This window comes from Streptomyces sp. NBC_01304, assembly GCF_035975855.1.
Lineage (GTDB): Bacteria > Actinomycetota > Actinomycetes > Streptomycetales > Streptomycetaceae > Streptomyces.
This window is the reverse complement of record NZ_CP109056.1, coordinates 168958-225337: the sequence shown is the minus strand read 5'-3', so window position 1 is coordinate 225337 and position 56380 is coordinate 168958. Positions and strand designations below refer to the sequence as shown.

Genomic DNA, 56380 nt, shown 5'->3' with positions numbered 1-56380 from the left:
GCCCAGTCCGCGGCCGCGCTGCCGCCGGCACTGCCCGGGACGCCCAGAATCACGTTCGGGCAGGAGGGTGCGCGCACCGTCATGCGGTACGAGGCCGGGCGTGATCACCCCCGCTCAACCCTGCACATCAGCTGGGACAACGCGCCCCGCGGTCTCGGCGGCGGCGCCGCGGCGGCGGTTCTCGCCCACGCCGTACGCCTCTGCGCCGCTGGGTGACGGCCGCGGCGGCCGCGCCTGTCACGGTGCTCAGGACTGTCCCCCGCCGTTCCTCGGAGAGGCGCGTTTTCGCAGGTCACCCCTGTCATGCTGGCCAGCGTGACAGGGGTTCGTGACACAGGCCGTGACGCCTCAGCCGCTGCGAGGTCCTTGGCCGCGCAGGTTGAGCGGCGCCGGGCAGGCGAGCAGCGACTGACCCTCGGTTGCGGGAGGTTCAGCCTGCGCAGGCGTCGGTGGCAGAGCCGCTCAGGTCCTGGCCGTCATGACCGCCAGGAGGAGGGGACACCAGGAGGTTGGGGCGCGTCGTCGGGCGGTAGCGCACTGCCCAGCCCTCGGCTCGCAGGAGATCCGCGTACGCCTCGACGAGTACGAACTCCTCGGCCGCTGCGTCAGCGAAGGACACGCCCGAGGTCGCGCCCGGAAAGAGCGTCCGGTGCTGGACCCGGGCCTGGCCGCGTCCCGGGGCTCCTGCAGCTACCAGGTATCCCGGCCGCGACACCCCGCCGTTCACGTCGAGTTGTGCCGCCGGGTGGTGCTCCGACAGCACCGCCACCACCTGCGCCACGACCTCGTCGTCGGTCGGTTCCATGCCTACCCCTTGCCTCCCTGTGAATGCTGCCGAGCCACCGTACTCAGATTGCCGCGGCGCAGCGCCGGTGCTCGCCCTCCCATCACAGCACGTGACGCGTAAAGCTTGCCTCTATTTCGATTCTGGGGTAATTTAGTGATTGCCGGGGGCGGGTTGCCTTCGCCGGCACCCCCAACCTCCGCACAAGGGAGCTCACATGACTGCCGTCTCCGCCCCGAAGTCCCTACCGGTCGGCACCGTCGTTCAGGTGCGCATCTCCACAGGGCTGCGCACCCGGACGGGCAAGGCAGTCATCCTCGACGAGTCGGTCGGTGGCGGCCAGGGCCAGTACGGCGTGTGGTTCTACCCGGCCGGTGACGCGAAGGCCGGGTACGAAGGGACCGTCTGCCTGGCCTTCGGCAAGGAGATCGTCCGCGTCCACGGATCCATCGAGGACATGTCCGAACGCACACTGCGCCACCTCGACCGCGGGCTTCGCCACTTCGGCCCCAGCCACCCGGTCCGCATGCAGGCCAGTGCTCTGCGCCTGCGCAAGCGGGCGGCCCGACTCGCCAGCCGCTGAGGCAGCGCTGAGCGCCTGCAGCACCCGCATCCGCCACCACAAGGAGCCACTTGCCTCACACCACCACCGAGCCGGACTTCATCAAGGACCTCAAGCTCGGAGACCGCTTCCGGTTCCCCGGCGAAGGGACCGGCCTCGTCTACGGGCCCGTGTGCACCGCCGAAAGCAGCTACATGCTGCATTGGACCGACGTCTTCCTCGGCCAGGGCGAGGTCATGAACCGGCACGCCTTCACGCGCGTCGAGATCCTTTCGCGGGCCCCCAAGTGCGCCTGCGGCAGCTTTCTCGAGTACTGCGAGAACGAGTGCCCGTGGCCCGACGAGCTCGAGGAGCTCTACGCCAGCCGCTACCGCTGACCGCCGGGCCCGTCACACCCTTCCGCCGCTACAGCCCTCCTCCCCCGCTTCCCAAGGACCGCCTGTGCCCCCTGCCGCCACCGCTGAGCAGCCGCCGATCAGCCAGATGACTCCGCTGCCCAGCACGCCAGATGAGCCCCAGACTCCGGCCACCGCGCCCAAGGGGACACCGGAGAACGTCTGGCCGTTGATCAGTGCCAGCGAGATCGGGCGCGCGTACGTGACCGGCCCCGGGGATCGGCTGAGGATCGAGTCCGCGGACGAGCAGATGACGTACACCCTGCGGACGGTCCCGGACGACGGACCCCCGGACGTACAGACGGCCTTCACTGTCCGCGCCCGCCAGCTCGCCGGCGAGGTCGCGCAGCGCGGCAAGGGCGCGCCGAAGTGGCGCAAGCGTCCGCTGCGCATGTGGCCCGGAAAGGCGCCGCGCGCCAAGGAGTTCGCTCCGGCCGGCTTCACGCCCGGCGTAATGCTGGCGTGGACCGCGGGCGGGGTCCGCTTCACGGGACAGGTGTGGGCCAACAAGGTCCGGTCGGGGGACTGGAACGGCAACCGGGGCGACTGCTCCGCGGTGGTGGTGGCGACGGTCGGTGGGCGCCGGGCACGGCGTGATGAGGCGCGATGCCTCCCGCTGGTGCACGGTGCGCGCCTGGCCCAGTCGTCGGCGTTCGTCGTAACGGACGGCGAGAACGCCGACGTTGAGGAGATCGCGCCTCAGTGCGCGGAAGACGGCTTGTTCGATGTCGTGAGCACCGGCCGCGACCCGGTCGAGGACTGGGAGAGCGAGGGCGGGTACGCGACGCGGGCCGAGGAGGTCGATTACGCCTCGGTGCAACCGGTCCCGGCGCAGCCTCCGGCACTCGCCGGCGCCCCGGCGACCGAGGCAGAGGTGACGGGTGAGCTGTGCCCGCGTTGCGACCGTCACGCGCTGTTCGGCCTTGAGTGCGCGTACTGCGGCTCGGTCATCATCACTGCACTGGTGCCCGAGCCGTGCCATCCCCCGGCCTGGACCGAGGGGTGCTGCCCGCGCTGTCTGACTGCCTCCCCGCCCGAGGTGTTCGAGGTGTCGGGCCGCGTCATGTGCGCGGCATGCGCTAGCAGCTTCAGTGACCTTTCGTGGCGCGCGCGTTCGCGTCGCGTGACGATCTGGGTCGACCCGCCTGATGGCCTGGCGTACGCCACTGCGTACGCGGTCGGCATCAAGGTTTCACCATGAGCCAACTTGACGCGTAAAACTTGACTTGAATCCCTGTAGTGGGTAATTTAGTGAGTGCCGGGGCGGTCGTGACGCCCCCGGCGACCACCTCACTCCAGGGAGCCACGATGTCCGCCACCACTCTTCAGCAGCCGGTCAGCCTGAAAGACCTCGTGAAGGGCCATGCGGAGCGGACCGCAGAGCAGGCGCGGAACGCGTCCGGCGCGCAGGCCGCATTCCTGTGGCAGGCCGCAAGCCACTGGGCGGGCCTCGGCAGCGAGCTCCTGCTCGGCCCGGCCAACCTGGACGAGATCGCGCGCCTCTCCCGCCGCGCCGACGACTTCGCCGCGCTCGGCCGCTACGACGGCCCTCGACACGGAGCCGAGCTGGTCGCCCGCCTCACCCCCAAGCCCGCCACCCCGGGCCCCCGGATCCTGATCACCGCCTTCGGCCGCATCGAGGTGACCGAGGAGGTCTACCGGCGCCTGATGTAACCGCCAGCAACGGGTCCCGGCCGCGCCGGGGCCCCGCTGGAAACCCCCTGGAAACCCCCTGGAACCGCCCCCCAGCAACGTCTTGAGGAGATCAGCATGAGCAGCACCGTCACCCCGGAGCAGACCCGCATCGACCGTCTCGCCACGGTCGCCCGCGCCGTGGAGCGCCTCACCAGGACGAGCCCCGAGGTGCTGCGCGAGCAGCTCGCGAGCACCACCATTCACGACCACTGGAAGCAGGACCCCAGGGCCCTTGCCGCGCGCCTGGCCACCGCAGGAACCCCCGGTGCCGAGATCCCGGTGTTCTCCGCCTGGCAGGGCGCGCGCTCCGTCCTGCGCGCCGCCGGACTGCCCGACTGACCCTGCCCCACCCGCCCGCCAGCCGCCCCCGGCAGCGGGGACACCACACCCGAACAGGAACACAGCATGAACGTCTGGGTCGAACGCACCGGCCACATCTACGCCTTGGGCTGCGGCGTCACCGTTGCGGTCTACGGCACGAAGAACGGCAAGGACTGGGACTCTGTGGTGATCGCCAGTTCGCACCCCGACATCAAGGCGGGCGACTACGCGTCTATCGACGCGGACGACATTCGTTCGGGGCGCCCGGTGACGCCACCCAGGGAAACGAGGCGGGATGGCGTACGGACCCCCTGCACCATCCCGTTGAGCCGTCACCGCTGACGCAGCGGCGGCACCCCCACCGAGCCGGCCCCACCGACGGCATAGGACCGGACCGCCTGCGGGACGAGAACCTCCAAGGACGAGGAGCAGGGGCGAGCCCGCCGATTCATGACGCGTAAACCTTGCCCCACATTCGCCTATGAGGTAAATTAGTGAATGTCGGAACGGCGGTGCAAGCGCCCGAACGGCCACTACGAACCAGCCCTGCCGCGAGGAGCGCACCATGACCGCCACGATGACCGAGACCGCCCTCACCGCTTCGGCCCTCGTCGTCGAGCCCCTGGAGGTCACCGAGTTCGACCGGATCGAGTGCGGCGCCTGCGGCAGGCTCTCCCCCTACCTCGACGACGCGGACGAGGGCACCGAAGCAGCGCACGACGCCGGATGGCACGTCGAGAACCTGGACGACTGCGGCTGCTTCCAGCAGTTGTGCCCGGACTGCGCCCACGACCTGTGCGGCGTCGTCGACACCACGCCGCGCCTGGTCGGCATGCGCGTGGTCGGCTGACCACCCCCGGGGCGGCCGCACCGGCCGCCCTGATCACCCCCACCGAAGACTCACCGAGGAGGTACCCCATGGACCAGCACGCCCAACAGCGGCAGACCGCGCTCCGGCAGCTCATCGCGAGTGACGCTCTCACCCTGGAGCTGGCGAGGGCCGCGCTCCTGAAGCTCCTCGACATCACCGAGTCGGCGCAGGAGGGACCCGACTACAAGTCCTATGACATCGGCGAGGGCGTGGCCATGGAGGTGGTCGACGCGGCGTTCGAGGCGCGGGAGCGGATCGGCGACGAGGTCGACGACAGCTTGCTGGACACGCTGCGGTCCGCGCAGCGCTGACGGCGGGCCCTGGGCGCCGAGCACCCTCCGCCGCTGCGGCGGCGCCAGCAGGCGCCGGCTGCCCGGCCCGCTGAACGACAACCGGAGATGAACGACGATCACGGAGGTATTGATGTTCAACGGCCGCTTCGGGCGACTGCACGCATCCGATTACGAAGTGCTGCGCGCCATCCGCAACTTCGACGTGATGCGCCGCGTCGATGTCTCCCGCTGCTCCGATCCGAGGCGCTCAAGGAGCCCTGAGGAAGCTGCGCTCACCGATCGGATCAACGAGTTGCTCTACGTTTCCTACGTTCGGCGCACGCCGCAGGATCCCGCTCAGCCGCTCAGCGGCCCGGCTCTGAAGCGCCTCTTCGCGCGCAAGCTGATCTACCTGTGGCCGCTCGTCCACACCGTCGTGGACGGCAAGTCGTATCGACAGGTCAGGCTCACCCTGAAGGGCGAGGCGCTGCTCCGGAAGCACTCTGACCGGCCACTCCCTTCGGACCATGAGGATGCCTGACCGGGCATCGCCTGAGAGACGTCGCCGGTGATGAGAGTTGACAGACCCCCTGACCTGCGGGCTATCACTTCGATTCCGGTCGAACCGGCCGAAGTTCGGGTCACTGGACATGAGAGTGGGCCTGCGGCGATCGCGTCGGGACGATCGATCCCTTCCACCGACGCCTCAGTGCTCAGCCCGCGTGCCCGACCGCAAGTGATAGTGCGCAGGTCAGAGGGTCGACCACTATCACGTTGGGCTTCACGCTCTCATGTCCAGCTTCCGCCACTCATCGCCGTACATGGGGCGCCTTCATCCTGAATCGCGACGCGTAAAACTTGACTTGATCCCTACAGAGGAGTAAATTAGTGACTGTTGGAACGGCGGTGCAAGCGCCCGACCGGCCATCACGAGCGAACCGCCCCAAGGAGTCGAAGATGCAGATCGCCGCCACCGCCACCCAGACCGTCACCACCAATTGCACCTGCGACGGGACCGGCACCGGCGGCTTCTTCGCCCCCGACGACGCGGACGTGCGCTGCCAAGGGTGCGGCGAGCGGGTCCAGGTCAACTGCGAGGCGAGCTGCGGCAAGTGCTGCCACGCCTGCCACGCCGAGATCCCCTGCTGACTCGCCCCCGGTGGCGGCCGCGAGGCCGCCACCGGGCCCTGCGCGGCGCACTGCTCGATTCCCACCGGCCGACTCCTTCGGCCATCCACCCTTCACCGGAGGCCTGAACACCCATGCACAACCGCTCCCACACCGTCGTCAAGTTCCTCATCTACACGGCGGCGATCATCTGGTTCGACGCGGCCTGGCTCATCGTCACCGGCGAGTGGCCTTCCATCTGGCAGAGCCTGTTCGCCGTCCCCTTCGTCGTCTTCGTGATGTGGCCCCTTGAGCGGGCCCTGGAGCGGCGCCGGGCGCGTCGTGACGCCGAGCGCAAGACGGCCGCGTAGCCGCTGCCGCGAGGGCCTGAGCGGGCGGGCCACCGCCCGCACCGGCCCTCGCGACTCTGCGCCCGCCCCCGGGATTGGGCCGGACACTGCCCGGCCCAATCCCTCCACCGCCTCCGGGAGTTCCCGCTATGACCAACGTCCCCGACTACACCCCCAGCCCCATCTGCCCGCACCGGCACTGCGCCTTCCTGCACTCCGTCCACCTGGTGGTCATGGCACCGGTGGTCATCGTCGCCTGCCTGTTCGGCGGCCTGGCGACGGCGCTGCTCTACGGCCTCCTGAGCGTCATCAGCACGGGCCTCCTGATGCTTTCGGTGCCCGATGCGTTCGCCATGACCCCGCGCAGCGCGCAGGGCGAGACACCTCTGACGGTGCGCCCGGGGTGGGCAGCGCTCGCCCTGGCCACGGACTTCGTGCAGCTGCTCGGAATGCTCGCCCTGGTGGTCCTGTTCGCCACGGACCAGAGCCTGATCGCCGTCCCGCCGCCTTCGGTCGGCGGCTTCACCACCCTCGGCGTCATCGTGGCCGTGATGGTCCTGCACCGCTTCGCGCACCACCGCGCCGTCGCTCCCGCTCCGCAGCCTGCGCTCGCCGCGTAGACGCCCGGCCCGGCCTCCCCGGCAAGGCTCCTTCGCCGGGTCCGGCGGGGACACCACCTCCAACCTCGCAGCCCCTCGCAGCCCCTCGCGCCCGTTTGGCCGCGAGGGGCTGTGGCGCGCTGCGGTGCCCGGCGGCCGGGTCGGCGGCGGCCGTGCCAGGGGGTTGAGATGTGCCGATCGGGTAGCCGGCCGCCTCCGCGACCAGGCCGAGCCGCGCAACTCGAACCCACATATCGACGCGTAAAGCTTGACTCAAATTCGCCATACGGGTAAATTAGTGATCACCGGGGGCGGGGCAAGCGCCTACCGGGCACCGCGAACCACCTTCACGAGGAGCCGGATCCGATGAGCTGCACCGCAGACCACAGCCTCGCCCAGACCTTCCCGCACCGCTGGTGCACCCTGCTCGGCAAGACGGTGATCGTGACGGGCATGCTCCCCGCCCTCTTCGGCGGCATGGCCTCCGTGACGCTCCTCGCGCTGGCCGCCCTCGGCATCCTGGGCCTGCTCATGGTGGCCGTCGCCCTCAAGTCCCGCCGCCGCGCCGCCCCCAGGCGCCGCGCCCGCAAGGGCCGGGGTCTCGCCGCACTCACCGCCGATGTCCTGGTGCTGCTCGTCGCGGCGGGCCTCCTGATCGGCGCGCTGATCGGCGGCAGCGGCGACTCCCCCACGATCCTCACCAGCAGCTCGGGCAGCACGGTCTTCGCCGGGTTCCTCGCCCTGTGCGCGGTGCACCACCTCACGCACCGCTTCGCCCACCGCAGGCGCCGCTACTGAGCCAGCCGGGCCGGGGGCAACCCCGGCCCGCCGCAGGCACCGTCACCGGTTCGCCCGCGCTGCGGGCCCGTCACCTTCCCGCCGATCATCAGGAGCCACCCGTGAGTCGCCAGACCAGCCAGCCGCTGCGCCATGTCAGCCTGCGCACGTCGGACCGTTCGCCGCGTGAGATCGCCTCCACCTTCCGCAAGTCGCTCGGGCTCGATCTCGACCCGAGCTACCAGCGCGGACACGTATGGACGCAGGACGACCGTGTCGAGCTCATCCGGTCGTGGCTGACCGGTACGCCCACCGGCGTCGTCATCTTCAACGACCGGTCCACTCCGGAATGGAAGGAGGCCACCGGCTACGACCCGACCGCGATCGGCGAGGCCATGTACGCGTGCATCGACGGCAAGCAGCGCGTCACCACCGCCTACCTCTGGTACGACGGCGAACTCGCCGTCCCCGCGAGCTGGTTCCCCGCCGAGGACGTGATCGTCACCGAGGACACCGCTGACGGCCCCTACGTCCGCCACCCGGGCCTTTCCAGGTCGAGGCAGCTGAAGTTCTCCAACCAGGCGCATCTGTCCATCGCGATGGCCAAGGTCGCGACGCTCGCCGACGAGGCGGAGATCTACCTCCGGGTCAACGGCGCGGGCGCCCCGCAGTCCGAGGCCGACATGGCCAACGCGGCCAACGCCGCCCGCGTCGCGTCCCCCAGCACGCCGTGAACGCCCCGAGGCGAGCCCAGCGCCGGCTCACCGCCGAGGAGCACGACGTCGTGCGGGATGTCCAGACCCTGAACCTGCACCGCATGCTCCACCTCGGCCTCGTTGACCCGGTGCCCAATCCGTCGCCGATGAGCGAGGACGAGGGCGCGTGGGTCCGCGCTCACGTCTGGCCCGGGTTCCTGCGCCTGATCGACGACGGCTACGCGTGGGGGTATTGGCGGTGGTCGATGTGTGAGCGCGGCACCTGCCGGAACTGCCTCGCCCGCCGGTGCGACCTGTGCGTGCACCGGCAGAAGGGCCACCCCGACGCCTGCGACAACCAGGACGCCGTACACAGCCACCGGGGCCGGATGGTGGCCACCTTGATCCTGCGGCCGGGCGGCGAGACGTGCGCCTGGACGTGCCGGTGCTCCTGTCCCAAGGACAGCGCCCCGCACCCGGCGCCGCCCCGGGCGCCGGCCCCCGACCGGAACCAGCGGCCGGCCCTCCCCCGCCAGCGCGATGCCGCCCCCGCCCCTGACGGCCAAGACACCCTGCCCGGCCTGTAGTAGCGGCGGCCCGCAGCCCCGTGCGGGCCGTCGCGTCCCCGTGCGCTTCGCCCGCGGCCGGCCCCGGGCGAAGCAACCCTGACGACCGCACGCCGGCGCCCTCCACACAAATCAGTGCCGCGTAAAACTTGACTTAGATTCCCTGGGGCGGGTAATTTAGTGAATGTGAGCGAAGGGCGAGCGGGGCAAGCGCCGCCCGGAGCACAGCGAACCGTCTACCCAGGGAGCACACCGTGGCGCGTACCCGACTGACCACCACCGACCTGCACACTGCCGTCCACGAGCTGCTCGACGAGAATCCGCTGCGGGCCGACGAAGGCCACCCGGAACACCGACTGTTCGTCTACCACGGCCACCCCGTCACCATGGACGCCACGCTTCTGCATCACTTCGGCGCGAGCCTGAGCCAGCTCAAGTCCTTCGACGCCGAGCTCTGGGCGGTCGAGAACGAGTGGGAGAAGGTCAAGCACTCGCTGCGCCGCCGCTTCACGCCCCTCGCGTGGACCTGCCTGAGTCACCTCTCGGGCGGCGGCGACGAGGGGGCGTGGGCGAACGCGCACGACTGGGCCTTCGGCCCGCGAACCCTGTCGGGCGTGTTCAACCTGGACGGCGACCGCGCGCTGGACGGGCGGCGCCGCCCCTGGCTCTACGACGCCGAGGAGTTCGAGCAGCCCCAGGCGCACCGCGAGCTCCACCCCGGATGCTCCCAGTACCCCGTGCCGTCCGCCCTGCGACCCTTCCCGCGCAGCGTCTGAGCCACCCCTGTCACGCTCGCGGCCCGCATGCCGCAGGGCCCCGAATTCCAGGGTCTTGGCAGCGTTCTTGCAGGTCAGCGGTGTCACGCCAGATGGCGTGACACCGCCCGTGACGGCCTGCGTGACGGAGCACGTGACAGCACGGCCCCGCCCTGCGGCCATCTGGACGCGCGCCACCCCCAGGGGACACCACCCACTCGATTCGGCCGTCGGCACCACCCGCTCGGCGCCGCGTCACCCCATCGCCCGCGCGCAGGCCAACTCCCCGAAAGGAACAGCCGACATGAGCAGCACCCCGAAGATGACTCTGGAGCAGGAGCTGGCGGCCGCCGTAGCGATGGCCCGCGCGTGCCTCGACGACATCCTGGAGGCCGTTGGCCGGTCCGACCGCCTTGGCGCGCTCCGGATTCTGCGGGATCACCGCAAGATGGACCGGGGTCTGCTGGCGGCGGTCGCGGGCATCATCGGTCACATCACCGATGCGGTCGACGCCGCGGACGAGCACGAGGGCATCGCGTACGCGCTCGGTCAACTCGACGAGGCCCAGGGCTTGGTCCAGGACGGCGCGGGCGAGCGGATCGACCGCGCCCTGGACTACCTGGCCCCGCCGCTTGTCTGCCAGGACTGCGGCCGGCAGAAGCCGGACGTCCAGGTCATGCCCGACCCGTTCACCGTGGCGATCGAGCCGGAGAGCACCGACCACGAGCAGATGACGCTCTGCGAGTCCTGCGCGACCGCACACTTCGAGGAGAGTTGACGCGCAAAGCTTGACCATAACCCCTCAAGATGAGTAAATTAGTGATTACGAGATCGCGGCGCCCCGATCTGGCGCCCTCAACTGTGATTCAGCACCTACCGCAGGAGACCTGATGCGCTTCGAGATCATCAACGACGCGATCGAGAACGGCACCGCTGGCGCGACTCGCCGGGTTCGCCTGGAGGACTGGAACGAGATCGAGATTCTTGGCCGAAAGCCGCAGACGTTCGAAGGTCCTCTTCCGAAGTCCGGCCGCCGCTCGGTGCATGAGGAGGCCGAGATCGTGCAGGCCGAGTGCTTCGGCTCGGGCCCGTACACGGCGTTCCTGGTCGGCCTGATCCGTCCGCTCGGCGCTCCGGCCGGGCAGGTCCTGCCGCACGGCGCTCCCGAGGGCTGGCCCGCCCCGCAGCCACCCCACCCCGGTTTCGACCCGTTCGATCCGCGCGCCTGCACCTGGTACGCCGACGTTCCCGCCGACCTGCTGCGCGACTTCGTCCGGGCGCACGGCGGGGAGAACTTCAACCAGTACCTGGACGAGAACGACTGGGTCTCCTACGACTGAGCCCGCGACGCTCGCCCGGCGGGTGGGCGAGCCGGCCAACCCGCGGGACACCACATCGAGCTCGTCGCGTATCTGGAGTGGCCGGCCGGTGCAGCAGGAGTCCCTGCTGCACCGGCCGCGGCCTGCAGCAAGCCGAGCTTGCCGACATGCTGCACGGCCGCGTCGGCGAGCAGCAGCAGCGCGGGCGTCGGGCGCCATGAGCAGCGTGCTGCACGCCCGCCCTGGAGGGCAGCGCGGTCCGCGCAGCAGCATGGCGGACGGTCCCCGCGCGTGCAGCTGCCTTGCTGCAGCGCGTGCTGCCGCCCGGCGCTGCATCCGTAAACGCGCAGGCCACGGGGGCAGCGGATCTCCGCAGCGCGGCCGGGCGTGCACGTGCGGGCGATGCAGCATTTGGTCGTGCAGCACCTGCGCGGCCCCTCGGCCCGCTGCAGGCAGCGCCCGTGCTGCCACTGCCTTGGCAGCACGCAGCACTTGGGCTGACGCAGCGCTGCCACCGGCTCCGCTGACCTGTGCTGCAGCATCGCGCTGCACGCCGGACGCGGCGCTGCACCTCCCCCGGCTCCGCGTGAGCGCGGCCGCGTCGCGCACGCGAAGCAGCACCCCGACGCCCCGCGGTCATGGCCGCTCGCCGGTGAACGGATCGACCGGGCCGGAGCGGTGGAGACGGTCGAACTGGCCATGGAGAAGCGGGGCATGTGCCGCTCCGGCTCTGGTCGTTCACGGAGGTCCTGGCCGCCGAGCTGCACGCGCCCCGCGCCGCCGGGTGCGGCACCCCCAGGACGATTGACGCGTAAAGCTTGACTTGAACTCCAGTGCTGAGTAATTTAGTGACCGTCCGGCGAGTGCAGCGCCCGACCGACTGCCTCCAACGCCCCTCCACCACAGATCAGGAGCGACACCATGTCCGGTGAGACCACGCCTCAGGACCGCAGCGACGAGCAGCGCCTGGAGCACCTGAAGATGTGGTGCCGCGAGATCATCCGCCTCAAGGCCAAGTCGCAGGGCATCGAGCCCAACACTTTCCTGCAGACCTACGCCACGGCAGCGCAGAACGACCTTGCCGCTCTGTCCGTCGGCCTCGGCCCGGGGGTCCACATGATCAGCGGGGAAGTCGACTCGGACGACCCGCAGTTGCACGCCACCATGTACGTGAAGGGCGGCAGGCCTTCGGGCGACGTCGGCCACCTGGCGCTGCTCCTCGTGGCCTCCCGCGCCATGAGCCACGATGTCCTCGTCACGGCCTGGTCCCCCAAGAGCGCGGAGACCGGCGGCCCCAGCACCACCCAGGCCTGGCTGGTCCAGGACGGACGTCCGCGGCCCATGCGGGCCTCCGACGCGGCCGAGGCCTCCCCGGTGGACGGGACCGACTACATCGACGCCTTCGACCCGGACGAGTACCTCCCCAGCTGACCATCACGCGCTCCGGGCCGCGAGCAGCGGCCCGGAGCGCTCCCCACCTCGCCAGTTAAGAAGCTGTGCCAGAACTCATGATCTGTGACGCTCTGTGAGGTGAGAGCCTCGAACCGTGCTAGTGATGTTGATGAACCGGGGTGGTTGCTCCTGATGTCCTTCACTCAAGCAGCGGGTTCTGTTTCACGAGAGCACAAGCGTTCAACGCGTTCACGTATCTCCGCCCAACAACCAGTTGTCCATCGCTGGCGGATGGGGCGAACTTGGAGAGGGCGTAGCACCAAGCTGCGGTATCCAGTCGCTCGGTCCGGAGGTACGTGATGGCGGTCGAACTCGTTGAGATTCCGGACTTCGAACTGCCATTCCGGTCGTCTAAGCATCCGGAAGCGGACCGTGCCAACGAGGAAGCCTCCGTATGGGCAGTCGACAAGGGGCTGGTGGACGCGGCGGGCTTTGACGACTTCGCAGGGATCGGGTTCGGGCACCTGACGGCCCGGGTGTTGCCCGCAGCTGCGTATGAGAACGTACTGCTGCTGTCACAGTGGATGGCCTGGTCGTTCGTCCTTGATGACCAGCACGACCACCTGATCCGCACCGACAAGATCCAACCTTGGCAGCCTTTCCGAGCAATAGTGGGTGCCTACACAACCGGCGCATCCGCGCTGGCTCGGGAGTGCGAGGGGAACGTTCTCGCACGTGGGTTTTTGGAGTTGGCCGAGCGCATTACCCATCGCTTGCCTCGCCCGGTTGCGCTGCGCTGGAAGCAGCATGTAGGGGAGATGATGGCGTCCTTGGACCAGGAGGCCGCCAACCGAACTTCGCCTCGCCCGCCGAGGGTCACCGATTACATCCTGACCCGTCGGCACAGTTCCCAGTTGCCGGCGATGATGGATATGTCAGAGGCCGCGCTCGGTGTTGAGGTGCCCGCGGCCGTCTACGCCAGTCCGGTATTCCAGGAGTTGATGTGGAGCACGATCGACGTCATCTCATGGACCAACGATGTGTTCTCCCTACCCAAGGAGGCGGCCTGTGGCGACAACAACAACATCGTCGCACTGATCGCCGCACGCGACGGGCTCAGATTCGATGAGGCTGTGCGCACAACCCAGGCGCGGGTGGCCCGTCGTGTGCAGGACTTCCTCGACGCCGAGGGCCACCTGCCTGCCGCGCTGGACACCCTTGACATCCATGATCCTGAGGAACGCGAGGCATCGAGGCGCTGTGCGGCGCACTACCGCGACTGGATGATCGGCACGGACCAGTGGCAGCGACATGACTGCACCCGCTACCGGGACCAGCGATGGGCTGATGGTCTGGAAGCTCTCTACACCCGGCACGACATGTTCACCGGGCAGGGCGAGCGGTGATGGCAACCGAGGCACGCCCCATCCCCAGCTCCCCGCCACAGGCACCGGGTGGCCTTCCTGGCCTGGGGCATGTGCTCCGCCTGGGACTTGGACCGATGGAATTCCTCGAATCGCTGCGTGACTGCGGCCCTGTCGTACGTGTGCGGGTTGGCACCTGGCCGATGTACGTACTGACGGACTCCGATCTCGTCCACCGCCTGCTGGTCGAAGACGCACGCCACTTCGGGCGCGGCCGCGTCTTCCAGCGTCTTCGACCGCTTTTCGGTGACGGGCTGGTGATCAGTGACGGCGCATTCCACCGCAAGCAACGCCGGCTGGTACAGCCTGCCTTCCACCAGGCCCGCATCGCCCGCTACGCCCAGGCCATGCGCGAGCGAGCACAGACCATGGCCGCCTCATGGCAGGAGGGCGAGACCGTCTGGGTGGACCGGGAAATGCGGCAGCACGCCTTGTCGGTGGTAGCGGACACGCTGTTCTCCAGCACGCTGGCCGAGCATGCCGTCGCCGAGGTGCACCGTTCACTGCCCACCATCCTCGAGGGCATGTTCGTGCGGGCCATCGCACCGAACTGGCTGGACAAGGTGCCGTATTCGGTCAACCGGCGGTTCGACCAGGCGGCTGCTCGACTGCGCAGTGTCATCGACGAGGTCATCGCCGCTTACGGCAACGAGCGGACAGTCCGCGAGGATCTCGTGTCCGCCCTGCTGACCAGCAAGCTTCCTGACACTGGTGAGGTGATGAGCCCGGAACAAGTGCGTGATGAGGCCATCGCGGTCATGTTCGCCGGAACCGAAACCACCGCCACCACCATGGCCTGGGCCTTCCATGAGATCAGCCGTCACCCAGAGGCTGAAGCAAGGCTGTCCGCGGAGGCTGACCAGGAGATTCTCGACCCTGCTTCCATGCCCTACACCCGGGCGGTGATCGAAGAAGCGCTGCGTCTGCACTCGCCGTTGCTGTTCACACGCCGGGCTCTGGCAGATGTGCACCTCGGCCAGCACTTCATCCCCTCGGGCGCCGAAGTCGCCTACAGCCCCTATGCCTTGCATCGGGACCCCACCCTGTTCCCTGATCCGACAGCGTTCCGCCCCGAGCGCTGGCTCAGGTCGCGCAGCGGCCTGCCGAGCAGTCGAGGCTTCATCCCGTTCAGCGTGGGGCCCCACAAGTGCATCGGGGACACCTTCGCCATGACCGAAGCCGTCATCACGCTGGCGACCGTCAGCCGCAGATGGCAGCTCGTCCCCGTACCCGGTCACACCGTGCGCCAACGCCCTGCGGGCATGCCCCAGCCCAACGCGCTCCCCATGACCCCCATCGCCCGCCACAACTCGCCAAGGGCAGAGGCAGCCCCGCCATCAGCACCAGGGGCTCCCTCCCCGCTCTGAACAGCCGGGGGTGGGGAGATCGGTGCCCCCTATCACCCGCGTCCCGCTCGACGAGGATCGAACTTGGTGCCGCCGGCCTCGAGGCCAACCACCCACGCTGCCTTTTGGTCAGACCAGGGTGGTGGGGGCGAGACGGATGGCCCTCGGATGCAGCGGCCGCAGCCGGATCTGCGCGGGCTTGCCAGCCTTTTTGGCCGACTCGACGGGATGCGGGCTGGAACGCGGTGGGCGGGGAGGCTGGGTGAGGCGGCGGACCATCAAGGTGACGAAAGTCCAGGTGAGGTGAGCTTCGCTGTGGGAGATGAGCCTTTCGTAGTCCCGGACGTTTCTGCGCGCTCTCATGATCCACGAGATGGCCCGCTCGACTCGCCATCTCTTCGCCAGGACGGCGAAGCCGTCCTGGTCCTTGCGGCGGGGCACCGTTTTGAGGGTCAGGCCGAGGACGTTGTGGGCCCAGTCGATGAGGGTTCCTCCGTAGGCGGAGTCGGCCCAGGCGACGGCCAGTTCGGGATGGGTGAGACAGAGACGGAAGAGCAGGTCACGGGCCGGGATGCTGTCGTGAGGAGAGGCTTCGGTGACCATGACGGCCAGGGGCATACCGCGCATATCTACCGTGATGTGGCGCTTCCGGCCGTTGATCTTCTTTCCGCCGTCCCAGCCGCGACTGTCGTTCCCCACCGTTTCGGCGCCCTTGACGGACTGCGAGTCCAGGATCACCGCGACCGTGCGCGGGTTGAGGCCGTCATGGACGCGGACCTGCTCATGTAGCTCGGCGTGAATGCGGGCCAGATCCCCGCTGGCTCTCCATCGCTGAAAGAATCCGAAAACGGTCCGCCAGGGGATGCCGAAGTCGATAGGCACGCTTCTCCACTTCACGCCGTTGTCGTTGACGTAGCGGATGGCGTCGACGACATTGCGGCGCGGGTGCTTTTCGGGACGGCCCCCTGTGGGCCGGGTGCATGCCGCCGGCGGCAGTAAGGGCTCGAGGACGGCCCATTCGGCGTCGGTGGTGTCGCTGGGGTAGTGCCGCTCGCGGACGGCCGGTTGCTCGGTGTATGTGCAGGTCATGGCCGTTCCATACGGGAGAGGACTTCCAGGGTGGCCCGGACCCCGCCGATCTGTTCGAGGACCAGGCGAGCCCAGTCGTCCTTCGGTTTGCGTTTGGTATGCGGGGCGACGATCCCGGCGATGAAATTCGTCATCCGGTGCAACTCCACCTTGAACAGCGCACGCTCATAGGCGATCCACACCTCGGGCTCCTCCGACAGCTGGAAGCCGTCGCGGCGGTTGTGCGTCACCGGCGGAAGTCCGTCCTTGACCGCGTTCGTCCGCAGGAACTTGATACCCGTCCAGACCTGCGCGGGGGTGCGCTTGGTGGCCTTGGCCAGCTGCTTCAGGTGCAGTCCGGCCGGGCGGGCTTCTTCCAGGGCTTTGCGTACGGCTTCGGCGTGAACGTGAGCGGGCAGTCCCGCCCGCCGCTTCATGACTACTGGCCCCGCAACAGGTCGGCCAGCGCCTCATCCAGGTCCACCTTGCCCGTGGAGACTGCGGTCTCGATCCAGTCCGCCGTCGCCCTGATCTTCTCCAAATGCCTTGTCACCAGGGAGTACTGCGTCTCGGAGAACTCCCGGCCGCGCAGCTTCGGCACCAGCCGGCTCGCCCCGGCCACGAAGCCCTGGCAGACCCCGATCAGGTCGGTGAACTCCATCGCCCGATGAAATCCCCGCACGATCGCGACGGGATCAACGACACCGTCCTCCTCCACCCCGGCATCGGGCTCGTCCCACCAGTCATCCCCATCACCTTCGTCCACGGATTCGGCCTGGTCGAACTGCGCCTGATTAACGAGCTCACGGGCCTGCCGGTCCCGCATCGCCCGGAAAGCGACCTCCGGCCGGTGCAGCAGATCACACGCCACCAAGGCCGCCACCTGCTCGTCCTGCGCGAGGTCCCTAATCGCCTCGACCTTCTCCGCCACCGTCACCGGCGTCGCGGTCGGCCAGCCCGCCACCCGCTTCGCCGCGTCCCCACTCCACCTGGACTCCCCGGTCCGCTCGTCCAGCGGCGGATGCTGGATCACCTCGTACGCGTCCGGCGTCGACGCCAGAATCCGGTGCACTTCGAAGGAGACGCCGTCCTGGCGCTGTTCCTTCGGCCACCGCGCGGCCACCCACCGATACGTCCGCACCGTATGGAAGGAGAGGCCTATCGCCTCGGCGAACAGCCGTAAGAAGCCCTCGACCCCGAGCTCGTCGTCTTCTCCGAGCGCCATGTTCCCACCGTGTGCACGCATCGGAGCGATCTCCAACGCGATGTCACCGAGACGGAATTGGCATCCCGTCATCACCTTGACCAGCTGAACCGACTGGTCCACCAGATCATCAAAACCCTCACACGGCACACTGCCGATCCCCTGGGCCACGACGCACACTCCCCAGACGGACCAGAAGAGCCGGCATCCCACCGACCGCAGAAACTCCGGCCCGCATATGCCCGACACACTCCGCCGCCCACCCCAAGGTCACCACAAACGACCGGAAGTACCCCACTTCACATACAAGCCCTCCAACTCCTGCCCGAGCACATCGCCATACCCGACACATAACTGAGCAACTCTGCCATCAGTCACAGAGCGTCACAGATCATGAGTTCTGGCACAGCTTCTAAGGACTTCCCCATGGCCTCTGTGCCCAGCACCCCGCGCACCGAGGGCGACGTCATGTCGGCCGCCCTCGCGTCCCACGGCTTCCCCTCCTTCCTCAACGAGGAGGGCGGCATCGTCTACCTCGCCGTCCCGGTCGACCCCGAGACCAAGGACGCCGAGATCCTGCTGCATCCGCACATCAAGATCGCCTCCGGCGAGGACGCCGACCGGCGGGTGGACGAGCACGACGCGCCCTGGGTCGCGTCCCTGTACGGCGCGGACCTCGAGTTCGTCGACACCATCTACGGCGGAGACGAGACCCTCGGCATCGAGGACGACTCCCGGGCCTGCGCCGAGGCCGTCGTCACCCATGCCGCGTGGTGGCGGGCCGGAACTCTGCCGGCCCCCGTTCCCGCGCCAGCCGAGCGCCTGGTCAACGCGATCCGGCAGGCAGGCCCGGGGGCCTTCTACGACGCCGAGGACGGTGTGGTCATCGCGCACCGTGGCGACGTGGCACAGGAGTTGGCCGTGACCGGCGCGCACCTGGTGCTGCAGCTGCATCGCGCGAGCGACGGCTGGAGTGACGGTTTCACGGTCACCGCCTGGGCGCCCGGCCTTCGCGGGGACCTGTCCGAGGTGGCTCAGGTGTTCGCGTGCCGCGGCCTGCTGTCCGACGAGCTCGTCGAGCGCGGCGCGCGGGCGGTGTCCGAGTGGCTGAGCGAGCCGCGCCCGTCCGCCGGGGCGCTGCTCCTGGCAGCGCTCGCCGAGCAGGGCATCGTCCCTGTCCGCTCGGGCTCCTCGTACGTCGTCCCCCTGCTTCCTGGCGTCACCGGTGAGGCGGTGTGGTCGAGCGAGTACCTGCGCATCAGTGGCCAGTCGTGGGCGGGCGACCACGTCCCGGCCGCGCACATCGGGTGGGCCATCTCCCGCCACCCCAACCCGGACCATGCGAACGGCAATCCGGTCTGCGCGACGGTCTACCCGACACCGCTGTACCCCGCCCGGGGCGAGTGCGCCACCGACTCGGCCAACACGGCCGCCTACGTCGCGGACCGGCTCGCCACCGCGTCCCACTGACCGCTCCTCCCCTGTGCGGCTCCGGGCTGCTGCTGCAGCGTGCTGCAGTGCAGCACCGCCGGGCAGCGTCTGCTGCCCCGTCGCGTATCCGCCGCCGCTGCCCGCTGCTGCTCGTGCAGCGCGGGGCCTTAGCCCGCCCGGTGGCCCTGCCGTGCAGCACCGCGCAGCGCCCAGGCGCTGCACACCGCTGCTCCGACCCCGGTCTCCGCGTCCCCACCCGATGTTCGAGAAAGGCCCGTTGCCGTGAACGACACCTTCGTCGACACCCGCGCCCTGACCGTCGATGGCCCGATCGCCTTCGGCAAGCTGCCGATGGACAGCGTGATCCGCCTCGCCGAACCGACGCTCGGCCTGGCCGCCGGTCACTGGATCGTCGGGGCCTGGCAGAAGGCGTACTACAACGACCCCGCAGGCCTGCGCGATCTGACGCCGGTCACCGACGGCCTCGATGAGGCCGCCGGGCAGCCGGTCCTCGACGCGCGCCAGGCCCCGGACTGGACCAGCCCCTTCCCGCAGGAACTGCGCGGGATGCGCCTGGACGAGCTGCGCGCCGCGCTCAACGCGCTCACCGGCGTCCCCGGCGACGCCCTCGTCGTCCTCGCGCCCGCCACCCACCACGACGAGGACCACGACTCCCCCGCCGACGCCCACATCAGGATCGGGCGGTACATGCCCAGCGCGGACAGCGTCGGCTCGACCTACGGCGACGGCTACACCAACTCCGCCAGCCACGGGCTCGACGAGGACTGCCTGCCCGTCCCCGCGGCCGCGGTGCCCGCGGTCTTCCTCACCCCGCTCAACTGACCGGCTGGGCCCGGGGGTCTCCCTGGCCCAGCCCGCCTCGACCATCACCAGACCAACGACAGGACCTTTTGTGAGCGGCTACGACGACCTGAGCCTCACCGGCTCCATCACCCTGGATCCCCCGCTGCCCGTGAGCGAGTTCGGGCCGGCCTACACCAAGCTCCTCAACTCCGGCCTCGCCCTGCCCACCTATAGCGGGGACACCACGGTGCAGGCGATGACCGGTGTCACCTTCCCCGAGGACGTGTCGGCCGACGCGGGCTTCTGGTTCACCATGCTGCGCCGGCTCGAGGACCTGGCCCGCCAGCACGCGCGCACGCTCGCCTCGGCCGCGACGTACACCTCCGACGAGCGCGGGCGCGGCGGCCTCCTCATCGACGGCGGCGGGCACTTCCACCTCGTCCGCGACGAGGAGGACCGTGGCCTGCACCTCGCCAGGACCTGCGAGTTCTGCCTGCACAACTACCACTACCGCGCGGGCGCCTTCGACGTGGAGGCGACCGACGACGACCAGGTGCGCCTCGGCGAGACGGTCTGCGGGCCGTTCACCGTCTTCCCGGTGCTGTGCGACCAGCACGGCGAGATCGCCTGCCCGCCAACTCGCCCGGAAGCGCTCTTCCGCCGGGAGCAGCACCTGATCGAGAAGCACACCCCCAGGCCGCTGCCTCTCGGCGCGGCGCCGGTCGAGGACCGCCTCCTGGAGGAGGTGCTGGAGCACATCGCGGAGGCGGGCCGGCAGTTGCGCGATGCCCGGCACTTCGCCGGCCAGGCGGGCCGTGCCGGGGGCGCGGTCCGACGCCGGGACGTGGCCCGCGAGCACGTGCGGCAGGCCGTGGCCGCGCTGCGCGCCCACCCGGCGCCCGACGTGTGCGAGGCGCTGGTGCACCTGCTGGTGGAGCACCGCGCCGGCCGCTGACGCCTTGCCTCTCCCCTGTCGGTGCAGATCGGCGGCCTCTGTCCACAGGCCCGTCCGGCCAGCGTTCCGGGTGAACGGCCAGATGGTGCTGGCCCGGAGCAGGGGAGCAATACGTGTGCAGATCACTCGCGCAGGGCGGCCGGCGCTGCCGCGGAAGCAGCCTGGCCATGCGCCGGGCCAAGTACGCGACGGCCTCCTCCGCGGCCGCCAAGAAGTACCGGCAGGCCCTGGATGAGGGTGATGTCGACTACGGCGGTCCCGCGTGGCGGGCACAGCAGCGCGCGCAGGAAGCCGCCGATCATGCCCGTGCCGCCGCGGAGGCCGGGGACCACGACGGTGCGGAGCGCGCGGCCCTCGATGCCAAGAACGCCATGAACCACGCCGCCCAGCTGTCCCAGCGGCACACCCAGAGCGCGAAAGCGAAGGCCGCGGCGGCCCGGCGTACGAACAAGCAGGTCGACAAGGCCCTCGACGAGGCGAACCCCAAGTACCAGGCGCACGTGTGGGAGTACTCGCACAACTGCAGCCACGTGGCGCAGGCCTATGAGCTTCGCCGGCGCGGTCTGGACGTCGAGGCCGGCCCGGATTCCACCAAGGGCAGGAATGTGGGCGAGCTCGGGGAAGCGTGGGGTGGGCACTTCACCCACTGCGACACCACCTCGGACACCGGCCGCTCCCAGATAGAGCGCGCCTTCGGCGAGCCCGGTTCGCGCGGCATGGTCGCGGTGTGGTGGAAGAACGGCGGTGGCCACGCCTTCACCGTCGAGAACGTCGACGGGAAGGTCCGCTTCGTCGACGGTCAGCCCAACCCGCCGGTCACCGATGCCTCGGAGTACTTCGCCCGAGCCAACTCCAGCGCCTACATGCGGCTCGACGACAAGCCCACCCCGTCCAAGAAGACCCTCGAGCCGTTCATCGCGGCATGACGCTCAGACGAGGCAGGCAGTCGGCGCGGAGGTGAGGTGCCGGGGCGCCGGTCCGGACTGCCGGGGAGACGGCCGTAGTGCCGGGCTCGGGTTCCGCTCCCGGCTCCCCGCCCGGAAACGGCAAGCGTAAAACTTGACTTCTGTTCGGGAGTCGGGTAATTTAGAGATTATAGACCTTCGGAGATTGGACCATCATGTCAGTGACGTATGAGCAGGCACGCGATCTGGTGCGGACCACCCTGGAGCCGACCTGGACGCAGGGCACCTTCAGCATCGACGACCGGAAGATCGTGGAGAACGACAAGCTGTTCGTGTTCGAGGTCGGTGCGCGCGAGTTCCTTGCGGACGGCGACAAGTCCTTCGCGGTGCTGGGCCCGGTGACCGTCGTCTACAAGGACGACGGCCGGGTGGACTCGCTTTCCTCCTTGCAGGTGGCGATGGACGACACCATCGAGCAGCACGACAACCCCACGCCCACCTTCAGCTGAACCGGCCCGGACAACACCCGTGTTTCCGGCCCGGTTCAGCTCCCGCCGACCCTCTTTCCCCTCCCCCGCCCCGGAGCCCTCCCGATGATGACCACCGACGAAGTCACCGCCGCGTTCGCCCAGCTGCCCGACAAGGTCACGACCAAGCAGATCGCCGAGGCGACCGGACGCAAGCACATCCACAACTGGAGCGACCCGTCGAAGGGCTTCGTCGGCTTCCCGGCCGGGACTCGTGAGGGGCGCACCGTCTACCGCGACAAGGACGCCGTCCTCAAGTGGTACCTCCAGCAGTCCTTCGCCCAGCCCAACCGGCGCGGGCGGCGTGACCTGCCCGAGGCCGTGCGCTCCGCCCGACCGGTGCAGACGCACCTGACCTCCGGCGAGATCGCCGAGACCCTCGGCATCACCCGGCGGGCGGTCAACAAGTACGCGGACCACTACACGTCCGACACCGCCGACCCGTTCCCGCTGCCCGACCCGGACGGCGAGCGGTCCTGGAGCGCGGTGCGGGCCTGGCTGCTGCGGCACAACGACCCGCTCCCCAAGGCCGGGGGTGACGGCGAGCTGCCCTGGGCGCAGTTGCGTTCGTGGCTGCTGCGCAATCATGACGACACCTACGAGCTGCCCACCGGCCGGGCCTTCACCGACGAGCTCGGGCTCACCCTCGGCGAGCGCGATCTGCTGGAGCGGGCGCGGCTCGCTCAGGCTTCCGGGGTGGAGGTCTCGGCGCAGTGGCTGGCCGAGACGCTCGGCCAGGACGAGGACACGGTCGGGCAGTTGACGGCCGAGGCCTCCCAAGCGCCGGCGCCCGCCTTGCGGATGCGCCCGGCGGGGCTGGCCCGGAGCCTGGGACTCACCGCCGACGGCGTGACCTACTGGGCCAAGACGCGTACGCCCGGCGTGAGCAGCGACCCCTTCCCTGCGGCGGACGCCGACGGCAAGCGGTCCTGGAGCGCGGTCCACGCCTGGCTGCAGCGGCGCGACGATCCGCTCCCCGAGCCCGAGGGCCGCGCCACGATTGCCTGGCCCGTCTGGGAGGAATGGCTGCTGCGCCGCCAGAGCGACACCCTGGCCTCCCCCACCGGCCGGGTCTTCCTCGACGACCTGGGGCTCACCCTCGGCGAGCGCGATGTGCTGGAGCGCGTGCGCCTGGCCAGGGCGGCCGGCGCGAGAGTGCCGACCGCGTGGCTCGCGGCCGTACTGCGTCAGAAGAACGGCAAGCAGGCCGAGCTCCTGCTGCAAAGCGCCGACCGGCCTGCGGCCGACGCGTGACGTACCTGTGGGCCAGTGCCCTGGTACCCGTGGCGGGAGACAGGTTCCTTGGGCCGACGGCGCTGGCGTGGCTCGCCGATACGGCGGCCGATCATCTGGCGCGGGGCGAGCGCTTCACCGTGTACCTGCCGCTGGGCTACAGGAAGACGCGGTCCGAGACGCTCGAAGCACGGCAGGTTCGCGCGGAGGCCACGATTGCGGACCTGGTGGGGAACCTGCGGCTGCGCCATCCACGGGTGGAGTTCGATCACCGCCGCCTTGATGTGGCGCGGTTCCAGATCAATTTGGTGCTCACGCCGGCCCACGAGTGGCATCCCACGCCCGACCACGAGACGCCCGATCCCCTCACGGTCAGAAGCGACGCCTCCTTCGCCGACGACGGACGGGCGCGCGCCGGCATCAGCATCACCGCGCGGCGCCGCTCGTACGCCGTGGATCTGTCCGGCATGGGTCTCGAAGGCAGCGCGCAGGCCGAGTTCATCGCCCTGGCCCTGGCCATGCTCGTCGGCGTGTCAGAGAGGACCCCGCTGACCGTCCTCGGTGACGAGGAGACAGCCATCCGGCACGCGCGCCTGCTGCACACAGGGCAGATGCCGTTGTGGGTAGTGGAATCAGGCAGTGACCTGGCCCAGAGGATCGCCGTGGCAGCCATGACCGCGGTACGGCTGCGGCACGTCCATATCCGTCATGTGCAACGTCGATACGTCGAGCGCGCGCACACCGAGGCCGCGGTCAACGTGGCCCACGGCAGTCTCGTCCAGCCCCGGAACTTCGCACGCCACCAGGGCATCCAGCTGAGCTGGTACGACAAGGCGCGTGGCCTCGTCCGCCATATGCCGAACATCCCCGTCGCAGCTCACCGAAGCCCCGGCTGAGACCCAGGCCGGCGCGCCCTCCCTCCCCCAGGGTCGCCTGTTGTCGCCTGTTCGCCTGCCCCCCAATGTCGGATGCAGTGCCACCGGGGCCGGAAGAGTCCGAGCCAATTTGGCGTCCCCGGCGAACCCGGTGCGGACCAGCACCGGGGGCCTGTAGTGGTGTTGTCCGTGCCGCACCGGACATGGCGCCCATACTGGGAGTTGTGGAGCTTTTGATCGTCCGGAACCCGGATCCGGAGTCGAGTCTGCCGTACCTGCTGCGGCTGCCTGTGGGCGGGCAAGTGCTGCTGTTCAAGGTGCGTGAGACGTGGCCACGGACCGCACCGGTGTACTGCCATCGCGTGAGCCTCGACGAGTGGCCCGAGGAGCCGGACATCGTCGAGCAGTCGGTGCTGCGCAGCTGCGAGCGGCGCGGGCGTGCCATTGACATCGTGCTGGACCGGGCCCGGGAGAACCGCTCGGAGCTGGTGTTCACGAACAACGCGAAGCAGGGCGGCCGCGAGGTGGTGTTCTGGAACACCGCGCGGACCCGCCGTCAGGCTCGTCCAGGGGTACGCGTTCCATCAGCGCGGGCGGGTGGTGTGGCCGCCCTGGAGATCACCGTAGACACCCGGGAGCGGTACGCGTACCGGTTCGCCGACCAGGAGGTGACCGTGGTCAAGCGGGCCCTGGCCTGCGGGGACTACGGCATCACGCACCAGGGGCAGTTGGTGGCCGCGGTGGAGCGCAAGTCGCTGTCGGACCTCGTCACCAGCCTGACCGGCGGACGCCTTGGCTATGCTCTCGCGGATCTGGCCGCGCTGCCCAGGGCGGCGGTGGTGGTCGAGGACCGCTACTCGGCGGTCTTCAAACTCACCAGGGTCCGCCCGGCGGTCGTCGCGGACGGCCTGGCCGAGCTGCAGGTCCGGTACCCGAACGTGCCGGTCTTCTTCGCCGAATCTCGCAAGCTCGCCGAGGAATACATCTACCGCTTGCTGGCCGCCGCACGCGTGTGGGCCGACGGCGAAGAAGCCGCGGTGCGGCGCATCGGAGTGGGCAGCCCCGAGACCGCCGCCGCGACCACGATCACGGAACCCACGACGGCCGAGCTGCGCGCCTGGGCCCGCGAGCACGGGCTCGACGTTCCCGACCGTGGCCGGCTGCGCCCGGACATCCGGCAGGCCTGGCATGCCGCGCGCCAGACGCGGGGCCACGGGCTGCGCGACATCTCCGAAGACGCCACATAGCGCCGAAGATTTGACGCCATGAAGGCGGCGTCAACGTCACAGGCCGGGGACACCCGTGCGGCAGTTTCCGGGCGCCAGCCACTCGTGCAGCGCCATGCGCCGATACACGTAGGGGCCGACCTCCTCTTCGTAGTGCCCGATCGGTGCGTTGTCCGCGGCGTCGTTCCACAGGTGCATCCAGTACCGGTCGGCCACCCAGTAGGCGGCCTCGGAGACCGCCGAGTCGTCCAGGACCAGGCTGTGGTCTCTCACCCGCCGCAGGGCCTCGGCCAGTTCGTCCTGCCCGATCGCCATCCCCCGGCTCGCGGCGACCGCGGCGAGGTCCTGGTCGACGGCCTCGACACCATGGTTCAGGGCGTACTCAAGGGCCTCGATCGCCGCCTGCTGGCCGTCCCTGAGGTAGCCGGCGTACTCGTCTCCGCCGCGCTCGAGACGGTCGGTGAACTGCTCGGGGGTGAACTTGCCGCGGCTGCGGGCGACCAGCCCGGCCGTCATCGCGCCCGGGTCCTCCACGGCGCCGCCGCTCAAGCGCCGGCGCGCAGCAGTGTAGGAAATGCCCTGGCGGGCGGCGAGTTCATGGGCGGCACGCTTGGTGTGCTTCTCAGTGGTCACGGTCTCTCCGAGGCCGGCGACGGCGGGTGATCCCACGCATCCCCACCGCGGGCTCGTGGCCACGGACAGGCGAATAGCACCACGTGAGGCAGTGCCCCTTGTCCTCGGCGCCGCTCCCTGCGTGGGCGGAATACGGCTCGGAGTCAGGCCGACGCGAAACGGCCGACTGCCACTCTAGATGCCGCCGCCGCTCACAGGCCGCAGACACGCGCGTGCCGTCGTGTCCCCCGGAATCAGGGCGTGAACGGCGGGGTCTGGGGTCGGCCTGGCCGCCGGTAGGGTGGCGGTGAACGCCTGTGGGTCTCCGTTGTGAGTCCGGCCGGCGGTTCGCAGTGAAGAGGGGTCAGACGGTCTTGCAAACCCCTCCGCGAGCAGGGGGGACTTCGGTCCGCCGTCTGGCCCCGCTGCGCTATGCGGTGTCAGTTCCCGGCCCCGCCCGCCTGACCGCCGACGCGGTCGTTGCGCCAGCGCAGCCAGCCGTCCCTGGCCAGCCACACCGTGCAGCCGAGGACCGCGGCGAGCGCCACCGCCATCACCGCGTACCCGGCGGCGCCGCCCTGGTTCGCGCCGAGCAGCGCCGCGGCGAACGCCACCACGCCCGTCACGATGAGCAGCGTCGTGCGCCTGTGTCCTGTCTGTTCCGTGCGTTCCGCCACGTCATTTCCTCCCTGGATTTCCCGTGCCGGAATGAGTGTCCCGCACCGCCGACGCCCTCGAAGGCCTCTTTGCCACATGCCCGCTTGTACGGCTTCGGGCCTGTGGCCTGGGGCTGCGTCATTCCAACACCACAACTTGACGCGTATAACTTGCCACGAGCTAGCGTTCCTTGTAAAGTTATACACGTCAGGGGGTCGGACGGGACTCCCGGTCAACCAAGGGAGCCATTTGCCTGTGACTGTGCTTGAGATCCCCACCGACACCACTGCTCTTCGCGCCCCCGGACGCCCCGACGCCTGGACCATCCTCGGCAAGAGCGTCCACACCGCGGGCAACGCGCAGCAGGCCCTCGACCAGGCGGCCTTGAGCAACTGGAACGTGTCCGTGTGGGACGACGTGAACGTCTCCCGCTTCGACGAGTCGGGGGTCACCACCCTCAAGATGGCCGACACCCGCGCCACCGTGCGCACCAACCCGGTCACCGGCAAGGCCGAGTACCTCGGCACCGTCGGCACGCAGTACACCCCGGTCCAGATCGACGACCACATGGACATGCTGGACATGTTCAACCGCGAGAGCGGCGCGACGTTCCACAAGGCCGGTGCCTACGGCCGCAACAACAGCAAGTTCTTCGTCTCGATGGTGCTGCCGCGCATCGTGCGCGTCGGCGGGATCGACGCCCACCGCATGCATGTGACGCTCTTCGGCTCGCACGACGGGAAGTCGTCCAACTCCTTCCACATCGGGCCGACCCGCCTGGACTGCGGCAACATGCAGCGCCTGATCATCAAGGGCGCCACGCACAAGTACGACATCAGCCACACCGCGTCCGCGCCCTCGAAGATCCGCGAGGTCCACCAGGCGCTCGCGACGCTCTTCGACTGGCAGGACGCCTTCGAGCGCGACGCCGACCGGCTGCTGAACACCCCGCTGTCCCTCGGCCAGTTCGAGCAGATCGCCGACTCCCTGTGGGACACCCCGGTCACCAAGCGACAGCTGACCAACTACGAGGCCCGCACCAAGACGCTGCGCAGCCTGTTCCTCGACGCGGACACCCAGGAGAGCATCCGGGGCACCGCATGGGCGGGCTTCAACGCGATCGGCGAGTACCTCGACCACTACGGCCGCGCCAACTCCCCCGCCCTGCGCGCCGCGCGCTCCCTCGCGGACACCGGCGCCGTCACCGACCGCAAGACGGACGCCTTCAACCAGCTGTTCGCGCTCGCGGCCTGACCCCCTGATCCGCCGCCGGGAGCCCGGCCCCCATCGCGCTCCCGGCGGCACCTGACGGCTGTACGGCGACGGTCCCGTCCCCGCAGCCGTACAGCCCGCCCGGCCCGTCCGGACCCCCTTGGACGGGCCGGGCCCCTCAGACCTCACACCCGTATCCGCCCGGCGGCAGTGTCCGTCGGCCCGTGTTGTTAAGGAACGCACCGTGGACTTCACCAAGGACATCCTCACCCTCAACGGCATCCGCGTCATTGAGTGGGAGAACGCCGAGACCCGGTTCCACAAGCCCGGCGTGCAGGACAGCTACTTCGAGCGCATTTTCAAGGTGCTCCTGGAGGACGACCGGGAGCTGTTCGTCGACAACGTGCCGGACTGCGCGTACTCGCACGTCAGCCAGAACGGCATCGTGCCGCACATGAAGCTGCACGCGGAGGTCACCGAGACTCCCAAGGTCACCACCCCGCGTATCGCGCAGGCCGTTCCGGCGCGCATCACGAAGACCGCGTCCCCGCGTACGGCGAAGGTGGAGTTCGCCCCGCTGTCGTCGTCGGAGGACATGGCCAAGATGTCGGTCGGCGACATGCTCACCCGGGCCCGGAAGGCCGGGCTCTACCTCACGGAGCTCAACAGCGCCAAGATCGAGCTGGCCCAGAAGGACCGGGAGCTCAACGACCTTCGGCCGCGCGTCGCGATCGCCGAGCAGAAGCTCCGCACCTTCCAGAGCGCCCTCAAGGGCCTCTCCGACTGACCGCCCCCACCGGCCGGGTGCGGCGCCCTGCGCGCTGCACCCGGCGTCACTCCCCCACCCCTCACCCCCGTGGAGACCGAAGCTTGATCCAGCCCAACCCCATGATGTGCGGCGCCTGTTGCACACCCCTGAACTACGTGAGCGACGCCTTCGGGGCGCGCTACGCCCACCCCGCATGGGTCGGCAAGACGTGGGACCACGCGGCCGTGCCGGTGCCCAGGGACGAGAGCCGGCAGCGCGGCGTCTGCGACTTCTGCGCCAGCGACCACCCGGTGACCGCGTTCTACACGCGCAAGGCGATCGTGCAGGACGAGGGCGGAAAGACGCACGTCTTCTCCGAGCCCTGGGCGTCCTGCGAGCGGTGCGCCGTCCACATCCGCAACCGCAGTCCGCACCTTCTCCTGGACCGCGCGGTCGCGGTGCTGCCCGGTCGCCTGAACCAGCCGGAGCGCCAGGCACGCCGGGCCGCGCTCAAGCCGCTCTACATGAAGTTCTTCCAGGCCGAGCCCGACGAGGTCGCGCTGTGAGGCCGTGACCGCACGACACCGATCCGTGCCCGGACTGCGGGCCTCCGCATTGTCAGACCCCTACGAAAGGATCACCTGTATGACGACTCCTGCACCCGCTCCCCTGACCGACCGCGCCTCCTACGAGGCCGCCGTCGATACGGCGCTGGCCGCGTCCGCGGCCTATTACGGGGAGGGGGACACCACTTACTCCGATGCCAGGTTCGACGCGCTGGTCCGTGAGATCGCCGCGTACGAGGACGCCTTCCCCGGGCACGTCCGTGCTGATTCGCCGATTGGGAAGGTCGGCGGCGGCGTGGCGCCGGTCGGCGACGTCGCGCACACCGTGCCGATGCTGTCCCTGGGCAACGTGTTCTCCGCCGAGGAGCTGACCAAGTGGGGCGCTTCGCTGGCCCGCCGGATCGGCGGACCGGCCGCGGGCGGGTACGCGGTGGAGCCGAAGCTGGACGGGGCGGCGATCGCCGCCCGCTACCGCAAGGGCCGGCTCGTCCAGCTGGTGGGTCGCGGGGACGGTGCCCACGGTGAGGATCTCTCGCACGCGATCGGCACCATCGTCGGCCTGCCCGAGCAGCTCGATAATGAGGCCACGGTCGAGATCCGCGGCGAGGTCCTGCTGACGCAGGCGCAGTTCGAGAAGGCCAACGAGATCCGCACCGCGCACAACGCGAAGGTCTTCTCCAACCCGCGCAATGGCACCGCGGGCACGCTGCGTGCGAAGGACCGCCCCTATGTGATCGAGACGACGTTCTTCGCCTACGGCGCGGTGGGCCTCGATAGTGTCGACTTCCTCGTTGGCGACACCCACGAGAAGGTCATGGCGCAGGTGCAGGCCCTGGGTGTGCAGACCACCGCCAGTACCGAGGTGGGGCTGCGCACGTGCAAGACGCTGGAGGAGGTCCAGGCCCGGGTCGAGGAGATCAGCCGGCTGCGGCCGGGTCTTCCGTTCGGGATCGACGGTGTGGTCATCAAGGCCGACAGCTTCGCCGAGCAGGAGACGGCCGGGTTCGCCACGCGGCACCCGCACTGGGCGATCGCCTACAAGCTGCCCGCGAGTGAGGCGCAGACCAAGCTCCTGCGCGTGGTGTGGAACGTCGGGCGGACCGGCAACATCGCTCCGACGGCCGTCCTGGAGCCGGTCGAGGTTGACGGCAGCGTCCTCGCGCGCGCCACCCTGCACAACCCTGCGTTCATCCGCGACAGCGGCATGATGATCGGGGACACGGTCATGGTCTGGAAGACGGGTGACGTGATCCCACGCATCGAGGCTCCGGTGGTCGACCTGCGTACCGGCGAGGAGACGCCGATCGTCCTTCCCGAGGTGTGCCCGAAGTGCGAGGGACCGATCAACAAGTCTGGTGAGCGGTGGGAGTGCGCGGGCGGGGCGGGCGGCGGCTGCGGTCTGCTGCCCTCCCTGAAGTACGCCGCGGGGCGGGACCAGCTCGACATCGACGGGCTCGGCGTCACCTACATCGAGGCGCTCCTCGACTCCGGTGATGTCGCCGATGTGGCCGACCTGTTCACGCTGACCCGCGAGCAGTTGGCGAAGGCGGCCCGCAGCGAGAAGCGCGCGGACTCACTGTTGGCGGAGATTGAGAAGGCCAAGGCCCAGCCGCTGAACCGCGTGTTCTGCGCGCTCGGCATCAAGAACACGGGCCGGACCCTCTCCCGCGAGATCGCCCGGCACTTCCACACCATGGAGGCTATTCGCGCGGCGGACGCTGAGTCGCTTGCCCAGGTGAACAAGCTCCCGGGGGCGAACGCCCCGAAGATCGCCGCCCGTATCGCGGAGTTGGGCCCGGTCATCGACAAGCTCGTCGCCGCGGGCGTCAACATGACCGAGCCCGGAGCGGACGCGGCCGACGGCGAGACCAAGGCCGAGGGCCCGCTCAGCGGTCTGGCGGTCGTCGTCACGGGCGGCATGCACGGTCCGCTCGCGCACCTCAACCGCAACGCGATGAACGAGCTGATCGAGAAGGCCGGGGGCACCTCCTCCAGCAGCGTCTCGAAGAAGACGTCCATCCTCGTCGCGGGTGAGGGCGCCGGGTCCAAGCTCGCCAAGGCGCAGCAGCTCGACACGAAGATCCTCAGCGAGCAGCAGTTCGCCGACCTGGTCGCCGACTACCTGACCTGATCCGACCGAGGTGGCCCTCCCCCGCTCGGCGGCGGGAGGGCCACCGCTGTGGTGGCACCACGATCAGCCCGACGACGACTGTGGGAGGACTCCATGCCCGAACTCGACCGCTGGCAGCAGCCGGACGGCTTCCCGAAAGACGCCTACTTCAAGGCCGTCCACGACGCCATCGCTGCCCATGGCACCCCGCCCGAGTCTTGGTGGCACGGCGACCCGTGGGAGGGCGCGATCATCCTCGACGGCGAGTCCCTGGCCGGCACCGGCGCCACGGACTACGACGAGGTCGTGGTGTCCTGGCGTGTTGACCAGGACTGCGAGCCGCGGCACGTCGACGACTTCGAGGGCTCCGGCTGGTACCTGGTGATGATCCGCGGCGAGAACCGTCAGGTACGGGACTTCACCACGTCTCTGCCTTACCTCCCCGAGCCCGAGCAGGTCGCCCAGGCGGTGGCCACCGACCTCGGTTCTCGCAGCAGCGTCTGACCCCAGCGCGGCCCGGATCCCTCCGCTGCAGGCGGGGCAGCCCTCACCGGCTGCCCCGCCTGCGGTGCGTTCAGACACCGACTGCCGTACTCGGGCCGTTGTGTGGCCTCTGTCCACAGGCCGCTCCTTCCAAGATCACTGCACTGCCGAAGCGGTGGTGCCCGCCGGCGGCGGGTTGGGAGGAGGGAGTGCGGTGTGTGCAGGTCGACAGCGAAGGGCGGACGGCGGTGTGCCTCGTCGCATCCCGCCGTCCGGGCCGCCAGGCGCGCGTCCGCGCGCCTGGCCCAGAGCGTGGCCGGCGCGGACGCCGGGCATCCCGCGCGCGCCGCGTACGAGCAGACGCAGGTGTGGGCGGCCCGGACGCGCGAAGCGGCCGAGGCGGGGGACGACGAGAAGGCCAAGCTGTATGCGGAGCAGGCCAAGCAGTCCGCGGCCGCCACCCGCGGGTTGATGACCGGCGCTCCGCCTCCCAGCGCGTCGCCGCCCGTTGACCCGCGTCTGGCGTTCGCGCTCGGCCCGCGCCCCGACGACCCGCCGGCCGGTGACGGGTGGGGTGTCCCGCAGTCACCGGAGTACCCCGAACACGTTCGCGCGGCCGCCGCGTTCGCGCAGGCCAGCGGTGTCGGCGGGAATGCCACGTTCCTGCCGCGCCAGGACGGCGGGCAGACCGTTGCGTGGAGCGACGACCGCTTCGCCGGCGCCGCGACCGTCTACCCCGGCAGCGACGGCGAGCCGCCGTACGCCCGAGTCGTGGTCACCCGTCTCGACCAGGACGGCTACCAGGCCCTGGCCGACTCGCCCTGGCCCTACCGGGTGGAGCACGGCCACGTCGTCTACGACCGGGTTCCCGCCGATCATGCCGAGCAGATCGTCACCGCCGCGCGGACCGGTCAGGCCGGCAGGCCGTGGGAGCGGCACGGCTTCAGCAGCGCCGGGTACCGCGATGAGCTGGACGACCAGCGGGCCGATGCGCTCGTGCCCGAGTCGGCCGCCTGGGCGGCGAGCCTGAATGCCGCGCAGCAGCACTGGACGGCCACATACACGGGCCATAAGTACCGGCAGATCAACGCGCACCTGTACACCGGCCGCGATCTGGACCAGCCGGCCGAGGGCATGTCCGTGCCGATGCGGGAGGTCAGCGGGAACATCAACTCCGCGATCCGCGCTGCTGGTGTCGCCGAGACGCCGCACCACACCTACCGGGGGTTCACCCCGCCGCTCGAGGCCCGCAAGGCCAACCGGGTCGCCGAGTGGGCGAGAGCGAACTTTCCCGCGGGCACCGACTACCAGGACAAGTCGTTCATGTCGTCGTCCCACTGCCCGAACGTCGCCGCCAACCCGTACTTCGCCCGCACCGAGTGGGACGACGGCGACGAGTACGGCGAGGCCGATCACGCCGTGGTGTTCGAGCTGGTCTCCCGCAAGGGCGCGGCCGTGGCGCAGCTGTCCAACTACGGCAACGACGAGCGGGAGCGGCTGCACGAGAGCGGCTCGAAGTGGGTGTCGGTGGGGGTGCAGGAGAACGTCCGCATCGACGGCCGCGACTGTGTGGTGATCCGGCTCGTCGACCGCGACGAGCTCCGCCGCTTCTAACCCACACCACAGAGTGCGTAATTCTTGACATCGTGAAGTTTTATGGGTAGACTGTTGTTGTGGGTGGGGATCATCCGCAATCCGGCCCCGACTGGAGGACGTTATGACCGACCACGGCAGCAGCCCCCGCTTCTCGCGCATGGCGGACCAGCCCGCACCCACCCCGACCCGCCCGCTCCCCGAAGTCGGGCCCCGCCCCTCGTTCGAGGAGCTCATGGCGCAGAGCGACACCCGCGACTACCGGCCCCTGGCCGACCTGTTGGGCGAGGAAGTCCGCTCCGAGCTCGGGCTGCAGGCCGGTGAAGGGCCTCTCCCCCTCGGCAGGGACGACGTCGAGCGGGTCCGTGACTACCTCTTGGCGCACCCCGCGCTGATCGAAGGTCTCCCGGACGACGTACGCGACCTGATCAACCTGTAAGCCAGCCGGCCACTTCGCGATGGATGACGGCGGGGGTGAGAGCGAGCCGGTCCCTGGCCCTCGGGGCGGACACGGCCGCCCCCTCCCGGTCTGACTTCCGCGAACTACCGCTTCGCCCGGCCCTGTTGCCCCGGATCTCCGGAGCAGCAGGGCCGAGCCATGCCACCTCAGCCCAGCAGGTTCCGGGCGATGGCCTCGTACGCAGTCCGCTCCGCGCCGGTGGGCGGGTCCGTGAGGTCACGGCGGCTGTGCGGGATGGGAGGGGTGAGGAGCGGGAGGTCGGAGGTGAGGCCGTCGAGGTAGTCGACGGCCTGGGCGCCGGGGATCGTGCGCTCGCCGAGCACGACCACACCGGCGCAGGTGCTGGCGGGGAAGGGCGCGAACATCCTGCCGAAGGCGCGCGGGGCCAGGCGCCAGCGCACATCCCACCGGTGGGCGCGCATTTCCGTGAGCCAGTGCTCGTGCCATCCCCCGGCCAGCAGGCGCCCCTTGGCGTCCCGGGTCTCGTCCATGACGAAGTCCCCGTGGGGCGACTGCGCCATGTTCGCCACGGCCAGCCAGTGATCGGCGATGTCGACGGCCTGGAGCTGATCGGTGGGGCCGACATCGAGGAGGACGACGTCGGCGTCCGCCGTGTGGGCCAGGTCGCGGGCGAGCGCCACGTCCATGGTGAAGGTGGAGCGCTGGGTGGCCGGCTCGACGCGCAGGCCCTCGGGCGCGTTCTGCAGGTAGTGGGTGGCGTCGCCCTGCGGATTGCCGTCGACGACCAGGACTCTGCGTCCCCTGGCTGCGAGCGCTCGGCCGAGCTCGATGGTGACGGTGGTGCGGCCGTGTCCGCCGGCGCCGTTGCCCCGGGGGCCGTGCCCGCTGACCACGGCCACGACGAGCGGGCGGCCGGCGACGGGCGTCAGGGGGCGAACCTGCTTGGCGCGGACGGGTGTTGCGGGGGTGCGCGGGCGCTTGCGTACGGCCAGGAGCTGCTGGAAGTCGGCGGCAGTGGGGACGGTACCGGTGTCGGTGTCGTCGAGCAGGAACACGTTGGGCAGATGCCGGAAGGCCATGATCCGGCGGAGTACCCGGCTGCGGGACATCGGTTCGCCGATGGCCCGTGCATAGTCACCGAGGCGTTCGCGTTCCGTGTCGGTCCAGTCGGCCATGGTCCGCAACGGGTGGCCACTTGAGGGCAGTTCACCGACCCAGGCCTTCGCGTCGACGGCGTCGTCGCCGTGCAGCTGGAGGGTGATGGATGCGGGGGTGCCGGGCCGGTGGAGTTCGATGCGTCCGCGGCCGAGGGTCCGGGCGCGCAGCCCGGGGATCCCGGTCATGATGTCCAGGTCTGGCAGCAGGTCCGGCAGCAACTGGTCGAGGATGCCTTCCCACAGTTCCTCGACGAGGTCGAGTACCAGTCCGTCGTGGCGCGGCCGCACCCGAACGAGCCCGTAGAGGTGGTCCTCGGTGGGCAGGTGGTCGCGGGCGAAGGACTGGTCGAGCTCGTGGAGGACGGCGGCCTCCAGCGCGGCCTGCTCCTCGTGAGCGGGGTCGGGCACGCCATCGCGGCCTGCCAGGTCGATCTGGGCCTGCTGCAGGGTCTCGCCGGTGAGCTGGGTGCGCAGGCGGGCACGGAGGGATTTGTGCGGGGCAGCCATTTTGGGCACCTTTCGTCCGTCGCCCGGCTCGACGTCGAAGGGTGAAGGGATGCGAAAGCGGTGGCTCTGACGGACTGTTGGCCCGCTTCGGTGATCACCTTGCCGTGCCGGGTGGCTGAAGGCTCTGCCAGGCCGCGTATCCGGCCCTCGCGGTTCACGGTAGCAGCGCCCAGACCGGCCGCGGTCCGGCGCCGGGAATCTCGGCGCCGAACCGCATGAGTCCGTCGTCCGGTTGACCGGGCGAGCGCGCCGGGCCCGTTGCGAACCGCCTGACTGTCGAGGGGCCCGAAGCGCTCGGCCGCAGTCCGGCGCAGGACGCCGGTGTCCGTACCTGCCCGTCTGCCGGGGTCGTATCGCGGCGGCGCATGAGCGTCCGCGGCGCAGCGGGCCAGGCCAACAGCGGTGCCGTGAGGCCTTGTTGCCCCATGGGACGCAACTCCCCCAAGAATCTTGTTCATAATTCTTGACGTCATCAAGTTTTATGTGGGATCATAATTCTTGACGGCGTGAAGCGTTAGGGGAGAACATGGCAACGAAGAAGGACCTCAACAAGCTGCGCGACCAGGCGGAGCAGCAGGGCTTCGTCCTCAAGGAAACGAAGCGGAAGCACTACCTGGTCTACAAGCCGATCCGGGACGGGAAGGAAACCAAGCTCGTATTCGTCACCTCGATGCCGGGCACCCCCAGCGAGTACCGGGGGCTCAAGAACGCTATGGCGGCTCTCAAGCGGGCCGGGTTCATCAAGCCCTGACCGGGCGACTGGCGCCGGGGGCAACCCCGGCGCCCGGCCGGTCGCGCGCCGTCACCACACACGAAGACCATGAAGAAGAGGAACCCATGACCCAGTTCAACGTGTACGTGGAGTTCGACGCCCCCGACATCACACCCGAGGCCTGCAGCGAGATCCACGAGGACCTCCTCGACCACAGCCCCGCCGTCGGCATCGCGCCCAACTCCCACCTGTCGATCCGCCTGTTCGTCGAGTCCGACTCCCCGCTCAACGCCGGCACCCACGGCCTCGAGTACGCCCAGGGCGCCGCGATGAAGTACGGCATCTCCCCCGCTGCCGTACAGGGCTTCGAGGTCCTGACCGAGGCCGAGTTCGACCGCCGGCTCGATCTGCCGGCTGTGCCCGAGCTGGCCGGCACCGCGGAGGCCGCGGACATCATCAAGGTGTCCCGGACCCGCGTGGGCCAGCTGCTCAAGGACGGCGACCTGGCGCCGTACCACGTGCAGGCCCTGGCCTCCGGACCGCTCTTCGACGCCGAGGGGCTGCGCCGGTACGCCGCGACCGAGCACAAGGGCACCCGCGGCCGGCCCAAGGCCGAGATCCCGCTCACCGATCTCGAGCGCGCCCTGCTGGAGGTGCTCGCCGCGGCCTCCGTTCACGCCCCGCTCCCCTCGGCCGGCGAGCTGTACGAGATGGCGGCCGGCGCCGTCGACGGTTCGGTGGGCAGGGCCCAGGTGCGCCTGCACCAGCAGCCGGCGTTCTCCGCGCTGCCCGGCGCGCTCGACAGCCTGGTCGGCCACCGCCTCGTCCGCACCCGTTCCGTGTCCCTCAAGGAGGCGGCCGGCGGTCACGAGGACGACCTGGTCGTCACCGTGCTCGGCAAGGGGCTGCGGCACGCCGGCGTCGAGGCCCCGGCGGCCGGCGCCAAGGAGCAGTCCTGAGCCGGCAGCCGGCCAGACACCGGATCCGCTCGCTGCACGATCGCGATCCGCAGGAGCGCGACTCTCCCGTCAACGACTTCAGGAGCAGCACGCATGGATGACCAGTACACGGCTGTCGAGCTCGCCGCCGAACTCGACCATGTTGCGTCGATGTCCCCCGAGATGACCGGCCCGTTGGCGATGCTCGACGAGGAGGCTCTGGGCTGGACGATGCGCTACCCGCAGTTCAACGCGCCGCACCAGGCGTTCGCCCAGGCCCGGGCGCAGCACTGGCCCCGCACCCGCACGGAGGACACCTGGCTTCAGGTGACAACGACCGCGCGGGCTCTGGCGACCGCGCTGCGGGAGCTCGGCGACGTCCAGCTCCAGCGCTGCACCGAGCAGACGGCTTGGGGGCCGTGCGAGCGGGTGCTGCCGGAGCAGGGACCGTGCCGGGGTGCCAACCAGCACGCCCCCTCTCCCGAGGGAACGCAGTGACGCCGGCCGCCGACGGCACCCGCATCTGCCCCGTTGCCCACTACTCGCTGGCTACGCCGTGCTCCCTGCCGGCCGACCATCCGGACACCTGGCACGAGACCTTCCATCCGGACACCGGCCGGCCGCTGCGGTACCGCACCCTGCTCGGGACGCGGCACACCCAGGAATGGGAGTTCGACGACGATCCCGCGGCGCCGGATGCGGGCCAGTGGGTGACCTGGCACTACGTCACCGCGGAGACGGGGCCGACGCCCCTCGTGCCGGAAGACCTCGACCAGCGCGTGGCCGTCCTCCTGGCCAGTCACTTCCTCACGGGACAGGCCGGCACGGACGACGAGTGCGCATGCGGAGTCCGGTATCCGGCAGGCGGCTACTACGCCCACCTCGGCCGCGAGGCGTCCCTGCTCGTCCGCGGCTACTTCGACCTCGGGCTCGGCTCCGGGCGAGGCCTCTCTGTCCCCGCCAACTGACGGGCGACCGCGCCGTTCGCGTCCCCCACGTTGATGAAGGAAGTCCGATGACGCAGCAGAACGACGATCCGTTCGAGCAGTTGATGACGGCGCTCGGCGGTGACGGGCTGGCCCGGCGGATCGCCAACGCCCTGTGGCACAACCACATCAGGACTCTCGATGACCTGCGCGTCCTGAAGCAGGCCCGGGGCCAGGAGGGTCTCGAGGTCTTCATCGGGGCCGCGCGCAACCTCGGCGTCAAGGCGACCCGGCGTATCGAAACGGCCCTGTCCGGCGCCGACGGTGCGCCCCTTCCTGCCGGGGCCACGCAGACCGTCGGCACCGATGTGCCGACCGTCCTGGTCGAGCGGCTGAAGAACACCGTGGCCACGCTGAAGGCGCAGGGCGTGAAGGACATCGTGGACAGCGCCTTCGACGCGAACGGAGTCCGGGCCGACAGCCTCACCACCGCCGATCTGGCCCTGATCCTGCACCTCTTCCAGTCGGCCAAGGCGCCCTCTGGATAGCCGCCTCTCCCCCGGCGCCGGCATCCCGCCGGCCGCCCCTCTGGTCCACACCTGCCCCTGCCGAAAGCCAGGGTTCGCCCTGATGAAGGAGAACCGATGAAGTCGCTCGACGAAGTCACCGTGCTGGCCGAGCAGGCGCATGCCGGACAGACCGACAAGATCGGCGTCGCGTACATCGAGCACGTGAAGTCGGTGGCCGCCGGTCTCGCCCCGTTCGGTGACGAGCTCGTCATGGCGGGTCTGCTGCACGACGTGGTCGAGGACACCCCGTGGACCGCGGCAGGACTGCTGTCCGCCGGCGTCGGCGAGCGGGTGGTCGAGATCGTCGAGGCGGTCACCAACCGGCCGGGGATGACGTACGAGGCGAAGATCCGGACCATCGTCGCCGACCCGCAGGCCACCCTGGTGAAGATCGCCGACAACGCCCACAACTCCCGCAGCGACCGGGCCGCCCAACTGGACAAGGCCAAGCGGGAACGGCTAGCCGCGAAGTACCGGGCTGCGCGCGCTGTCCTGTGGCCGGCGGCGAGCAGGGCAGACATCGTGGCGATCGTCGGCATCGTGAATCCGGAGCTGCTCGGGGAACTGGACGACCATCACCCGGAGTCGGCTGTCCCGGCCGACTTTCCTGTTGAGGCACGGTGAAGTCCGCGAAGGCCCGCCGTCCGGTCATGCGGCTTGCTCCAGCGTGGAGGAGTCCTGACGTACGGGTCTGAGGTCGCCGCACCACACCGGCCGGGCCGGATCGGAGCAGTCCCAGCCGCGCCATCGGTCGTCGAGGAGTTCACCAGTGTGGGGGTCGACGACGCCTTCGGGGACAACGACAAGAGGTGGGCGGGCGGGTTGGCGACGGACGGGGCGTTCGGCCAGCCACCGTTGGAAGTTGGAGCGTTCGCGCGCGTGGCGTTGCTGGCGGGTGGCTCCCCTGCCGTGGGTGCCGTGGTTCTCGGCGGCCTGCTCGAGGACTTGGTCGTCGGCGTCCAGGCGGACATCGCCGGCGAGTTCGATGCTCAGGTAGTACAGGCCTTCGCGCTCTTCGGCCAGGCCGTCGTCGACGAGTGAGGTCATGCGGCGTTTGATGGTGGTGCGGTGCAGGGTGGTGGCCTGTTGCAGCTGGTCGGGGCTGAGTCCTTCGACCGGGTCGAGGCAGGCGAGGAGGCGGGCGCCGCTGGTGCCGTGGGCCCAGTGGTGGAAGGCGTCGTGTGCCATCACCTCGGCCAGGACGAAGGTGTCGGTAAAAGTGTGCGGGTCCGGGACAGTTGCCATCACCTTGGTGGTGGGGGGCAGGAACTGTCCCGGCGCTGCACCGGCGGTGATCCGGTCGCGGATGGTCTTGGGGACTTTCAGGCGCCATTGGGAGCCGTGGTTCTTGCCGGTGCCGGGCGTATCCAGGGTGAGCCAGCCGGCCTTGCGTAGGCGTGCGTTGCTGGCTTCGACCGTCGACCTTGAGCAGCCCATCTGTTCGGCGAGCGGCCGCAGGGCGATGGTGTGGTCGAGTCCGCCGGAGCGTTCGCACAGGCGCAGGCGGGCGGCGAGGTTCTTGTGGTCGGTGGCTCCGCCGTCGCGGGTGGGCCAGGTGAGCGATTCCACGATGCGGCGGAACTCCTCGACCTTCTCGACTGCGTCCTGGCGGCCGGTGATGGGCTCGTTGGCCGCAGCGAAGTCGGCGGCCTTGTCGAGCATCTCGGTGAGCTTGTTCTCCGCGTACAGGCTGCCCTTGCGCTCGCGGAGTTTGCGGGCCCACCAGCCGCCTGCCGTCGGCGTGTAGATCAGCGCGTGATGAAAGTCGGCGGGCGTCCATCGGCGGCCGGGCTGCGAGCAGGCGAGCGCGAGCGCCATGGTGAGGCGGTATCCAGTGTCGGGATCGTTGTGCCCGACGTAGCGGCCGTTGACGTCGCCGTCCAGGAGGAGCCTCCGTGCGCGGGCGGTGAGTCCGCGGCGCTCCCACACGGGTACGTGCCGCCGCCGTCGGCTCTGGACCGGCGCGCTCATGATGTCTCCCCCGACCGTGAGGGGGACACCACATCGCACCGCTCCCCTGCCGGACGCCGGGAAGCAGCCCAGATGGGCAGTAGTGAGCCTGGTCCGCGCGGGGTGGGTTGCCGGGTCATGCGGCGCTCACCGCCTGGGCGAGGGCCTGCTCGGCCAGGTCGGCGCACCGGGCGGTCCAGCCGAGTGCCGGCGTGGGGTGCGCTTCTTCTCGGCGGGCGGCGTGCAGTTGGCGGGTGCGCTGGGTGAGCAGGCACTCGGCGGTGCGCAGCTGCGCCTGGTCGGCTGCGCGCTCGGCGGCCTGCTCGGCGAGCGCCCGGGTCGCATACCGGCGGGAGCGGAGTTGGGCGTCGTACGCCTTGTCGCCCTCGGCAACGGCTTCGGGCGAGTGGAGCAGCCGGGTGTGCAGTGCCTGGCGCCGGCCGTCGCGGATGGCCACGGCGATCTCGCGGGCCGCGAGCAGCAGATCCGCCTCCCCCGCGCCCTTCTCGCGCTTGCGTTGCAGGGCTTGTTCGTGCAGGTCGCGGGTGTCGTTGGTGCACCGCTCGGTGGCGGCCGCGACCGCCGGGATGTTGCTCAGGTCGGTGGGGCCCATCACCGCGAGGTCGACCGCCTCGGCCAACACCCGGGCGGTGCTGCGGCGTTGGGTGCACAGCAGGCACAGCGCCGCGGCCTGGGGCAGCCCGCAGTCCGCGCACGGCTGCGCGAGCCGCTGCCGCTCGGCGGCTTCCTGCTCGGCGCGGCGCTGCTGCACGATCGTGGCGCGGGCCTGCTGCTCGGCGAGAATGCGTTCGCGCCGGTCGGCGCGGACCGCGTGCTCGTACGTCACTGCGGCGTTCAGCCGCTTGTCGACCTCGGCCTTGAGCGCTTCGGGCGTCGCGCCGGGGAGGTCCTTGGCCGTCTGGGCAGTGATCCGGGAGCGCAGCCCTCGGCTGTCCCCGATCAGGACCTGGCAACTGGGGCAGCTGCCGCCGGTGTCCATCCGCCGGCCCTCGTCACACAGCTGCGACCAGCACCACGCCCGCTGCGGCAGGCCGCGGGCCAGGATCCATCCCACCGGGTCGGTCACCGGCCGGCCCATCTGCTGATCCAGGCGGCGGCCGAGCCGCTCGGCCAGGGCCTCCGCCGCCTCCTGATGGCCCAACACGCCGGCCAGGTCACCGAGCTGAACTCGAACCGCGGCCTGGACGTGATGCCTGGCCGCCGACCGAACGATCCGCTCCCACACCGGACGCACCGGAGCGAGCACCAGCTCCAACCCCGCCGGCAGCAGCGCCGGACCGGTGAAGACGGCCCGGCCCAGCTGCACTTGAGGCTTCACCGGCTTCGGCCGGTGTTGCTGGACTTCCTCCTCGCTGGCTTCGCTTCGGTGTTCCCCGCGCAGCGGGCTGCCCAGCCCCTCGCTCTCCGCGGCCGCCTCGGCATCCGGGCCAACGGCTCGGTCCTCGCGCCCGCCCGCGCACTCCGGCAGATCACCGCACCCGCGATCGGCTTCGCCGGAAAACCCCCCAGAGAGCGAACGAGAACCACCGTGAACAACCACAGGCGCGTGGTCAGCGTGGAGGGATGCACCAGCGGGGCGCCCGTCGACAACAGGCCCGAGGCCCTCGTCGCCCGCCTGATTCCCTGCTGTCGTCTGCTCCTCGAGCTCCTGACAGGTGTCGAGATCCCCGAGTGCATCACCAGGGCGCTGGAAATCGTCGCCCTCGACGTCGTCGAACGAGGGCTGCTGCCAGCCCTCCCCCGACAAGACCAGCCCCTCCTCAGCAGGCCCGCCCTCATCGCGGTCAGTGCTCTGCGAGCACGCAGGACACGGCTGCGCGTCCTCCGCCTCCGCTGATGCGGGTTGTGTGGGGCGGACCGGTTCGACCTGAACACGGCCGTGCGCCGCCGCTACCGCGGGGACCACCAGACGTGACTTGCCGAACTGACCGCCCTGGGTCGCCGCGCGGACGACCTCAACCACCTGCTGCCGCACCAGACGCTCGATGACCTTGCCGCCACCGGACACCGAACACCCCAGCGCCTTCGCCACCGTGGCGGCCGCGCGCCCGCGGCCCTCCTGTACGGAACCGCCGACCAACCGCACCCGCCCGTCGGGGCGCGACTGCAGCGCGAGGAGCAGCAGGGCAAGCCTGTCGGTCGCGGCCCCTCTGCCCCGGCGGGCGCCCAGCAGGCCGGGCGGCGTCACCGGGCCGTCGATCGGCGCCCATCCCGGGGCGAACACCGCCTCACAGAACCGCAGAAGCGTGGCGAGATCCTTGCGGGCCAGCGCCAGCGGGTGCATCGGATCGCCGCTTTCGCGCGCCGCGCGCAGCGGCAGCAGCGTCCACTTCAACCCGGTCACCCGGCCCGACTCGGCGAGATCCGGCGCAGTCGTCACCACCTTGGCCTGACGCAGGGCCGGCAGGAGCGTGTGGTCGACGTACGACTCGGAGAACCCGAGCCACCGCCCCATCTCCCCCGCGCGCAGTACCTGCTCCACCGACCGGGCCGGCGCCTTCGCCAACAGGACCACCGCGGCAAGACGCACCGAATCCGGCTGCCCCTCAAGGGACTCGTCCGCCAGGAGATACCGCACCGCTGCGTACAGGCGCGCACGCATCGCCCGGCCCAACACCAACGGATCACCAGGTCCCGACTCCGGAACCGGACCCGCCTGCTCAACAACCTCATTCCGGCGCCCGGCGCGACGCCAGGACGTACCAGAACCCTTGGAACGAGCCGCTCTACCAGCCGTTTTTGGCAAGACTGAGCCAGCCCTCGTACGGATAGCGATGATCTGCTCCATAATCGAGGAGGGAAGGGGACACCGTCACCGCGACCGACCCAGGCAAAGAGAGGTCCGGACGCGGCGGCACCAGCAATCAGTTGGCGGTCTGTTTGGCCGTCACCCCCTCCGCGCAGTGCGAACGGCCCGGGATCTGCGGTCCCGGGCCCTTTCGCGTTCGGGGCATCTTGCGCGACCCGGCCTGTGGATAAGGTCCGGCCGTTGCGCGGAGTAGCCCGCCGGTGTGAACTGCGCACGGGCCGGTCGGCGTCGGGACAGCACTGAGGCCGCGGTGCCGCATCGCTGCGTGCTGCCGCGTCCCCTCGGGCCTAGCCCCCGAGATCATCCGGACCTCTCCGCTCCAGCTGTTCCTGATGCCCGCCGCTAGGCTCCTTCGCGACAGAAATGAATCGCGATCTTAGAAATGCCTCACGGTCGATAATCGGCGGGTTCATCACCGGTGTTGATGGAATTCAAAGATCGTGAATTCCACCAATGGCCCGTCACCATACACCCTCTCTGACCTGCAGTGCTGCGCATTCGCCACACGGCGCGGCGTCGCTCGAACGCCTTTCTGAGGCGCCAGAAGTGTCTCCCGAATTTGATATTCTCGGGCCGAAAACGGGCTCCCGACAGCAATTCTCGCTGCCGAAAATCAACGAAACTTCTGCAGTTTGGAGCCGAAAACTGCGTGGATATCCGTCCCTTGGCGGGGGAAAACGAGGCCGTGCTCGGCGGCGGGAAGACCCGGGGTCTTCCCGCCAGGTCGGTGCGGCGCACGCCTCCGTCAACTGGGCAGTTGGCGGAGTTCGAGACGGCGCCCTCCCCCGGCACGTCGGGCGGGCTCGCCAACCCTGATCCGCCGGCGGGCGCCTGCGGGGTGTCGTGTGCTGTGTCTCTGGCCCCTCCTCTTCCATCCGCTCAGATGCGGGTCGCGGCGTGGCAGCCGTCGGTCGCTGCGATCCTCGTTGAGACGCAGACGTTCCTCCCCGTGGCCTCGAACTGGTGCCGAATGCGATGTGTCAGCGGGAGGCGAGCGGCAGGTGCTGTCATGCGATGTTGCCCGCGACGCCGCATGACTTGCCCATCGCGGCAGCGGAGCAGCGCGGGGATCACTTAACCGGCCACGGTAGGGAGGTCGACGGGATGGACCCGCTGGCGGTATCCACGCAGTTGTGGCGTGCTTTGCGCTCGCCCCTGTAGCAGGCAGGCGCTCCTCCAGCAGGCATGACGCACGATCGCGGTGGCAAAGTCGTCGGCCCCGCAGTCAAGTTGGGGCAACGGCACGAGATCGGAGTGGCCCGCCTGTGCGGGACTGCTTGAAGCGTGCGCGAGGATAGTGGGATGGGGGCAGGGCGCCGGGTTCAACGAACAGGTGAGTTCCTCCCTGCCGAACCCGACCGGCACCCGAATATCCGTTCTGTCCCGGTTAGTTGCCCTACCCGCTGCCCCTCGGGGCAGCGGAGGTTCGCTACTCCATTCACATGATCATCATTGGCGACACGCCGAACCATGCGGCACTGACTTATCGGTGACTGATAAGTTGCCCGCCATGAGTACCTACCAAGGCGATTTGGGCACTGACAAGCTCATCGCGAACGTCACGCCAGAGATGCGACGAGACCTGAAGATCAGAGCCGCGATGCTCGGCCTGAACGCCTCGGACGCAGTTGCGCATGCATTGGGTCTGTGGTTCGAGAAGGAGGACATTGACCCGGTAGAAGTGAGGGGTGCCAGGTCGTTTGCGGCCTACGTGCCACCCGAACAGATCACTCGGTTCGAGGCCGTGTGTGAGAACCGAGGTATCACGAAGGTCCAGGGCCTCGCACAGGCGATCACCTACTGGCTGCTCACTCATCCGTCGCCAGCCGAGCCCCTAACGAAGCAGCCGGTCAAGCGGATCCTGATCGGCAACCAAAAGGGTGGGGTGGGCAAGACCTTCATCGCCGCGGCGCTGGCCCAAGCGTTTGCGGAACTCGGCTTGAAGGTCCTACTGGTCGACTACGACCCTCAAGGGCACCTTTCCGCTCGACTGCAGGTGGCCGATCTACCCACCGGTGGCGACAGCCTCCTCCAGCACATGCTTGGCGAGGCGACGCAGCACCTTCGCCGGTCGATCATCGCTCTGGAGGAAGTCCGGTTCGAGGGCGACGAAGAGCCGGCGGGCATCATGTTCGACGGGCGTCTCCACATACTGCCGGCGTTCGAGGATGCGTTCCTCATGGATGCATCACTCGCCACGATGCGCGCTGGACGTGACACCTGCCTCGCCCGGGCCTTGGAGCCTGTCGAGGCCGACTACGACGTCATCGTGCTGGACGGCCCCCCCAACCTGGGGCTGGGTATGGAGCTGGCAATCGACTACGTGCAGCGCCGGCCGGGCGAGTTGGTTGACCACTCCGGCATCCTGATCCCGGTCTGGTCCGACAAGTCCTCGTTCCGTGCCTACCACCTGCTGAACGGGCAGATCGCGACCACCAAGAAGAACATGCGCATCGAGGTGGATCAGCTCGGCTTCATCATCAACGCGTACGACGCCCGTAAGGGAACCGTGACTCGTGCCTTCTACGAGGAGTGGAACACCCTCACTTCTCCAAGCGTGCTCGCCGAGTTGAAGGACAGTATCGAGGGCCGTGAGTCCTCGGACTATGAGGTGCCGCTGTTCCAGTACGCCCCGGACTGCACGCAGGCGGACACGATGCGGAAACTGGCTAAGGAGCTCGCCGCATGAGCAAGTACCGCCCGCCGAAACTCCCGACCGGCGTCGTCAAGCCCACAGACCCCGACAGCGGGATCCCTGCGGTGCGTACCCGCGAGGAGGTGCGCCAGGAGTGGCTCGAGAAGTCAGAGAAGGCGCAGGCCGAGGGAACCGCTGCTGAAGCATCTGAGGAGACGGTCGATACTGCGGCCTCCTCTGAGATCGTGGAGTCGAAGAGCGCTAGCGATTCGGCGAGCGAAGACACGAGTCCAGCAAGGACTGGATCGGGTGAGGTGGCGTCCGAGTCAGCCGGCGGCGAGGACGACGGCCTCGTTACTCTGCCAGCCAACCGAGATGACAACGGCTACGTTGCGATCCCGGAGTTCACGGAGCCGACCAGCGCGGACCCGAAGGAACGGCTCGATCACTACGCCCGTGGAGTGGCTGCAGTTGAGTACGCGTCTCGCGCGAACAATCAGGCAACGGAGCAGCAGAGGATCATCTCGCAGGGACAGTTCTTCCTCGCCATAAAGGAGGAGTTCCTGTGGGAGGCGGAGGGTCTTCCGAACTTCGACGCCCTCATCCAGCATCGGTTCAAGTTCGGCGGTGATTACGCGAACAAGACCATCCGCGCGATGCCGGTGGTGCTGGCCTTGGGAGAGGTCACCACGATGGAGCTCAAGGAGAAGCACCTTCGCCCTCTGGTTCCCGTGTGGAAGAGGCACGGAGATGACGCCGTACGCAAGGTCTGGGATGACGCCCTGCGGAAGGGAAAGATCACCGAGAAGTCGTTGAAGGATTCCGCGTACTTCCTCGGGTATGGCGAGCCCGTCGCGCAGAAGGCGAAGGTTGTAGGTGGGCAGCGGACATCGGCCAACGGGGGATCGTCAGTAGCGCCTGGCCGTCAGTCTGTAGATGAGTTTGTGACCGACATCCGGGAGCTCATTACGCGCGATAAGGACGAGGCCCGGCGGAAGGTCCTCGCTCTTTGGAAGGCGGCTGAGGAGCTGGGTCGGGAGCTCGGGCTCGAGGCGGAGTTCGAAGCCGCGGGAGCTAACGACTAGTCGCAGGCAGTTCATCCTTGGAGTCGGAAGACCCGGGGTCTTCCGTTGTGGTCAGTTCGACGACAACGGAAGACCCCGGGTCTTCTTGCCTCCTGGCCCGTCTGAGAGTGCCTACCATCGCCGCTCGCAGACCCTTCAGGTCAGCGAGTGCGTGCGGCTGATGGAGGTGGACTCGCGCACTGCAGCGACCGACCTGGGCGCTGAGTGGCGAAACCTTGCCGAAGAGTTGGGTGGCGGGGGAGTGGCAATCGCGAGGCTGGGCGCCGACGATGCCCCGCCCCACCTGCCTCACCCTGACGGACGCCCGGCGAATCGACCTCCAGGTGGTGAAGTGGGGTATCCCTGGTGGATGGCTGTAGCACCAGGAGCAGCCGCACGGTCGGATGCTGGAAGGCGGGCTTCTGGCGTGGACTCGGCAGTGCGACTCCCTATTGGGAGGAGGTGGGCGCACCCCGGGGCTCCACCGGAAGACCCGGGGTCTTCCGTTATCGTCAGACCGACGCGTCCGGAAGACCCGGGGTCTTCCGGGCTCCCTGACCGCACTCACGCGGCGAGGGTGGAGTGTCGAGCGTGCCGCCCACCGATACGGCTGCCAATTTCAGGCATACCGCGGACCTCACTGCCGCACCGCAAGATTCACGGCTTTCCACTCGCATGGCGCAGACCGAGCCTCGCCCGCTGCCGCGGCGTGCAACCCCTGTCCACAGGCCCACCTCTGCACGATTCCCGTAGCCGGATCACTGAGGAGTGGGAAGCGTGGAGCGGAGTACAGAGCGGCTCGCACTGACGCGATCGCATCGGGTGCTGATCGCCGTGGTCGTCGCGGGAGCAGTGCTGATCGCTGCGATTGGGTTTGCTGGTTCGTACGCGGCAGTTCGGGCCCTGGCCGAGCGGAAAGGGTTCGGGTCCTTCGCGTCGGTTTTCCCGATCGGAGTGGACGCCGGCATCGTGGTGCTCCTCGCGCTGGACCTGCTCCTGACGTGGCTCAGGATTCCCTTCCCGATGCTGCGGCAGGCCGCCTGGTTGCTGACCGCCGCAACGATCGCGTTCAACGCGGCCGCGGCCTGGCCGGACCCCATCGGCGTCGGGATGCACGCGGTCATACCGGTTCTGTTCGTTGTCGCGGTAGAAGCAGCCCGGCACGCCATCGGCCGGCTCGCGGCCATCACGGCGGACAGGCACATGGAACCGGTCCGCCTGTGGCGATGGGTGCTGTCGCCGCTGCCGACGTTCAAACTCTGGCGACGGATGATGCTCTGGGAGATCCGGAAGTACGACGACGTCCTCAAGGCCGAGCAGCGCAGGCTCGTCTATCAAGCCCGCCTGCGCACCAAGTACGGCAGGGGTTGGCGCTGGAAGGCCCCGGTGGAGGAGCTCCTACCCCTGAGGATCGCGCGAGTCGGCGTTCCGCTCCAGGAGACGGATCCGGCGAAGGCGCCGGAGGTCATCGGCAGCGACGAAGTACCCCACCTTGAAAGCGTTGCGAGTCAGCCACCTCAGCAGGTTCCGGATGTGCCGCAGTTGCTGCTCCCCCGAGCTCTTGGCGTTGGTCCCGGAGCGCCGGTTGGCGCCGGAAACCGAACTTCGGCCACATCGGCGGAACAGGAGAAGGCAGATGAGCCTCGGGGGACCGAGCTCGACGTCGGAGGTGACGGAGGGGGAAACCGTGAGGGTCAGCACGTGGAGGGTGCTGTTGGCCTCGACGATGCGGACCGGTCAGTCTCGAGTGACTCGGACCTCTCGATGAACCCCGCCTCCAAGGATGGCCAGGAAGCGGCTGGGCGGGATGGCTACGGGGACGCTGACTCGGCGAGCGGCGGGGAGAGTGGTTCACCGGGGGCGCCCGCGGCTACGCCGGAGCAGACGGAGGAGCGGGCCGATCAAGGTCAGCGTGAACCTGACACCTTGGAGGAGGCAGGCGACTCGCAGACGGAGGGTGCGCACGCTGAGGTGATTGCCGGGCTGACATCGAACGCTGCTGCCGTGAGGTACGCGATGGAGGTGCTCGGCTCGACGAGTACGCCGGCGGTGGTGGACTGGCTCAAGGAGCAGGGGCTTGAGGTGAACCGTGGGCAGGCGCACCGGATCACCAGCGCGGGGACCTCGAAGAAGGACAAGCGGTTGACGGTGGTGAAGCGGGCCTCCTAGGCCGAGATGCTGGTCGCGCCGATCCGCCGGTGGAAGGTGTCCGGCCGTGCGCTCCACTACAGCGACTCGAAGATGCCCAGTCCGGGAGTTCGTCAGGACCGATCCTGCGGGAAGGCCCGTCATCACGCGTGAGCCTTCTTCAGCGCTCGTTGCCTGCTGTTGAAGCGCCGGATGGGCGCTGGGTCGCTACTCGGGCCTGGGGGAGGGGAGCGCGAAGGTCCGCTTGCGGGGGATTCGCAGCCAGGGCATCCGCCAGGTCACGGTGACTTCACGGACGCGCGTGCCGGCGGCGGCGACGTACACCAGGTGCGCCTCCTGTCCCCGCCACAGCGGCCTGGGCCTGGAGAAGGCGTTGTCCACGATCACGCCGCCGCCCATCCCTGCTTTGGGCGGGGCTTCCAAGGTGAAGTCGCGCAGCTTCAACCCCTTGTTGCGCAGGATCACTCGGCAGTTCCCGCCCTTGCCGGCGTGGCGGACGTGATCGACGAACTCGATGTGTGTGGAGAGCCGGTCGAGGAGATTCAGGCCGGCCGTGGTGCCCGCAGGGATGGAAGTCGTCACGTCATGCCAACGAGGTGCTGCCCCGCAACGTCACGACCCTGCGCAGAGACAGGGTGGTCCCACCTGCCCGATCGCCCATTACTTCGACGCGCTCCGGTCTGCCCGCCGAGTGACCGTGACGCCAGGGCGGTCACGGTGAGGGAGTGCGCTCCCGGGGCTGGGCGTCCTCTGTCCACAGGCTGATCTTCATACCTTCCGAGTGATCGTTCTCCCGTGCGTACGGCCGGGAGCGGGAGGGAGTTGAGGCGTGGAAGGGATGACGGGCCGTGGCGCAGACGAAGTTCGATAAGCAGGTCGAGGAGGGCATCGAGCAGGGAGCGGTGGCCTTCGGAAGGTTCATCAGTGGCGTCCCCCTCGACGGCGAGCCGAGAGCACCGGGAAGCATGCCGCGGTGGGGGGTGGCGCTGCTGCGGCTGCTGTTCTTGGCCTGGCTCGGCTGGGCGTCGTGGATGTGGTGGTGGGTGAAGGACCACGACCGTGTGATCCGGGTGTCCGTCGTCGCCGCGGCCGTGGCCATCCCGGTCATGGTGATCGCCGCGATCCGCGGGCGCGGCCGGCGCCACCATATGCGGACCTTGGTCATCCCCATGTCCAAGGCGCTGGAGGACCTGCTGCCGGGGTGGGACGACCATGAGCGCCTCCGGGCTCTGACGATTCCCATCGACCAGACGAAGGTCCACATCAAGCTCCCGGACGGGTGGCACGATCCCGGCGACTTCAAGGAGCGGATGCGCAAGCTGATATCGGAGCGCATGGGCGGGAATTGGGCCGGCGAGTGGAACCTCAAGGACTATCCGTTCCACGTGGAGTTCACGCTGAAGAAGCCCACCCCTGTCCTTGAGCCGCCGGAGCGGGTCGACTTCTTCAGCCAGCAGGTTCAGGACGCGATCGCCGCGTGCGCGCCGGGCCAGCTCGTGCTCGGCCTGGACGAGCGGCATCGCCCGGTCCTGAAGGAGATGACCGGCGAGACCGCGATGTGGGCGCTCTCGGTCGGCTCGGGTGGCGGCAAGTCTTCGTTCTTGCAGATGATCATCACCCAGCTGGTGCGGCAGCGCGCGACGGTGATCGGCGTTGACGTGAAGCAGTCGTCGATCAACTGCTTCGAGACGGTGGAGGGCGTCCACCTGTACACCGACCCGGGCAACATCGGGGACATGCGGGCGGCAATTGCCTGGGTGGCGCGGGAAGTTGAGGCCCGCAACTACATGAAGAAGGGCAACCCGCGGAAGAACTTCGACCGCTTGACGCTCATCCTCGAGGAGGGCAATGAGTTCGGGGACGCGTCGAAGGAGTGGTGGAACGAAACAAAAGAGAAGGGGGAGCCTGCCAGCGACCCCATGTGGAGTGACATCGCGACCATCATGCGGATGGGTCGGCACGTCAACGTGACGGTGATCGGCGTCTTCCAGGACCTGCGCGAAGCAGCCGTCGGCAACCGCGGGTTGAGGAACATGTTCCGCCTGCTCCTCCTGGGAAACTTCAACGCAAATCAGTGGAAAATGATCGTCAACACGTCTCCGGTGCCGGAGTCTGTGGACATGGCCGGCCGCATGCTGATCGTCGAGGGCAACCGGCGCGTGTGGATCCAGGTCCCGTACGCGGACCCGGACGCGTTCCGCGATCACAGCCGCGGCCTGCGGGCGAAGTTCGGCTACAGCACGGACGACCTCTACGGGGCGCCGCCCGCACGCAGTGCGGTCCGGCTTCCCTCACTGCTGCAGGAGTCGAAGAAGCTCTTCACCAACCCCGAGAAGACGGACGCCGACGCCCTGACGGCCGCTGATATCCGCGCAGTTGATGACCCGCGCGAGCTGAGCATGACCAAGGCGGAGGTCCCGGAGCTGGAGGCCGGCACACCAGAGACTGTCGAGGTGGAAGAGGAGCTCGAGCTGCTGCCGCTGGCAGAGATCGCGCGGCGTCTCGAAGCCCAGAACATCAAGGTCAGCGCCGCATTGATGCGGCAGCACAAGCGGCGTCGCAGCGACTTCCCGGCCGGCCAACTCGTCGACGGCAAGGAGCTGTTCGTCCTGGACGACCTCGCGGACTACTACGGACCCGACGAGGACAAGGACGAGGGCGAGCCCGATCCCGACCCCGGGGCGGGCGACGAGGAACAGGACAGCTCGGGCGAGGACGAGGCGCCCGGCCAGCTCGCCGACGCCGGATCCGTGGAGTCCGGTGGGTCGGCGGAAGACAGCGCGGCCGGCGACAGCTGAGCGGTCTTACACAGCGCACCCATAGAGGGGGTCACGGGAATTCCCGTGACCCCCTCTATTTGTTTGCTCGCGTCCGGCTGGATGTCTCGGAAATCGCCGGAACTTATCCACAGGGCTGCGCTCCCAAAATCGTGTGTGTGAGCTTTCCACGCCATTCGTGGCGGGCATGACCGCAGGTCATGTCGCCCTGTCCAGGGGCGAGTTGCAGCAGGAAGAGGCCGAGGAGTCAATCAATGAGTGTGATGCGGAAGATGCTCAATCTTCCACCGAAGAAGCCCAAGGGCGGTGAAGAGAAAGTAGCCGCCGAAGTGAATGCGGCACAGGGGCCCGCGTCAATTGCGGGGGAGGGGAATGGGGCGGGTGCGCGGACGCCGCCGGCGCTCGGCTGGGCGGAGGAGGTCGAGTCCTCGGGCCGCTCCGCGGCCCGTAAGGCGGGCCGGGTGGCGATCTGGCTCGTGATCGGCTTGGCCGCGTTCACGGGTGTGCGGACCTGGGTCTTCCCCACCAAGCCGCCGGCGCCCATCGAGCAGCAGGACCCGCAGGCCGAGGCGCGGAAGAACCATGTGCCCGAGGCCGAGGCGCAGCAGGTCGCCGCCAGGTTCGCGCGTTCGTACATGACGTGGAACTCCCAGGCTCCGGAGATCCGCGCCAAGGAGGTCGAGGCGGACCTGGCCAAGGGCATTGACCCCAAGCTCGGCTGGAACGGGGAGGGCATCCAGCTGGTCGCGCAGACCATCCCCGGCCCGGTCACGCAGATCGGCGGCAAGCGGGCCCGGGTGCGGGTCGATGTGCGGGTCAGTGTGATCACCGGGAGCGGCAAGAGCCAGCGGACGGTGTCCAGTTGGCGCGGTCTGGAGGTCCCGGTCGCCCAGGGCAAGGAGCGGGTGGTGGTGACCGGGCAGCCTGCGCTGGTCGGCATGCCGACGGCCGGCAGCTACAAGGCCCCGGACGAGCCGGAGGCTGATGCGGAGCTGTCGGGAGCAACTCGCGACACGGTCAAGCAGTTCCTGACGTCCTGGGCCGCCGGCTCGGAGGACCAGGCGGCCGCGCCGGGCGCCGACATCGAGCCGCTGGGCGGGCAGATCGCCCTGGACGCCCTGGACTCCTGGACGGTCGACGTCGGCTCGGGTGACAAGCGCACCGGCACGGCGACGGTCCGCTGGAAGTTCGGCGGCGCGCAGCTGCAGCAGAGCTACCAGATCACCATCACCAAGGTCTCCGCCTCCAGCGCGAGCCGCTGGCAGGTCGAGGCGGTCACCGCGAAGGCCGCGTAACCGGCCCGCCCCGCACCCCCGGGGCCGCCCCAAATTCCGCTCGGCCAGGCGCACTTGGCCCGCATCACCCAACTCACCAACCCAAGGAGTGGATACCTCATGGGCCAAAACGGTCTCGTCACGTGGATCTTGGCCGTCATCGGGTCTCTTTTTGTCGGAGTTCTGGCGGTAAGAGGCTTTCAGCACTGGGCGAAGAAGGAATGGGGTGCGCTCATCACGCACCTGGCCGGCGGCGCCGTCGTCGCGGTGATGGTCTTCACGCCGCAACAGGCCGTGAACATCCTCAAGTTCATCGGCGCCAAGATCGCCACAGTGTTCACCGGCTGAGGCGGCCGCACCATGCGAACTTCCGCCACCTACACCCGGCACTGGGACCTCGAGACCCGCCAGCACGAACTGCTCGGCCTCGACCTCGGCGAGGGCCTGCCCCGCACGACGCTCAAATACGGCGCGGTCATGTTCCCGCTGTGGTGGGGCGCCTGGATCGTGCTGTTCGGGTTCCCCCTCAAGCCGCTCATCCCGCTGTTCCTCCTGCCGCCGCTCTTCTTCACCTACTTCGGGGCGAAACGTTCCACCTTGTACTGGCGGCGCACCAACCTCCTGATCTGGGGGGTGCGGCTGAACTTCCTCAACCACGGCGTCCGCCCGGTCATCGGCCGCGGCCGGATCCCCGCCCCGAAGGTCGGACTGCGGCTGCGCACCCAGCGCCTGGGTGAACGCTCCCCGCAGCTGCGGGAGATGCCCGCCTTCTCCTCGATGTTCACCACCGACGGCGACACGCCGGACGCCGCCGAGTCCTGCGGCAAGCCCGCCCACCTGCGGCCCCGCCTGCGCATGTACGGGCCCGACGCGGTGGCCAAGGTCCGCGCCAAAGCCACCAAACGCCAGCGCCGTACCGGCAAGGCCGCCCCGAAGGGGACCACCTCATGACCACCCAGACCTCCATGCCGATCAAGGCCCTGCGCAGCACGCTGACGCTCGCCGACCCCTACACCCTCACCGCCCTGGACGCGGCCACGACGCCGCTGCTCGGCCTCGCCGACGGCGACCGCCTGCTGCTGCTGCCCGCCAGCGCCGAGCACGTCCTGGTTGCGGCCGGCGCGGGCGGCGGCACCAGCACCCTGCTGCGCGGACTGACCGCCCAAGTCCTCGCGCTGGGCGCGTCCGTGGACGTCATCGACCCCGGCGGCACCGGCCACCTGTGGGCCCGCGACCTGCCCGGCGTGCGCTACCTCTCGCGGATCTCCGAGATCCACGACCAGCTGCAGCTGACCGTCGCCTCTCTGCAGGACGGCACCAGCCGCTTCACCGGCGGCTGGACCGGCCGACGGGTCCTGGTCATCGAGCACCTGGGCACCGTCGCGTACGGGCTGCGCGAGTACTGGAGCCAGACCCGCCCCGAGACTCAACTCCCCGAAGCGCCGGGGGTGGAGGCGCTGGCCATGCTGCTCGCCTCCGGCCCGGCCTTCGGCGTCCAGATCCTCGCCGGCAACCCGCGGGTCGGGCTGCCCGGCCTGGGAGCTGCGCCCATCGCGCAGGTCTTTCCCACCCGGGTGATCGCCTACGGCGGCGCCGCGCTGTGGCAGCGGGTGGCCCCCGAGATCTGGGCGATCCCGCCCTACTCGCTGATCCCCGGCCGCATGCACCTGGTCGCCGAGCAGCAGGCCACCGCCTTCCAGGCCCTCAACCTGTCCGACGCCGAGGCCCGCGCCTTCGCCCGCGGCGTGATCGAAACCGGAGCCGAGCGATGAGCACAACAGGCCACCAGCGGACCGCCGTTGCCCCGCACCCGCCCCGCACGGTGTCCCTCACCAGCGGCGCCGGCCGGGCCGCGGCGGCCGCCGACCGGACGGCCCCGCTGATCGGACTCGACGACGCGCACCAGCCTGTCTACCTGAGTGCGGTCGACGGGCACCTGCTGACCGTGGCCCCGCCGGGGATGGGCACCACCGTGCTGCTGCGCACCCTGGCGGTGCAGGCACTGGCCGCCGGCCGCGACGTCGACATCATCGACGTCCACCACGTCGAACACGCCTGGGCCCGTGGCGTGGACGGCGTCCGCTACGTCGATGACCCGGACCAGGTGCACCGCCACCTGCTCGGGCTCGCCCACCAGGCGCGCGGCCGGGCCGCCGCCGGCAAGCCGGGGCCCGGCCGGCTGCTCCTGATCGAGAACGACGGAACCACCCGCGTCCTCATGAACCACCGCGCGGACCCGCGGCCCAACGGAGTCGCGCTGGACGCGCTCACGGCGGTCCTCGCCCACGGCAGCCAGGCGGGCATCCAGGTGGTCCTGGCCTGCCGCGCCGTGCCCGGCGCGCTCGGCCACATCGCCCGGGACCTGTTCTCCACCTGCCTGCTCGCCGAACCCGACGCCCGCACCTGGCGCCTGCTCGGCCAGGGCCATCACCAGCGGCCGCCCTCCACCGGCTACCGGCCCGGCCTGTGGCACCGCCTCGACCAGGACGGCAGCCGCCGCCTGGTTCAAGGCGCCCGCATCGAGGCCCGTGAGGCCGCCGCCTACGCCCGCCGCACCCCTACGCCCGTGAAGGAAGTCCTGCGATGAGCACCACCACGAAGGCGGCGAAGAAGTCCGCGAGCAAGTTCGGCCGGCTCCTCGGCCTCGGCGCCGAACGCCTCATGAAGGAACCGCAGTTGGTGGCCGTCGCCGACGGCCTGGTCGTCACCGACACCGGCGCCGAGGCCTGGTTCACCCTCAGCTCCGCCAATACCGACCTGATGCCGGAAGACCGCCAGGACTCCGAACAGGACGCGGCCGCGCTCGCCCTGGCCAAGGTCCTGCCCGGCTACGACTGCCACCTGCGCATCATCTGGGCCCGCCTGGACGGCGAGATCTACCGCGAGGAAGCACGGCAGATCTTCAGCGCCGGCGACGTCGAGCGGGTCGCCGCCATGTGGGCGCAGCGCCTGGACGGCCTCGACCTGCCGCAGCGCCACATCCTGCTCGGCATACGCATCGCCGAGCGGGACTCCGCCGCGAACGCCACCGTG

At 69.5% G+C, this 56380-nt stretch carries 63 protein-coding genes (2 of these 63 running past the window's edge); 53 read left to right on the top strand and 10 right to left on the bottom strand.

Going from position 1 to position 56380, the window contains the following annotated elements; genetic code table 11:
* On the top strand, positions 1-216 hold the 3' end of the coding sequence (locus tag OG430_RS48740) for a hypothetical protein (RefSeq protein ID WP_327359763.1). The gene continues 672 nt to the left of window position 1, outside the view; the window shows 216 of its 888 coding nt (coding positions 673-888); its start codon lies off the left edge, out of view; it ends in the stop codon at positions 214-216.
* A gap of 214 nt (positions 217-430) precedes the next feature.
* Here OG430_RS48740 and OG430_RS48735 read toward each other — a convergent pair whose 3' ends face one another.
* Positions 431-805, bottom strand: a complete 375-nt coding sequence (locus tag OG430_RS48735; protein WP_327359762.1) for a hypothetical protein — start codon at positions 803-805, stop codon at positions 431-433.
* A 196-nt stretch (positions 806-1001) separates the two neighbouring features.
* On the opposite strand from OG430_RS48735, the gene OG430_RS48730 reads away from it, so the two are divergent.
* The 21 genes from OG430_RS48730 (at position 1002) to OG430_RS48630 (ending at position 15251) form a co-directional block, all read left to right on the top strand.
* Positions 1002-1367, top strand: coding sequence for a DUF6409 family protein (locus OG430_RS48730; protein WP_327359761.1), 366 nt, complete (start codon positions 1002-1004; stop codon positions 1365-1367).
* Between the two features lie 50 nt (positions 1368-1417).
* A complete protein-coding gene (locus OG430_RS48725; protein ID WP_327359760.1) occupies positions 1418-1723 on the top strand; it encodes a hypothetical protein in 306 nt (101 codons plus the stop codon).
* 64 nt (positions 1724-1787) lie between these two features.
* On the top strand, positions 1788-2942 hold the full coding sequence (locus tag OG430_RS48720; protein ID WP_327359759.1) for a hypothetical protein: 1155 nt from the start codon (positions 1788-1790) through the stop codon (positions 2940-2942).
* Between the two features lie 107 nt (positions 2943-3049).
* Positions 3050-3415, top strand: coding sequence for a hypothetical protein (locus OG430_RS48715; protein ID WP_327359758.1), 366 nt, complete (start codon positions 3050-3052; stop codon positions 3413-3415).
* 96 nt (positions 3416-3511) lie between these two features.
* The gene (locus OG430_RS48710) at positions 3512-3775 is read left to right on the top strand and encodes a hypothetical protein (RefSeq protein ID WP_327359757.1); all 264 of its coding nucleotides are present in this window, start codon (positions 3512-3514) and stop codon (positions 3773-3775) included.
* A gap of 66 nt (positions 3776-3841) precedes the next feature.
* Entirely contained in the window at positions 3842-4099 is a 258-nt protein-coding gene (locus OG430_RS48705; RefSeq protein WP_327359756.1) for a hypothetical protein, read from the top strand.
* A gap of 223 nt (positions 4100-4322) precedes the next feature.
* The gene (locus OG430_RS48700; RefSeq protein WP_327359755.1) at positions 4323-4607 is read left to right on the top strand and encodes a hypothetical protein; all 285 of its coding nucleotides are present in this window, start codon (positions 4323-4325) and stop codon (positions 4605-4607) included.
* Positions 4608-4675: 68 nt separating this feature from the next.
* The gene (locus OG430_RS48695; protein ID WP_327359754.1) at positions 4676-4939 is read left to right on the top strand and encodes a hypothetical protein; all 264 of its coding nucleotides are present in this window, start codon (positions 4676-4678) and stop codon (positions 4937-4939) included.
* A 112-nt stretch (positions 4940-5051) separates the two neighbouring features.
* Positions 5052-5441 carry a hypothetical protein gene (locus OG430_RS48690; RefSeq protein ID WP_327359753.1) on the top strand — a complete coding sequence of 130 codons (390 nt, stop codon included), beginning with the start codon at positions 5052-5054 and terminating at the stop codon, positions 5439-5441.
* Between the two features lie 416 nt (positions 5442-5857).
* Positions 5858-6049 (top strand): hypothetical protein, encoded by a 192-nt coding sequence (locus tag OG430_RS48685; RefSeq protein ID WP_327359752.1) that lies wholly within the window; start codon positions 5858-5860, stop codon positions 6047-6049.
* A gap of 113 nt (positions 6050-6162) precedes the next feature.
* Positions 6163-6378: a hypothetical protein gene (locus tag OG430_RS48680; protein WP_327359751.1), complete on the top strand. Its 216-nt coding sequence runs from the start codon at positions 6163-6165 to the stop codon at positions 6376-6378.
* 128 nt (positions 6379-6506) lie between these two features.
* On the top strand, positions 6507-6977 hold the full coding sequence (locus tag OG430_RS48675; protein WP_327359750.1) for a hypothetical protein: 471 nt from the start codon (positions 6507-6509) through the stop codon (positions 6975-6977).
* A gap of 345 nt (positions 6978-7322) precedes the next feature.
* Positions 7323-7754: a hypothetical protein gene (locus tag OG430_RS48670; protein ID WP_327359749.1), complete on the top strand. Its 432-nt coding sequence runs from the start codon at positions 7323-7325 to the stop codon at positions 7752-7754.
* 101 nt (positions 7755-7855) lie between these two features.
* Complete coding sequence (locus tag OG430_RS48665; RefSeq protein WP_327359748.1) at positions 7856-8467, top strand: DUF262 domain-containing protein; 612 nt, start codon at positions 7856-7858, stop codon at positions 8465-8467.
* Positions 8464-9015, top strand: a complete 552-nt coding sequence (locus OG430_RS48660) for a DUF6248 family natural product biosynthesis protein (protein ID WP_327359747.1) — start codon at positions 8464-8466, stop codon at positions 9013-9015. Before OG430_RS48665 ends, OG430_RS48660 begins: the two co-directional genes overlap by 4 nt.
* 233 nt (positions 9016-9248) lie before the next feature.
* Positions 9249-9770, top strand: a complete 522-nt coding sequence (locus OG430_RS48655; protein ID WP_327359746.1) for a hypothetical protein — start codon at positions 9249-9251, stop codon at positions 9768-9770.
* A gap of 283 nt (positions 9771-10053) precedes the next feature.
* On the top strand, positions 10054-10527 hold the full coding sequence (locus OG430_RS48650) for a hypothetical protein (RefSeq protein WP_327359745.1): 474 nt from the start codon (positions 10054-10056) through the stop codon (positions 10525-10527).
* A 112-nt stretch (positions 10528-10639) separates the two neighbouring features.
* Entirely contained in the window at positions 10640-11089 is a 450-nt protein-coding gene (locus OG430_RS48645) for a hypothetical protein (protein ID WP_327359744.1), read from the top strand.
* A 900-nt stretch (positions 11090-11989) separates the two neighbouring features.
* A complete protein-coding gene (locus OG430_RS48640; protein WP_327359743.1) occupies positions 11990-12499 on the top strand; it encodes a hypothetical protein in 510 nt (169 codons plus the stop codon).
* 320 nt (positions 12500-12819) lie between these two features.
* Positions 12820-13866 carry a terpene synthase family protein gene (locus OG430_RS48635; RefSeq protein ID WP_327359742.1) on the top strand — a complete coding sequence of 349 codons (1047 nt, stop codon included), beginning with the start codon at positions 12820-12822 and terminating at the stop codon, positions 13864-13866.
* Positions 13866-15251: a cytochrome P450 gene (locus tag OG430_RS48630; RefSeq protein ID WP_327359741.1), complete on the top strand. Its 1386-nt coding sequence runs from the start codon at positions 13866-13868 to the stop codon at positions 15249-15251. Before OG430_RS48635 ends, OG430_RS48630 begins: the two co-directional genes overlap by 1 nt.
* A 108-nt stretch (positions 15252-15359) precedes the next feature.
* Here OG430_RS48630 and OG430_RS48625 read toward each other — a convergent pair whose 3' ends face one another.
* From OG430_RS48625 to OG430_RS48615, 3 genes are read right to left on the bottom strand one after another with little or no spacing between them, the layout of a single operon-like run.
* A complete protein-coding gene (locus tag OG430_RS48625) occupies positions 15360-16319 on the bottom strand; it encodes an IS5 family transposase (RefSeq protein ID WP_327359740.1) in 960 nt (319 codons plus the stop codon).
* Positions 16316-16735, bottom strand: a complete 420-nt coding sequence (locus tag OG430_RS48620; protein WP_327359739.1) for a hypothetical protein — start codon at positions 16733-16735, stop codon at positions 16316-16318. Before OG430_RS48620 ends, OG430_RS48625 begins: the two co-directional genes overlap by 4 nt.
* A gap of 2 nt (positions 16736-16737) precedes the next feature.
* Positions 16738-17523, bottom strand: coding sequence for a DUF6192 family protein (locus OG430_RS48615; protein ID WP_327359738.1), 786 nt, complete (start codon positions 17521-17523; stop codon positions 16738-16740).
* 405 nt (positions 17524-17928) lie between these two features.
* Between OG430_RS48615 and OG430_RS48610 the strand changes: the two genes are divergently transcribed.
* From OG430_RS48610 to OG430_RS48575, 8 genes are all read left to right on the top strand, one after another.
* A complete protein-coding gene (locus OG430_RS48610) occupies positions 17929-18972 on the top strand; it encodes a hypothetical protein (RefSeq protein WP_327359737.1) in 1044 nt (347 codons plus the stop codon).
* Between the two features lie 243 nt (positions 18973-19215).
* Positions 19216-19776 (top strand): hypothetical protein, encoded by a 561-nt coding sequence (locus OG430_RS48605; protein ID WP_327359735.1) that lies wholly within the window; start codon positions 19216-19218, stop codon positions 19774-19776.
* A 70-nt stretch (positions 19777-19846) separates the two neighbouring features.
* Positions 19847-20692, top strand: a complete 846-nt coding sequence (locus tag OG430_RS48600) for a hypothetical protein (RefSeq protein WP_327359734.1) — start codon at positions 19847-19849, stop codon at positions 20690-20692.
* A 167-nt stretch (positions 20693-20859) separates the two neighbouring features.
* Positions 20860-21618, top strand: coding sequence for a toxin glutamine deamidase domain-containing protein (locus OG430_RS48595; RefSeq protein ID WP_327359733.1), 759 nt, complete (start codon positions 20860-20862; stop codon positions 21616-21618).
* A 194-nt stretch (positions 21619-21812) separates the two neighbouring features.
* Positions 21813-22106, top strand: a complete 294-nt coding sequence (locus OG430_RS48590; RefSeq protein ID WP_327359732.1) for a hypothetical protein — start codon at positions 21813-21815, stop codon at positions 22104-22106.
* Between the two features lie 84 nt (positions 22107-22190).
* Positions 22191-23378, top strand: a complete 1188-nt coding sequence (locus tag OG430_RS48585; RefSeq protein WP_327359731.1) for a hypothetical protein — start codon at positions 22191-22193, stop codon at positions 23376-23378.
* Positions 23379-23407: 29 nt separating this feature from the next.
* On the top strand, positions 23408-24253 hold the full coding sequence (locus OG430_RS48580) for a hypothetical protein (protein WP_327359730.1): 846 nt from the start codon (positions 23408-23410) through the stop codon (positions 24251-24253).
* Positions 24254-24456: 203 nt separating this feature from the next.
* Positions 24457-25479 (top strand): ERCC4 domain-containing protein, encoded by a 1023-nt coding sequence (locus OG430_RS48575; RefSeq protein ID WP_327359729.1) that lies wholly within the window; start codon positions 24457-24459, stop codon positions 25477-25479.
* Between the two features lie 36 nt (positions 25480-25515).
* Here OG430_RS48575 and OG430_RS48570 read toward each other — a convergent pair whose 3' ends face one another.
* Positions 25516-26091: a hypothetical protein gene (locus OG430_RS48570; RefSeq protein WP_327359728.1), complete on the bottom strand. Its 576-nt coding sequence runs from the start codon at positions 26089-26091 to the stop codon at positions 25516-25518.
* Positions 26092-26510: 419 nt separating this feature from the next.
* A complete protein-coding gene (locus OG430_RS48565; protein ID WP_327359727.1) occupies positions 26511-26747 on the bottom strand; it encodes a hypothetical protein in 237 nt (78 codons plus the stop codon).
* A gap of 235 nt (positions 26748-26982) precedes the next feature.
* Between OG430_RS48565 and OG430_RS48560 the strand changes: the two genes are divergently transcribed.
* The 7 genes from OG430_RS48560 to OG430_RS48530 all read left to right on the top strand — a co-directional run bounded on the left by OG430_RS48560 (position 26983) and on the right by OG430_RS48530 (position 33878).
* The gene (locus tag OG430_RS48560; protein WP_327359726.1) at positions 26983-27981 is read left to right on the top strand and encodes a DUF932 domain-containing protein; all 999 of its coding nucleotides are present in this window, start codon (positions 26983-26985) and stop codon (positions 27979-27981) included.
* Positions 27982-28183: 202 nt separating this feature from the next.
* Positions 28184-28726 carry a hypothetical protein gene (locus OG430_RS48555; protein ID WP_327359725.1) on the top strand — a complete coding sequence of 181 codons (543 nt, stop codon included), beginning with the start codon at positions 28184-28186 and terminating at the stop codon, positions 28724-28726.
* A gap of 83 nt (positions 28727-28809) precedes the next feature.
* The gene (locus OG430_RS48550) at positions 28810-29253 is read left to right on the top strand and encodes a hypothetical protein (RefSeq protein WP_327359724.1); all 444 of its coding nucleotides are present in this window, start codon (positions 28810-28812) and stop codon (positions 29251-29253) included.
* 79 nt (positions 29254-29332) lie between these two features.
* Entirely contained in the window at positions 29333-31384 is a 2052-nt protein-coding gene (gene ligA / locus OG430_RS48545) for an NAD-dependent DNA ligase LigA (protein WP_327359723.1), read from the top strand.
* Between the two features lie 93 nt (positions 31385-31477).
* Positions 31478-31867: a hypothetical protein gene (locus OG430_RS48540; RefSeq protein ID WP_327359722.1), complete on the top strand. Its 390-nt coding sequence runs from the start codon at positions 31478-31480 to the stop codon at positions 31865-31867.
* Between the two features lie 195 nt (positions 31868-32062).
* On the top strand, positions 32063-33460 hold the full coding sequence (locus OG430_RS48535) for a hypothetical protein (protein ID WP_327359721.1): 1398 nt from the start codon (positions 32063-32065) through the stop codon (positions 33458-33460).
* A gap of 103 nt (positions 33461-33563) precedes the next feature.
* Positions 33564-33878, top strand: coding sequence for a hypothetical protein (locus OG430_RS48530; RefSeq protein WP_327359720.1), 315 nt, complete (start codon positions 33564-33566; stop codon positions 33876-33878).
* Positions 33879-34045: 167 nt separating this feature from the next.
* Here the strand turns inward: OG430_RS48530 and OG430_RS49655 are convergent, their stop codons facing one another.
* Complete coding sequence (locus OG430_RS49655) at positions 34046-35524, bottom strand: nucleotide-binding protein (protein WP_442816777.1); 1479 nt, start codon at positions 35522-35524, stop codon at positions 34046-34048.
* 526 nt (positions 35525-36050) lie between these two features.
* Between OG430_RS49655 and OG430_RS48520 the strand changes: the two genes are divergently transcribed.
* From OG430_RS48520 to OG430_RS48495, 6 genes are all read left to right on the top strand, one after another.
* Positions 36051-36275 (top strand): hypothetical protein, encoded by a 225-nt coding sequence (locus OG430_RS48520; protein WP_327359719.1) that lies wholly within the window; start codon positions 36051-36053, stop codon positions 36273-36275.
* 86 nt (positions 36276-36361) lie between these two features.
* A complete protein-coding gene (locus tag OG430_RS48515) occupies positions 36362-37195 on the top strand; it encodes a hypothetical protein (protein WP_327359718.1) in 834 nt (277 codons plus the stop codon).
* 93 nt (positions 37196-37288) lie between these two features.
* Complete coding sequence (locus tag OG430_RS48510; RefSeq protein WP_327359717.1) at positions 37289-37672, top strand: hypothetical protein; 384 nt, start codon at positions 37289-37291, stop codon at positions 37670-37672.
* Positions 37669-38142, top strand: a complete 474-nt coding sequence (locus OG430_RS48505) for a hypothetical protein (protein ID WP_327359716.1) — start codon at positions 37669-37671, stop codon at positions 38140-38142. Before OG430_RS48510 ends, OG430_RS48505 begins: the two co-directional genes overlap by 4 nt.
* Before the next feature lie 47 nt (positions 38143-38189).
* Positions 38190-38648, top strand: a complete 459-nt coding sequence (locus OG430_RS48500; RefSeq protein WP_327359715.1) for a hypothetical protein — start codon at positions 38190-38192, stop codon at positions 38646-38648.
* Positions 38649-38744: 96 nt separating this feature from the next.
* Complete coding sequence (locus OG430_RS48495) at positions 38745-39293, top strand: HD domain-containing protein (RefSeq protein WP_327359714.1); 549 nt, start codon at positions 38745-38747, stop codon at positions 39291-39293.
* 24 nt (positions 39294-39317) lie between these two features.
* On the opposite strand, the gene OG430_RS48490 is transcribed toward OG430_RS48495, so the two are convergent.
* Together OG430_RS48490 and OG430_RS48485 are read right to left on the bottom strand one after the other, a co-directional pair.
* Positions 39318-40640 (bottom strand): hypothetical protein, encoded by a 1323-nt coding sequence (locus OG430_RS48490; protein WP_327359713.1) that lies wholly within the window; start codon positions 40638-40640, stop codon positions 39318-39320.
* 115 nt (positions 40641-40755) lie between these two features.
* Positions 40756-43242 (bottom strand): hypothetical protein, encoded by a 2487-nt coding sequence (locus tag OG430_RS48485; protein WP_327359712.1) that lies wholly within the window; start codon positions 43240-43242, stop codon positions 40756-40758.
* 1717 nt (positions 43243-44959) lie between these two features.
* On the opposite strand from OG430_RS48485, the gene OG430_RS48480 reads away from it, so the two are divergent.
* From OG430_RS48480 to OG430_RS48470, 3 genes are all read left to right on the top strand, one after another.
* Positions 44960-46138 (top strand): ParA family protein, encoded by a 1179-nt coding sequence (locus tag OG430_RS48480; RefSeq protein WP_327359711.1) that lies wholly within the window; start codon positions 44960-44962, stop codon positions 46136-46138.
* Complete coding sequence (locus OG430_RS48475) at positions 46135-47169, top strand: hypothetical protein (RefSeq protein WP_327359710.1); 1035 nt, start codon at positions 46135-46137, stop codon at positions 47167-47169. Before OG430_RS48480 ends, OG430_RS48475 begins: the two co-directional genes overlap by 4 nt.
* An 804-nt stretch (positions 47170-47973) precedes the next feature.
* On the top strand, positions 47974-49317 hold the full coding sequence (locus OG430_RS48470; protein ID WP_327359782.1) for a DUF2637 domain-containing protein: 1344 nt from the start codon (positions 47974-47976) through the stop codon (positions 49315-49317).
* Positions 49318-49503: 186 nt separating this feature from the next.
* Here the strand turns inward: OG430_RS48470 and OG430_RS48465 are convergent, their stop codons facing one another.
* Positions 49504-49878 carry a hypothetical protein gene (locus OG430_RS48465; protein ID WP_327359709.1) on the bottom strand — a complete coding sequence of 125 codons (375 nt, stop codon included), beginning with the start codon at positions 49876-49878 and terminating at the stop codon, positions 49504-49506.
* Positions 49879-50144: 266 nt separating this feature from the next.
* Between OG430_RS48465 and OG430_RS48460 the strand changes: the two genes are divergently transcribed.
* From OG430_RS48460 to OG430_RS48430, 7 genes are all read left to right on the top strand, one after another.
* Complete coding sequence (locus OG430_RS48460; RefSeq protein WP_327359708.1) at positions 50145-52094, top strand: hypothetical protein; 1950 nt, start codon at positions 50145-50147, stop codon at positions 52092-52094.
* 233 nt (positions 52095-52327) lie between these two features.
* A complete protein-coding gene (locus OG430_RS48455) occupies positions 52328-53368 on the top strand; it encodes a conjugal transfer protein (RefSeq protein WP_327359707.1) in 1041 nt (346 codons plus the stop codon).
* A 99-nt stretch (positions 53369-53467) separates the two neighbouring features.
* Positions 53468-53695, top strand: a complete 228-nt coding sequence (locus OG430_RS48450; RefSeq protein WP_327359706.1) for a hypothetical protein — start codon at positions 53468-53470, stop codon at positions 53693-53695.
* 12 nt (positions 53696-53707) lie between these two features.
* Positions 53708-54298 carry a hypothetical protein gene (locus OG430_RS48445; RefSeq protein WP_327359705.1) on the top strand — a complete coding sequence of 197 codons (591 nt, stop codon included), beginning with the start codon at positions 53708-53710 and terminating at the stop codon, positions 54296-54298.
* Positions 54295-55119, top strand: coding sequence for a cell division protein FtsK (locus OG430_RS48440; RefSeq protein ID WP_327359704.1), 825 nt, complete (start codon positions 54295-54297; stop codon positions 55117-55119). The genes OG430_RS48445 and OG430_RS48440 overlap by 4 nt, the downstream gene beginning before the upstream one ends.
* Complete coding sequence (locus OG430_RS48435; protein ID WP_327359703.1) at positions 55116-55934, top strand: hypothetical protein; 819 nt, start codon at positions 55116-55118, stop codon at positions 55932-55934. The genes OG430_RS48440 and OG430_RS48435 overlap by 4 nt, the downstream gene beginning before the upstream one ends.
* A protein-coding gene (locus OG430_RS48430) for an ATP-binding protein (RefSeq protein WP_327359702.1) crosses the window boundary here: on the top strand, positions 55931-56380 show its 5' portion. 2151 nt of this gene lie beyond the right edge of the window; the window shows 450 of its 2601 coding nt (coding positions 1-450); it begins with the start codon at positions 55931-55933; the stop codon falls past the right edge of the window. The genes OG430_RS48435 and OG430_RS48430 overlap by 4 nt, the downstream gene beginning before the upstream one ends.

Bases quoted from the DNA above. Each gene is read 5' to 3' on its own strand.
- OG430_RS48500 (WP_327359715.1), top strand. From the start codon at position 38,190: ATGACGCAGCAGAACGACGATCCGTTCGAGCAGTTGATGACGGCGCTC.
- OG430_RS48490 (WP_327359713.1), bottom strand. From the start codon at position 40,640: ATGAGCGCGCCGGTCCAGAGCCGACGGCGGCGGCACGTACCCGTGTGG.
- OG430_RS48590 (WP_327359732.1), top strand. From the start codon at position 21,813: ATGTCAGTGACGTATGAGCAGGCACGCGATCTGGTGCGGACCACCCTG.
- ligA (WP_327359723.1), top strand. From the start codon at position 29,333: ATGACGACTCCTGCACCCGCTCCCCTGACCGACCGCGCCTCCTACGAG.
- OG430_RS48640 (WP_327359743.1), top strand. From the start codon at position 11,990: ATGTCCGGTGAGACCACGCCTCAGGACCGCAGCGACGAGCAGCGCCTG.
- OG430_RS48630 (WP_327359741.1), top strand. From the start codon at position 13,866: ATGGCAACCGAGGCACGCCCCATCCCCAGCTCCCCGCCACAGGCACCG.
- OG430_RS48695 (WP_327359754.1), top strand. From the start codon at position 4,676: ATGGACCAGCACGCCCAACAGCGGCAGACCGCGCTCCGGCAGCTCATC.
- OG430_RS48690 (WP_327359753.1), top strand. From the start codon at position 5,052: ATGTTCAACGGCCGCTTCGGGCGACTGCACGCATCCGATTACGAAGTG.
- OG430_RS48710 (WP_327359757.1), top strand. From the start codon at position 3,512: ATGAGCAGCACCGTCACCCCGGAGCAGACCCGCATCGACCGTCTCGCC.
- OG430_RS48495 (WP_327359714.1), top strand. From the start codon at position 38,745: ATGAAGTCGCTCGACGAAGTCACCGTGCTGGCCGAGCAGGCGCATGCC.
- OG430_RS48515 (WP_327359718.1), top strand. From the start codon at position 36,362: ATGACCCAGTTCAACGTGTACGTGGAGTTCGACGCCCCCGACATCACA.
- OG430_RS48440 (WP_327359704.1), top strand. From the start codon at position 54,295: ATGACCACCCAGACCTCCATGCCGATCAAGGCCCTGCGCAGCACGCTG.
- OG430_RS48450 (WP_327359706.1), top strand. From the start codon at position 53,468: ATGGGCCAAAACGGTCTCGTCACGTGGATCTTGGCCGTCATCGGGTCT.
- OG430_RS48480 (WP_327359711.1), top strand. From the start codon at position 44,960: ATGAGTACCTACCAAGGCGATTTGGGCACTGACAAGCTCATCGCGAAC.
- OG430_RS48635 (WP_327359742.1), top strand. From the start codon at position 12,820: ATGGCGGTCGAACTCGTTGAGATTCCGGACTTCGAACTGCCATTCCGG.
- OG430_RS48610 (WP_327359737.1), top strand. From the start codon at position 17,929: ATGGCCTCTGTGCCCAGCACCCCGCGCACCGAGGGCGACGTCATGTCG.
- OG430_RS48680 (WP_327359751.1), top strand. From the start codon at position 6,163: ATGCACAACCGCTCCCACACCGTCGTCAAGTTCCTCATCTACACGGCG.
- OG430_RS48485 (WP_327359712.1), bottom strand. From the start codon at position 43,242: ATGCGTGCGCGCCTGTACGCAGCGGTGCGGTATCTCCTGGCGGACGAG.
- OG430_RS48520 (WP_327359719.1), top strand. From the start codon at position 36,051: ATGGCAACGAAGAAGGACCTCAACAAGCTGCGCGACCAGGCGGAGCAG.
- OG430_RS48530 (WP_327359720.1), top strand. From the start codon at position 33,564: ATGACCGACCACGGCAGCAGCCCCCGCTTCTCGCGCATGGCGGACCAG.
- OG430_RS48715 (WP_327359758.1), top strand. From the start codon at position 3,050: ATGTCCGCCACCACTCTTCAGCAGCCGGTCAGCCTGAAAGACCTCGTG.
- OG430_RS49655 (WP_442816777.1), bottom strand. From the start codon at position 35,524: ATGGCTGCCCCGCACAAATCCCTCCGTGCCCGCCTGCGCACCCAGCTC.
- OG430_RS48620 (WP_327359739.1), bottom strand. From the start codon at position 16,735: ATGAAGCGGCGGGCGGGACTGCCCGCTCACGTTCACGCCGAAGCCGTA.
- OG430_RS48685 (WP_327359752.1), top strand. From the start codon at position 5,858: ATGCAGATCGCCGCCACCGCCACCCAGACCGTCACCACCAATTGCACC.
- OG430_RS48510 (WP_327359717.1), top strand. From the start codon at position 37,289: ATGGATGACCAGTACACGGCTGTCGAGCTCGCCGCCGAACTCGACCAT.
- OG430_RS48445 (WP_327359705.1), top strand. From the start codon at position 53,708: ATGCGAACTTCCGCCACCTACACCCGGCACTGGGACCTCGAGACCCGC.
- OG430_RS48435 (WP_327359703.1), top strand. From the start codon at position 55,116: ATGAGCACAACAGGCCACCAGCGGACCGCCGTTGCCCCGCACCCGCCC.
- OG430_RS48730 (WP_327359761.1), top strand. From the start codon at position 1,002: ATGACTGCCGTCTCCGCCCCGAAGTCCCTACCGGTCGGCACCGTCGTT.
- OG430_RS48475 (WP_327359710.1), top strand. From the start codon at position 46,135: ATGAGCAAGTACCGCCCGCCGAAACTCCCGACCGGCGTCGTCAAGCCC.
- OG430_RS48595 (WP_327359733.1), top strand. From the start codon at position 20,860: ATGCGCCGGGCCAAGTACGCGACGGCCTCCTCCGCGGCCGCCAAGAAG.
- OG430_RS48670 (WP_327359749.1), top strand. From the start codon at position 7,323: ATGAGCTGCACCGCAGACCACAGCCTCGCCCAGACCTTCCCGCACCGC.
- OG430_RS48615 (WP_327359738.1), bottom strand. From the start codon at position 17,523: ATGGCGCTCGGAGAAGACGACGAGCTCGGGGTCGAGGGCTTCTTACGG.
- OG430_RS48675 (WP_327359750.1), top strand. From the start codon at position 6,507: ATGACCAACGTCCCCGACTACACCCCCAGCCCCATCTGCCCGCACCGG.
- OG430_RS48645 (WP_327359744.1), top strand. From the start codon at position 10,640: ATGCGCTTCGAGATCATCAACGACGCGATCGAGAACGGCACCGCTGGC.
- OG430_RS48700 (WP_327359755.1), top strand. From the start codon at position 4,323: ATGACCGCCACGATGACCGAGACCGCCCTCACCGCTTCGGCCCTCGTC.
- OG430_RS48625 (WP_327359740.1), bottom strand. From the start codon at position 16,319: ATGACCTGCACATACACCGAGCAACCGGCCGTCCGCGAGCGGCACTAC.
- OG430_RS48705 (WP_327359756.1), top strand. From the start codon at position 3,842: ATGAACGTCTGGGTCGAACGCACCGGCCACATCTACGCCTTGGGCTGC.
- OG430_RS48455 (WP_327359707.1), top strand. From the start codon at position 52,328: ATGAGTGTGATGCGGAAGATGCTCAATCTTCCACCGAAGAAGCCCAAG.
- OG430_RS48735 (WP_327359762.1), bottom strand. From the start codon at position 805: ATGGAACCGACCGACGACGAGGTCGTGGCGCAGGTGGTGGCGGTGCTG.
- OG430_RS48585 (WP_327359731.1), top strand. From the start codon at position 22,191: ATGATGACCACCGACGAAGTCACCGCCGCGTTCGCCCAGCTGCCCGAC.
- OG430_RS48650 (WP_327359745.1), top strand. From the start codon at position 10,054: ATGAGCAGCACCCCGAAGATGACTCTGGAGCAGGAGCTGGCGGCCGCC.
- OG430_RS48540 (WP_327359722.1), top strand. From the start codon at position 31,478: ATGCCCGAACTCGACCGCTGGCAGCAGCCGGACGGCTTCCCGAAAGAC.